Below are 57,671 nucleotides of genomic sequence, written 5' to 3' on the forward strand. Positions count from 1 at the left end.
GCCTGAGCGGTTGGTGCCAGTGTGAATGCCAGCGTGACTAGTAAGGCGCAAGACGTGTATTTGCTGAATACGGACTTCACAGTGTGGGCTCCTTGAAGGTATCACTCGTGGCTGGTTCTGCTTTTTCGGGGGCGCGTGTGTCCCCTTGCGCTTGTGGCTCATTCGTTGTCATGGCGCGCCGATTTGCAGTAGGTGCTGATAGGTAGAGTGCCACCAGCAGGCTGGCATAAGTTGCCAATTTTACGAGCGGATCATCATCCAGAAGATAATTCCTTGGGAGATCTTCGTATTCTGTCTGCCAGAGAAATATTTCACACAGGCCAATCACGACCAGTTCCACAACTGTCAGAATCCCGAGGGAAATCAGCAAGCGACTGGCTCCCTTCCAGAACCCCGTCGAGAAATGCTGGCAGTAATTGACATGCCGCCACACAAGCAAGCCAAGCAGTGCCATGAACGCCCATTCGAGTAGCGAAATATCTGCCAGGCCTTCACCGTATTCAAAGATGGCAAAGGGTAGCAAAGCCAGGATCATCAGGCCGATCAGCCAGAGCATGCCAGTCTTGATGGCATTCAATACCTGACAGAGAAATCGTGAGAAACCAGTGTCGATTTTCCCTGTCAGGGAGAGACTTGTTGATTGTGACATCTTGCGTACATCCATGTAATTGCCGCGTGTATTGGTACTTCATGGAGATGAGTCGGACACTCCGTTGTCCTGGACAGTCATGTATCAACGCTGATTTGTAAGCTCTGTATAGATAATGTCGAGGAGTCATGGCAGGAGTCGTAATGATCATCTCGACCTGAATATACAGTATGTCGTAATCCGGTGCGGAATTATTTTGTTTATCTTGGACAATAGTGGCATTCATCCCAAGATTGTTCTTTGTATGAGCGAGCAACGGAATCAGTCCGTCCATGGGAGGCGAAAAAAGTTCTTGTTACTTCACCAGTCCCACATTTAGATAATGCATTAACGTTGAGGAATATCGCGGGCTCAGCAGGTTTACATGCGTATAAACGACACAGCCCCGCTGAAAAGCGGGGCTGTGTCGTCTATGGAGCATCAAATAGCTGGGGAGTTAGAGCCCCGCCTTGATATTGCTCAGCTGCTGCATGAGCGTATCGAGGACGGCGTCGACTTGCGCTTCGGTGTGCTCGCAGGAGAGGAAGAAGCGCAGTCGCGCGCTCTTCTCCGGCACGGCGGGGTGCAGGATGGGTTGGACGTTGAAGCCTGCCTCGAAAAGCTGGTTGGAGAGGCGCGCGGCCACCAGCGAACTGCCCAGAATCACCGGCACGACGGCAACGCCCAGGCTGTCGCCGACATCGAGTCCCAGTGCGCGGGCGCGCTTGAGGAAGTAGCCGGAGACATCGTGCAAACGTGCGATGCGCTGCCTGGCATCATCGCCCTGGAGCAGTTCGAGAATCTTCAGCGAGGGGGCGGCGACCTGCGCCGGCATGCCCACCGAGTAGAGGAAGCCCGGCGCGAAGTAGCGAAGCATGCTGACCAGCTCCTTGCAGCCGGCGATATAGCCGCCGCAGCCGGATAGCGTCTTGCTCATCGTGCCCATCCAGATATCGACGTCACACGCAGCGATGTCGTAATGCTCTCTCAGGCCGAGACCGCGCTCGCCGAGCACGCCGAAGGAGTGGGCTTCGTCGACCATCAGCCAGCAGCGGTACTTCTGCTTGAGGGCGATCAGGCGCGGCAGGTCCGGCACGTCGCCGTCCATGCTGTAGAGGCCTTCGGTGACGATCAGCACGCGCTCGAACTTGCCCCGCTGGGCACGCAACAGCGCTTCCAGCGCGTCCGGATCATTGTGCGCGAAGGGCATGCGGCGGGCGCCGGACAGCTGAGCGCCGACCAGCGAGCTGTTGTGGATCCACTCGTCATGCAGGATCAGGTCCTTCGGCCCGAGCAGATAGCCCAGCGTGGAGACATTGGTGGCGTGGCCACTGACGAAGACCACCGCATCTTCGACGTCGTAGGTGCGCGCGACGGCGGCTTCCAGCTGCTGGTGGATCGGGCGTTCGCCGGAAACCGCGCGAGAGGCCGACACCGAGGTGCCATAGTGTGCGGCAGCGTCCGCCGCGGCCTTGACCACTTCCGGATGGCGCGAGTAGTCGAGGTAGTTGTAGCTGGCGAAGTTGACCAGCTCACGCCCCTCGATACGCGTCGTGGCGCCGGCACAGCCGTCATGCACGCGGAAGAAGGGCTCCGGCACGCCAAAGGCGGCGCCGGCCTGCTGCATCATGCTGAGTTGCTGATAGCCCGGTTGGCGATCGAAGCGCACGAAGTCGTCACTGATCTGAAGCGGTTCAGCGCCCTTGTGGGCGAAGATATCCTCATCATTCGACTGCGTATTGGCCGGGCGAGTACGGCGCGCACGCGCCTTGTCGAGCAGTTGCTGCTTCATGTCACTGGCGGATGAACCGGGGGAATTGCGGGTTGCCAAGAGTCGAGTTCCTTACACATGTGATGCTGACCCAAAAACGGGCGCAAGAGCCTTGGCTCTCCGCCCGTCGGGTATCTTCAAGCTGATCGTGTGCGCTGACGAGGCATGGGCCTTGGCGAGAGCGGGGACTGCTGTCAGGGCCCGATCTGGCGATGTCCGCCTGCCTGTCATGGTTGCGCGAATGGGTCGACGTTACGCCAAGATGGCGCATGGCACCAGCCCACACCTGCCATCCGGCATCATGGCGTGGGCTGGGTACCGGGTGGAGGTGGCTACTTGCTGACCATCTCTCCCCGCTCTGTCAGCGTGGCCGTCTCGCCGCCATGCTGCTTCACCAGCTGCGCCATGGCCTGGTCTTCGGCGCTGCTTTCGGCTTCTTCGCCGTCGGCATTGCCCATCTTGTGCATCAGGCGTTCCGCGAGTCGCCACAGGGTGGCGGCTTCACTGATCATCATCACCGGAATGCTGATGCCCAGGCGTGCCTCGACCGCTGTCATCAGCTCGACTCCCATCAGCGAGTCGAAGCCCATGTCGTAGACGCTCTTGTTGACGTCGATGGCGCTGGCGTCGATCAACAGAATCTTGCTCAGCTCACCCTTGAGAATCTCGACGATGGTGGTCTGCAGCGCTTCGCCGCTCAAGCCCGCCAGTGCCGCGGCGATATCATCCTGCTGCGCCTGGCTGTTGTCATCCTCACCGGCGCGGCGGGCGATTTCCTCGAAGCGCGGCGTGGCGGCGGTCGGCAGGAAGCGTGCAAGCGCGCCCCAGTCCAGTTCCAGCACGCCCAGCGAGCGCCCCGGCAGGCCGAGTGCCTGGGCCTGCTGATCTGCGCTGATCATCTCGCCGAGACAGGCCAGCGCGTGGTCTGCCATCAGCGCATCGCCGCCGAGGCGATTCTTGAGCGCTTCACGGGTCTTTTCGTTGCGTGCCAGGAAGCCGGCATCCTCGATCGCGCCCCAGCGTGCGCAGGTGGCGGGCAGGCCACGCGCACGACGGTTGGCGGCGAGGCCCTCCAGCCAGTGGTTGGCCGCCACGTAGACGCTCTGTCCCGGGTTGCCGAACAGGGTGGTGGCCGAGGAGTAGAGCACGAAGAAGTCCAGCGCATGCTCGGCACTCAGGCGATCCAGCAGGCGCGCACCTTCCAGTTTCGGCGTCATCACGCGCTGGATGCGCTCGGCATCGAGATGGCGAATCAGCGCATCATCGATCACCGCGGCGGCATGGATGATGCCCTTGAGCGGTGCGATGCCATCGCCGTCAGCGGACTTGCCGAAGCGTGCGAACACCTTTGATAACGCGGCGTCATCGGCGACATCACAGGCCAGGGCATGCACGTTCACCCCTTGGGCCTCGAGACGCGCGACACCTTGCTGCGCTTCCTCACTAGTCGCGCCGGAGCGCCCGAGCAGGACCAGCTCACGCGCGCCCATCGCGGCCAGCCACTCGGCGCTGCGCAGGCCAAAGCCACCTAGACCGCCGGTGACCAGATAGCTGCCAGCCGGGTCGATCGCCAGTGTCTTTTGATTGGCCGCTAGTGCGTCGCGCTGATGGGGCATTGCACTTGCCCCCGCACTTGTCTGCTCCACGGCGTGTTCGGCTGCGCGCTGAGTGACGACGACCTTGCCGATCTGGCGGGCCTGCTGCATGTAGCGGAAGGCCTCGACCACCTGGCTGGCATCGAAGGTGGTGTAGGGCAGCGGCGCCAGGGTGCCGTCCTCGAACAGCGCCATCATCTCGCGGAATAGGCGCGTGGTCAGGCCCGGGCATTCCTTCATCAGCTGATCGGAATCGATGCCGAAGTAGCTGAGGTTGTTGCGGAACGGACGCAGCCCCATCGGGGTGTTCTCGTAGAAGTCGCGCTTGCCCAGCTCACAGAAGCGTCCGAACGGCTTGAGCACGCGCAGATTCTGGGCGATGGCTTCACCGGCCAGCGAGTTGAGCACCACATCGACACCGCGGGCATCGACAGACGGATCACGCTGCTGGCGTGCGGCGAGATCGGCCAGGATATCCTCGGCGAAGCCATGGCTGCGCGAGTCATAGACGTTGTCGATGCCCATCAGCGCCAGGAAGTCGCGCTTGGCCGGCGAGCCGACGGTGGCGAACACCTCGGCGCCCAGCCACTCGGCGATCTGCAATGCCGCGATGCCCACGCCGCCGGCGGCGCCGTGAATCAGTACCTTCTCGCCTTCTTCCAACCGTGCCAGATGCTTGAGCGCGTAGTAGACGGTGAAGAAGGTGGTCGGGATGGTCGCCGCGGCTTCCAGGCTGACGCCGTGGGGCACATGGGCCAGCGCCGTGTCGGCGATCACCAGCCGGTCGGAGAAGCTGGCCGGGCCGAAGCCGACCACGCGCTCGCCGACCTTGAATTCGGCATTGGTACCGGCCTGAGTGACGATGCCAGAGAACTCGAGTCCCAGGCTCGGGCCGGAGAAGCCGTGTTCGATGGCCTCATCCGACAGCAGGCCGAGGGTGTACATGACATCGCGGAAGTTGAGACCGGTCGCCTCGACACGTACTTCCACTTCGCCGGCTGCCACGGTGGGCAGAATGCGTGGCTGCCATTCCAGATTGCGCAATTGGCCGGGCTGGCTGAATCCGAGGCTGACGCCGTGGCGCTGAGCGCCTGGGGCTTTAGAGGCTGATGTCTGCGAGCCTGACGACTGCAAGCGGGCACTCTCGCCACCAGCGGCCTGCTGAGGCGCCGCCACCTGACGCAGGCGTGTCGCGAAGCGCGCGCCAGTGGCATCCAGAACCACTTCCTGCTCGTGATCCGGCGCTTCGAGTTCCTGCACCAGCGCGCCCATCAAGGCCGGCATGCTGACGGCGTCGTGCTCCAGCGTCGGCGTATCCAGCAGACGGATGGCCAGCGACTGGCTCTCGTTGGCCAGGCTGCGCGCAAAGCCCCAGCTGGCGGCATCCGCCGGCGGGGTCGCTGCGAGGGGGCCTTCTGTCTGCCACAGCGTCGCCACGTCATGTGTCAGCACCCACAAGGTCGGGGCCACGCGGCTGTCGTCCTGCTCCTGGGCGCTGTCAAAGGCCTGGGCGACCTGTGTCAGCAGCTGTTGGCGTGCGCACTGGAGGGCGTTGGTGCTGTCCGTATCATTCTGCTCAGCTGTCGCCGCAGCGCTTGGCAGCGCGATCAGGTGATCAACGTCGCCAAGTTGCTCGATCAATGCGGACACGTCCGCAGGCAGGCTGGCGGACAGGCGCTGATGGCTGACCTGATGACCACGCGCGGTCAGTGAGTCGCTCAAGCGCGTCAGCAGTGCCTGATCCGCCGGTGCCTGCGGGCAATCCAGCAACGCGATGGAGAGCTTGGCGGCTTGGCTTGCTACAGCTTTGCTTTCTGCGGCTAAGCTTGCCACTGCTTCGCTTTCAACTGATCCACTTGCCGCCGTCTGGTCTTCAGCGGTTTTCGCAAGAGCCGCAAGCGGTGCCTGAGCGGCAAGCGTCGCGGACAGCCACCAGGCACCTGATGTTTCAGTACCCAGATGATCGCTGGCCAGGCTATCGCCGGCAGGCGCTGGTGACTCGATGTCGAGGCCCAGCTGGGTCAAGAGACGCTGCCATTGCGCGATGCCCGGATGACTGCGCAGCTGCTCACCATCATCGAGGGCCAGAATCGGCCCGGCCCAGGCCGCCGGTTCACAGCCACACAGCAGCAGCTGCGCGCCGGGGGCCAGACGGGCGATCAGTGCTGTCAGCAGCTCGCGCGCCTGTGACGGTGCCTCGAAGTCCAGATGCACGATGGCGAGCTGAGCCTTGCGGGTCGTGGCGCTGTCCTCGTAGGCCTCGCCCGCGATCACATCGATCAGCGGCAAGTCATCCTGCAGGCGATTGGCTTCACTGAGGGCGCCGGTACTGGCGGCCACGAAGCGGTAATCCAGTGCGGCGTAGCGACCGTTGCGTGCATCCGCCTCGCGCAGTGTCGCGAGACGCTGGCCCAGCCAGGGGCCGCCGGCACCCAGCTCCAGCACATCGAGGCGCTTGCCGGCAGGCAGTGTGGCAAGCGCGCTGCTGATGCGTTGATCGAGCTGTGCGCTCAACCACTGCCAGCCGGCATTGCCGACCGCCGTCTTGAGCAGCGTCGGGATCAGCGGCTGGCGCAGATGTTCCAGTGCGGCACTGGCGTCCGTCGAGAGCAGCGCCTCGCGATCTGCCACCGCTTCATCAGCGGTGCCGTCCAGCTGAGTCCCTTCTGACTGAGCGCCGTCCAACGGGATGCCGTCCAACGGCATGCCGCGATTGAGCCATTCATCCAGATGCAGGTGCAGGCGACCGGCGGCATGCGTCAGCGGGAACTGGCCCGGGTAGTCGCGTACCAGCAGCTGCCAGATGTCATTGGCGGCGGGCAGATCCAGCGAGTTGATCTGCCAGTCGCCGTTGTCGAGTGCTTCCGTCAGGCCTTGTGATTCGGCCCAGTCGAGCAGGGCACGGCTGAACAGCGGACAGCGTCGCTGCCAGCGCGACAGTGCCTCGTGATCCAGGTGGGCCAGCTCCGGGTCGCCCGGCGCTGCGTGACGCAGCAGGGTCTCGTGGACGCTGGCGAGCATCAGGCTGTCGAGCAGCGGCTCCAGCTCATCGCGGAAGCACTGGCTGTCGGCCAGCAGCGTCTGTGCACTGGCGGCCGCGTCGCTCTCACCAACATTCGCATCACCATCCTCACCACCATCGGCAGCCTCTGACGCCTGCATGGCGTCATTCACCAGGCCTGCGAGATCCAATACCGGTGCGGACGGCTGAGTGAGCGGGTGCGGTGCGGCAGTCAGTTCGATATCCAGGTAATCCAGATGCGCCGTGCCATCACGTCCCAGGCGTACGGCGCGGAAGCGGGCCTCTTCGGCAACGGCCACGGCGCGGCCTTCGGCGTCGAACAGCTCGAAATCGGCACATAGGGAGTGCGGGCCACGCGAGCGCAGCACGACACGTGCCGTGACGATCTGCGAGGCGCGTACTTGCTCACGCACCTGCAGGCGTCCGACGCGCACCGGCACGAAGGCCATGCCATTGCTGGCCGCCATCTGGCCCTTGAGCACGCCCAGCAGAGGAATGAACAGCTGGAAGGCGCTGTCGAGCACGCCGGGGTGCAGGTGGAAGTCTGCGTCCTGGGTGGCCATTTCCTCGGTCAGCGAGAAACGGGCCAACACCTGCGGACGCACAGTGCCCGGTGCGTGATGGTCGGCGCCCGCGTCGACCCAGATCTGCTCGGCGGCGCGGAAATGCGGGCCGTAATGCAGGCCGAGTTGTGCGGCAGCGGCCACGTGCTCATCGCGCCCGAAATCGGCGGCGCGAGTGGGCATGATCGGTGCAGTGCGCTCCAGTAGGCGTCCACGGGTGGCGGTGAAGGCGCGCGCCACGGCGTGCAGATTCCACTTGTCGGCATCTTCCGCGCGTGTCTCACGACTTTCCAGACGCATTGCGCCATTGGCGCTGTCCAGCGACAGGCGGATCAGACGCAGCGTGCTGTCATCGAGCAGCAGCGGGGCGCGAATCTCGAAGTCTTCCAGATCCAGCACGTCGGGCAGGCTGTCCGCATCGGCGCTGGCGGCCTGCCATTCGTGGGCGGCGGCCAGGCACTGCTCCAGATAGCCGGCCCCCGGGAAGACGGCACTCTCGCCGACCTGGTGATCGGCCAGCCACGCGACCTTCTGGGTGTCGAGCTGGGCTTCCCAGGTCAGGCGTTGCTGGGCGAGACGATAGCCGAGCAGCGGATGTACGTAATGACGATCCAGCAGACGCTGGCTTTCGCTGGTGGTCTGGAGCCAGCACGGAATACGTTGCCACGGGTAGCTTGGCAGCTCGACGAACTGGCCGGCGACCGGGAACAGGCCGGTGATGTCGACGGCGCCGGAGAGCAGTACGCGACCGCGCAGGTGCTCCAGGGCATCTACTCCGGCATGGCGGCGGTCGAGACTGGCGAGCACCTGGCCGGCGGGCGCCTCTTCACTGCGCGCCTTGAGGATGTCGTTCAGGTAGCTGCGCAGGATCGGGTGCGCGCCGATCTCGATCAGCAGGCGATGGCGGCCGAGGACAGCGTTCTCTTCCGCCTCGGAGTGCCAGTTGACCAGTGAGGTGACGGCGGCCTCGAACATGACCGGCTGACGGATGTTCTCCCACCAGTAGCGTGCATCCAGCTGCTCGCCGGCAATGACGCTGCCGGTGACGGTGGAGATGAACGGGGTATGGGTGGCGCGGGGCGTCAGGCCGTCGAGGGATTCGAGCAGGCCTGACTTGATCGGGTCCATCGCCGGGCTGTGGAAGGCGTAATCCAGACCCAGCACCCGTGCGAAGGTGCCCTGGGCGGAGAGCTCCTTGCTCAGCGCTTCCAGCAGCTCACGCTCGCCGGCCAGGGTGGTGCCGCGCGGGCCATTGATGCCAGCCAGTGACAGCGACGCCCATTGCGGCTGCTCCAGCCACTCGCGCATCTCGCACTCGCCGAGACCGACGGCCATCATCGCGCCGGTGCCCCGGGTACGCCCCTGGTGGTAGCTGCGCTGGAAGATGACGCGGGTGGCCTGTTCGAGCGTCAGCGCACCACTGGCCCAGGCGGCAGCGACTTCGCCGACGCTGTGGCCAGTGACGGCAGCAGGGCGGATACCGCGCTCGATCAGCCACTCGGTGACCGCGACCTGCAGCGCGAACAGCGTCGGCTGGGCGATCTCGGTGGCGTCCAGGCGGTTCTCGCCTTTCTCGCTCAGGCTGCCGTCCAGCTCCTTGAGCAGCTCGAAGCCATTGAAGTCGCGGAAGGCGACATCGAGGCGTTCAAGACAGGCGCGCACGCTGGCGGATTCTTCCAGCAGGGCACGGCCCATGCCGGCCCACTGGCAGCCATTGCCGGAATACACGAACACCGGGCCGCGCTCCTGCTGCACTCCGCTGACGACTTTTGCGCCATGACGCGGCGATGCACCATTGTCGCTGGCGCTCGGCAATGCCGGCAGACGGTCTGCCAGGGTAATGCGCGGATGGTCACCGAGATCCCCTTCGCTGCCGAGGGTGTCGAGGTCCTCGAGCAGGGTGGTGAAGGTATCCGCGCTGAGCAGGGCGCCATGCACATGGTGCTCACGACGGGCGGCCAGCTGCCAGGCGAGATCGTAGAGGCCTGGCGCCATGTCGTGGGCGGCGAGCTCACGCAGGTGCTCTGCCAGCTCCAGCGCGGATTGCTTGAGCGCCTGCGGGGAACGGGCGCTCAGGCGCAGCGGCGGCGTCTGTTCACCTTCACTGCTCGGTTGCGCTACCGGCTGTTCGGGGGCACTTTCCAGCAGCACGTGGGCATTGGCGCCACCGAAGCCGAAGGAGTTGACCCCGACGACCAGGCGTCCGTCCGCCTTTAGCTTGCGCGGCTGGGTGACGATATCCAGATTCCACTCGTCGGTACGAATCTTTGGATTCAGGCGCTGGATCTTGATCGTCGCGGGCACTTCACGGTGCGCGATCACGCCCAGTGCCTTGGCCAGGCCGGCCACGCCAGAGGCGGTTTCCAGGTGGCCCATGTTGCTCTTGATCGAGCCGATCGGCAGCGGGCTTGAGCGCTTCTGGCCGATGGCGGCACCTATGGCGCGGGTTTCCAGCGGGTCACCGACCGCGGTGCCGGTGCCATGGGCCTCGAGATAGTCGATCTCGTCCGGGCTGATGCCGGCCTGCTCGCAGGCCTGTTCCATCAGCTGGATCTGCGCCGACGGGTTGGGCACGGTCAGGCCGGACTTGTAGCCGTCGGTATTGACCACGGAAGACGCCACCACGGCGAGAATGCGATCGCCATCGGCGATGGCCTGATCGAGATCCTTGAGCAGGAAAACGCCGCCGCCTTCGGAGCGCGCATAGCCGTCGCCAGCCTCATCGAATACCTGACAGCGGCCGGTCTTCGACAGCATCGTGGCCTTCGAGAAGATCAGGAAGCCGTAAGGATGCAGGTGCAGGCTGATGCCGCCGGTCAGCGCCATGTCGGTCTCGCCGCTTCTGATCGACTGGCAGGCCTGATGGAAGGCGACCATTGAAGAAGAGCAGGCGGTATCCAGCGACAGGCTCGGGCCGTGCAGATCGAAGGCATACGACAGGCGGTTGGAAGCCACGCTGGAGGTATTGCCGGTCGCGGTATTCGGGCCGATGGCGCTCAGGTCATCCGCCATGCGATAGGAGTAATCCAGGCTAGCGATGCCCATGAAGACGCCACAGCGTGAGCCGCGCATCTTCTCGGCCGGGATGCCGGCGTGCTCGATGGCTTCCCAGCTCATCTCCAGCAGCATGCGCTGTTGGGGGTCCATGCTGGCGGCTTCGCGCGGGCTGATGCCGAAGAAGGCCGGGTCAAAGCCGGTGATGTCGCCCAGTGAACCTGCGGCGAAGCTGTAGCTCATGCCCGGGGCTTTCTTGTCCGGGTGCGAGAGAGACTCCTTGCTCCAGCGGTCGTCGGCGACTTCGGTCACCATGTCCTTGCCGGCCAGGAGATCGTCCCACAGGGTGGCCTGAGTGGTGCCGGGGAAACGGCTGGCTGCGCCGATGATGGCAACGCGTCGGGTCATGACAAGCTCCTGAACTTCTGAGTCACGGCACTGTGGCGAGCATGTTTCGCGGTCGCCTTCAGCAGCGCACTTCCTAATGTATCGATATTGATGACGCGCGGGTCGCCCTTGCGGCATTGCTCGTCAGTCTTGAAGGGCCCTTCACAATCGAGGGCCCACTCCATCAGCTCCGGGTCCTTGTCGCGCACGGCCGCCATGGTCTGGCGGGCGGTGTCGTCGGACTCCGGCAGGGCGCTGGACCAGATGAAGCTGTCGGTCACGCCATTGGGCTCGCCCAGGGTCGTATAGACCTCGGGCATGATCGGCACATGGTCTCCATAGAAACACAGCAGCCCGCCGCGCGGCAGTCGCGCCAGCGCGGTGGTGAGCTGATCGATCATCGCGTCGGCATTCACCAGGTGACGCAGATAGATGCCCAGTTCCTGACAGTTCTCCGGCAGGTCTCCGTCGTACCACTCCGGCAGACGTGCGCTGTCGAAGGTTTCCAGGTGCAGCGGGCCGTGATTCTCCATGGTGATCACCTGGATGAACAACGGCGTGTCGCCGGCTTCCAGCAGGCAATCTTCGACCTTGGCCGCCACGGCGGCATCGCTGATGTACTGGCCACTCCTGTCGGCATCGCTGAAGTGGGCGATGTCAAGGAATTCATCGAAACCGAGCTGTTTCAGCACCTGATTGCGCAGATAGAAGGTGCCGGGATAGGGATGGATGCACAGCGTGCGATAGCCCATTGCCTTGTAGCTGGCGGCCAGATTCGGCACGGCGCGACGCGCCAGCTGATGGTAGGGGTTGAACTGGTGCACGCCGAGCTCCTCGGCGGTCAGGCCCGTCAGGAAGGCGGTTTCGGTGCGCACGGTATTGGCGCCCCACGCCGGCACGGCCAGGCGACCGCACGGCAGCCCTTGGGCCAGGGCGGTGAAGTGACAGCGGTCCAGGTTCGGCAGCAGGTCGTCACGTACCCGGGGATAGACGCGGCGGGCATCGAAGAAGGATTCGCTCTGCACGCTGACGACATGGGGCAGTGCCTTGGTGGCGTCCTCGTGATCGAGTTCGCGCAAGGTGGCGTCGAGCTCGCGCTGTGCCTCCTCCAGCGGATTGCGCAGTGGCGTCAGTGGGCGACGCGCCAGCCGCGCGTAGGCCAGCAGGTAGGCCACCATGCCCAGCTCGCTCAGGTCGAACTCGGGGACCAGCATCACCTTGCTGGCCAGACGGTTGCCCAGGGCGTAGACCAGGAGGCTCGCGCCGAGCAGAACGCTGATCAACGGCACCAGCCATAGAGCGGCGTTGCCTGAGTAGGCGACGGAGAAGCCCAGCGCGGGCTCGAGCCAGAGCCCCAGGCCGATCGCCAGCGCCCCGGCCGTGGTCGCGGCGATGGTCAGCCCGATGCCGAAGAAGGGGATGTACAGGCGCGGGTGCTTGATGGCGTCGGTGAAGTACTCGAAGTCCTGGCTGAGGAAGGGTTCGCGCAGCGACACGTACTTGGTGTGGCTGACCTGAAGCACCACCAGCCACAGCGCATTGACGACGATCAGCGAGAACCAGGGGCGCTGGGTGATCAAGGTGCACAGTGACCAGCTGGCGCACCAGTAGCCGACATGTGCCAGCCTGGCGCTGACGGGGCGACGCCAGAATGCGGCTGGCGGTGTTGTCATCTGTTTCAGCAGCAGATGCTCAAGCCCCAGCGTCAACCCGAGGCCGACCAGCAGTGGCCCGGCCATGAAAGACACAAACGCAATGACAAACTCCATGTAATGCCGACCTCGTTAGCCTCTGCCGTCGCAGGGCTGTGTAGTGTCCGGTCGAGTACTCGACCCTGATCAAGATCCATGGCGACGAGGGGAGTGACAAGTCGGCCCCTCGCCGCAGTATTTTCAGGCGCTCTGGTGTCCAGATCCTGATCGTTCCAGCGTGTCCAACTGCCGCTATGGCGTTCCCGCCACTGTCTTTACCATCGATTCTGCACGATGTACTCCAGTGGCAGGTGCTGGGGTATTACGCTAACTCATTGTCATGACAATGGAAAAACGCTGAGCCATCGCCTGCTGCTCATGGCGGGCCGGCTCGCGGTTCAGGCTCACGAAGACGCAAGCCCCGATCAATGAGTGTAATTGAACCACCCGAGCAGGCGCTGGGAGATTCCGGCGGGCAGGACACTCAACCACCAGCACCCGAAGTTGAGCGGGAAGGGGAAGCTGATACGCGCCCGGTTTCGCGCTGCACCCTTGAGGATGCGGCGTGCGGCCTCCTCGGGTGGCATCTCGAAGGGCTTGGGCCCCGGCATGGCCTCACACATCGGCGAGGTGACATAGCCGGGCATGACGACGGTGACACCCACGCCATGGGGTTTGAGCCAGCTGCGCAGGCCTTCGCCATACGCCTTGACCGCCGCCTTGCTGCCGCTGTAGCTGGGCGTTAATGCCAGGCCATGCCAGGCCGCCAGGGAGCTGAGCAGTACCAGCTGGCCACTGCCGCGCTGTTTCATCGCCATGGCCAGATGGTGAGCCATGCCCAGGGTGCCAATCACGTTGGTCTGCAGCAGGCGGCGTGAATCCTCCCAGCGCTCTCCGTTGCCCTGGGGGCCGATATCGGTATTCATGCCGGCGTTGGCGATGGCGATGTCCGGCACGCCGCGCGCGCAGACTTCATCCAGCCAGGTGAACAGGGTCTCTTCATCACACAGATTGAGTACCGTGCATTCCACCTCGGCGCCCAGCTTGCGGCAGTCGCTGGCGATCGCATCGAGCTTGCGCTGCTTGCGGCCGGTGAGGATCAGCGTGGTGCCCGTCTCGGCGTAGGCGCGTGCCAGGGCGCCGCCTATCTCGCCCGTGGCACCGGTGATCAGGACGCGTCGCAGGCGGCTGGCATCCTGCGCGGCTTTCGCACTGGCGTCGCTCTCTGCAGGTCGGCTATCCGCTCGGTGAGTGCCAGCGGCGCGTTCAGCGTCGGTGGGCTCTGGCTGCTGGGGGGGCATGGCCGTCATCTTTGGTCTCCTTGAATCCCGACACCGAAGGTCGGCAGTTCCCTTGCGTTTCTCGTTATGGTCGGGTGAGAGAGGCTGCCATCGTTGGCGTGTCTCACCGTTGTTGCGTGGTCCAGCAGTCTTTTTGCATGTTCAGCAGCGGCTCAACATGTTCTCCAGCGGCGAACGTTCGGCGCACAGTATCTTGGACGCGCCCAACACGGCGAGTTGCATGCCCGGCTTGCAGTAGAAGCCGCCATTGAGCTGCACGGTATGAATCACCGTATTGCGGAAATGTCGGAAGAGCGTGGTGTCGGGGCGCTGGCCCTGGGTCCAGAAATCATGCAGCGAACCCTGAAAGGTCAGGCCCGGCAAGTTGAAGATCGGGTCACCCATGCAGAAGGTCGGGCAGCGATACTGCAGCGCCACGTTGCCGGTCGTGCTGTTGACCGTGATCATGCCCTTGGCCTGCTGCAGCAGCTTCTCCAGATTGCCGCTCTCCAGATAGACGATACGCCCGATCAGGTCGTAGCGGCGCTCCAATGAGCGAATCAGCCCCGGGTAATCCACCAGACCCATGTCGAGGGGATGGTTCTTGATCACCAGGCGTGCCCCGCGTGGCGCATTGAGGGCGAAGCTCTTCATCACCCGCTGGATGACTTCCTGCATGTTGGCGAAGCGCGAATGGTGGCGTATCTGGGCATCGGTATTCAGCTGCAGCGGCAGCATGTAGTAGGGCGCGCCACTGCCCATCAGCTGATCGATACGCTTGGCGTCACGCCGCTTGTACCAGCGCATCAAGGGCAGTCGTGTCGCATAGCCCGCGTATTCCTGCACGGCGTGAATGCTGTGCGGGCGATAGCGCGGGAACAGCAGCGGATTGGCCGCGCCCGCCAGGTGGTAGGTGATGTCATGACGCGCACGTTCACTGAAAGGCGCCTTGAAACGCTGCGGCTTGGGGGCATCTTCGAGGTGTCTGCCTGCCTCACGGAACCAGTCAGGGTCGCGTGGCAGCAGGGAGTGGCCATTGACGCCTTCGCGCTCCAGCGTCACCCAGTAGGGACGGAAGTAGCCCTCCTCGAACACGTGGGTACGGATGCCGAGATATTCCGCCTTGAGCACGGCATCACGATGTACCGGGCGTCGGTCGCCGAACAATACCTGATCAGTGACGTGATGCTTGCGCCAGAGTTCGGCGATCCAGTCCCCGAGGTCCTCGAGCTTGCCGCGGTAGGCATACGCCTTGTCGTGGCGCCAGTAAAAGCTGTCGCCGCTGTTGAAGTTGACCTTGATGACCTCATGGCCATCCTGCTTGAGCTTTTTCGCCAGATGCAGGAAGAAGGGCGAGCACACCCCCTGCAGCAACATGAAGACGCGCCGGCGGCCGCCTCCCGGTCGGATGTGAGCAGAGGGTGGCTGCCCCGGAGTGTGCAATTCAGCACCATGCGAGGCATCGGGCTGAACTGGCGGTCGTGTCAGGACGGCATCATCCGACATCTTGAGCTGGCGCAGTTTTTCGATCGCGCTAGCCACGGAGGTTGCCGGTGAGAGGCCTTGTTCCCCAAGGCTCTCTTGCGCGCGAGCGTCCGCGGGCATGAGGGCCGAAGCTGAAGCGGTGAAAGGCAATGCCAGACGTCCATGTAACATGATTCAATGCTTCCCGATGAATAAGGCGCGATAGCCTCGATAAAGACGGGTTTTCCAAGGCAATGCTGGCTTCAAGGTACCTCTGCGAAGCTTGTCACGTTGTTGTTCCAGGATCGTGACGACTGTCTCGGCATTGCATAAGTGACCGTGCTCAGGGGCCACATACACGGGATACTCGATCAGAGCGCCAGCCACCAGGGCATCCACACTCAAGTGTCGAGTTCGTCCTGGACACTCGACAAGGTCATGAGTCAGCCCCCAGCCAGCATAGAAGGGCAGGCCATGGGTCGTGACGGGCACACCTCGTATCAAGGCTTCAAAGCCCGCGAGCGAGCAGAGTGTGTGTACATGATCCACCTGCTCAAATAACCGACTGATATTGCCGCTGGTCAATTCGAGATCGTACGTCCCGCCTTCAGTCGTCATCTCGCCACTACGCCCCCCTGTGACAACGTCGGGATGCGGCTTATAGATCACGTAGCTTTCAGGGTGCAATTTTCGCGCCGCCTCAAGCAAAGCCTGATTGGTGCGTATTCCGGGGCACGCATGGCGTATCGAGGCATCTGACTCCACCTGGCCGACGACCAATATCACGTCACGGCCCTTGGCCATTGCGCGAAGGTCCGGCAATGCATCACCTTCCGAATTGTACTTGCTCAGTCCCAACGTGATCAGGCGCTCCCGTAATTGGCGTGCGCGGCCTAACTCGGCATCGGTGAAATCATGATGCATCAACCACTGCTCCAGTGTGCTTGAGCGACTGGCGTCAAAATGCATGCCGAGCGGGTCGAGGATCAACGAAAGTGGCCGCGTGAGATCCACCCCCAGGCCGACTGAGCGCAAGAAACCGTCCTCGATTCGCCACAGAGCGCCCCCTTGTGCAATGACGGAGGCTTCCAGCTCTGCTGTGGTTCGGCTCGCCCAGCTCAGCACGCGGGTAGGGGGTGGGGCCTGTTGTTCGCGCTGCGACATCGCTTGCGGATCATGCGCGATGGTGACACCAGCTGTCTTTTGCAGCTTCTGCAGTGCGATGGCATCGCTTTTGACGAAGTCGCAGTGTGCCAAGGGGCCCAGGAAGCCGGGCAGGAAATTACGCTTCCAGCGCGAGTACCCCGGCGCTATCCAGTGACCTGCCAGTCTGGTAGCCATTCGCTTCTGGTCTGCAAGCAGCTGGATGATCTCTTCGAGCGTCGCGGCCTGCTGGGTATAGGGGTTGGCATAGCGGCTGTATTCGAGATAGGCCGCGGCAAACACCTGCTCAAGCGTGCGTGACTGGCCTCGGCGCGGACATTGCTGGCGATCATCCGTCAGGCCCCACCCGGCATAGAACGGCATGCCGTGGCAGGTCACCGGCAGGCCTGCCATCAGGGCCTCGAGCCCAAGCTGGCTGGTCACGACATGGACGCCATCGACCTGTTCGAACAGGCACCAGGGGTTGATGTCGTCGCTCAGCAGCGTGCAGCCAAGCTTGCGTGCCTCTTCCAGCAGATAGCCGCGCTTCTTGCCGGCGATCACATCCGGATGCACCTTGACCCATACCTCGGCTCCCTCGATGGCACAGGCCTCCCTCAGCATGGCAAGGAAAGTCTCCGGGCTGGCCATGCCGCCCACGACAGACGCATCCTCGGCGGTCTGATCCACGATGAGAAGGCGCTGCATGCCAGGCTTTCGGGCTGGCAGCTTGCGCTCTGGTGCATGGTTGTACTTGCTCAAGCGATGCATGCGCAGGCTTTCGAGAGCCGCGCGCGCGCGCGCCAGCAATGCTTCTGCCTGACGCGTCGGCGCTTCATTGATCAGTTGCTCGAGATCACTCGGTTGGCGCGCATCGTAATAGATGCCCTGATGATCGACCACCATCGCCATGCCAAGGTAACCGGCGCTTGCCAGGGTCAGAGAACGCAGGAAACCATCCTCCAATGCAACGTAGGGCAATCCATGTTCAAGCGCATATTGGCGCGCGCGCTTCGCCGTCGGTTTATGTCCCCAACCGACGACACGCATGATGTTTGTCGAGGATTTCTGGCCCACGAATTCTGGCGCAGTATTTATCCCTTTCGATGCCCCGAGCTCTGACAAAGTATCAGTCTCGCTTGCTGCTGGATGTTGTTCTTTTCCTACATTTTTTTTGCTCAGTGTACCTGTCGGGGCGCGTCGGCTGGCAGCGAAAGATAAATTCTTGAAGGTGAGCGAGTTGTCATTGTTCTGACACGAAAGGGGTGTACGCCCTCTTGTCAGTGGCAGCAACTCGGGAATGAAGCAGGCAAGAAGTGGTTGGCGATAAATCCCTGAAGAAAAACAGAGCGATGCCCCGGAGGTCGCGTCATTCGTGACATCCGCTGATCCGTGCCGAGCGTGAGAGGCGCAGGGCAGAGCACGCATGAGAAGCTCCCATCCTTGGTTCATTGCCGCCTTCAGCATGCAGGGTGTCCGTTTCAGATAAGAAAAGTGACTGCTTACTCGTGATGCTCAGCACGCCTGGTGAGACTGTCGTGTGAGACCGTTGACTCAGAGTCCGCAAATAGGGAAAGTACGCAAAGTGACGTACGAATTCAATCAAGTCTTTGCTCGCGATATTGGTAGCAGGCAAATGATTAACAGGTGCTTTATTTTGTTTGTCAGCTTTTTCACTGCATGCTTCAGCAGTAATAGCTTTACTGCTAAAGTGCCACGCTCTGCGATGCATTTTCATTAATGCTTGAGCTTCATGTGAACGTGAAGCGCAGGGCTTGATCAGAAGAAGCGGCAGGACGCCAAGGGAACGCTAGTAGATGGAAATCGCGCAGCACATGGATGCTTTTGTCACCCTGGTGGTGACGGTAGGAGTGTTGGCAGGGCTTGTCTGGAATCGTTGGCCGGCGGAGTGGCTGATGATGGCCGCTGCCGTGTCGTTGATTCTGCTGGGCGTCATTTCTCCAGCGACCTTCCTGGCCGGTTTCGCCAACCCGGGCATCATGACCATCGGCGCGCTTTTCGTGGTCGCCGCCGGCGTGCAGGAAACTGGCGCGCTGCGCTGGATGCTCGAACGTCTGCTCGGTCGCCCCAGTTCTCCTTCTTCAGCATTGGCACGCCTGATGCCGATCACCTCGCTGCTCAGCGCCTTTCTGAACAATACTCCCGTCGTCGCACTCTTCATTGGCCTGGTTCAGGGCTGGTGTGCGCGCATGAAAATCTCGCCTTCGCGTCTGCTGATGCCCATGAGCTATGCCGCCATTCTCGGCGGTACCTGCACCCTGATCGGCACCAGTACCAATCTGGTCGTCGACGGCCTGCTGCAGTCCCAGGCCAATCTGCCCGGGCTCGGCATCTTTGATATCTCTGCACTGGGCGTGCCTGTGCTGATCATCGGCACCCTGTGGATGGTACTGATCGGCTGGCGTTTCCTGCCCCAGCGCAAGGGGCTGGTCGAACAGCTCGGCAATGGTCGCGAGTATTCGGTGGCCATGCGAGTGGCGGACAAGGGGCCGCTGCACGACAAGAGCATCGAAGAGGCGGGGCTGCGCAGTCTTCAATTCGGTTATCTGGCCGAGATAGAACGTTCCGGCAAGCTGCTGTCCATGGTCGGCCCAGACACCATCCTCCAGTCCGGTGATCGCCTCATCTTCGTCGGTGTCGCGGACACGGCGCATGAAGTGCGTGTTTTCCGCGGGCTGGAAAGCGACGCCGCAGGCCTGGATCTGGATCACCACCAGCGCCGTATGGTCGAGGCCGTCATCGCCCCAAGCTCCCCCGTCGTCGGCATGAACGTGCGCGAAGCGCGCTTTCGTACTCGCTATCAATCCGTGATTCTCGCCGTGTCACGCGATGGTGAGCGCATCAACAGCAAGGTCGGTGACATCGTGCTGCGCCCCGGTGACACCCTGTTGCTGGAAGCCGCTGCCGATTTCACGCGCCTGCATCGTTATAACCGCGAATTCCTGCTGGTCAGTACGCTGGATGGCAATGGCATGCCCAATCTGACCAAGGCGCCCATCGCGCTCGCCATCATGAGTCTGATGATCATCACGCACCTGGCGGGCATGGCCGAGCTGGTCGAGGCGGCGGTGGCGGCCGCCATTCTGATGGTCTTCACCGGTTGCCTCCCGGCCTCGCAGGCGCGCGCCAGCATCGATGGCAGCGTGCTGGTCGTCATTGCCGCTGCATTGGGGCTGGGACAGGCGATGACCGACAGTGGTGCGGCCCAGATGGTGGCGGACCAGCTCATGCAGCTGGGCGGCGGCTCGCCGCAGCTGATGCTGTTACTCATCTACCTCACCACAACGCTATTCACCGAGATTATCACCAACAACGCCGCCGCCGTGTTGATGTTTCCGATCGCCATGGCAGTCAGTGAGCAGCTGGAGGTCTCACTGATGCCCTATGCAATTACCATCATGTTCGCGGCCTCGGCCAGTTTTCTTACCCCGCTGGGCTATCAGACCAACCTGATGGTGATGGGCCCCGGGGGCTACAAGATGTTCGACTACATCAGGGTTGGCCTGCCGTTGAGCTTCATTGTTGGTACGACCTCGGTCGCTCTGATCCCGTTGATCTGGCCATTCACGGGCTGATCTGGTCATTGACGGGTAGAACCAGGCCCTGCTTCGTTTGGCGGCCGCTGGCGAGCGTTACCTTTTCATCGTCAGTCTGGCTGGCGAATTCAACACTGACAGGAAGGCACATGACGGATACGACAGTGAGCATGTCCGACAGCACGACACGCGCCATGTTGAATGCGCTGGAGGCCATTGCTCGCAAGGCGGGCGCTGCCATCATGGAGATCTACGAGAGCGGTGACTTCACGGTCGACATGAAGTCGGATGATTCCCCGCTGACCACGGCAGACCGCGCAGCGCACGCCGTCATCGTCGACGGTCTGAAGGCCATGGATGTCGAGTTCGGCGCCACGCCGATCCTGTCCGAGGAAGACGCGGACATCAGTTGGGACGTGCGCAGTGACTGGACACGTTACTGGCTGGTCGATCCGCTGGATGGCACCAAGGAATTCATCAAGCGCAATGGCGAATTCACCGTCAACATCGCGCTGATCGAGCAGGGCGTGCCGACCATGGGCGTCGTCTATGCGCCGGCCATCGATACCCTCTACGTCGGTGCCCAGCAGGGGGAAGGCCAGGCCGCCATCGCCGAGAAACAGGTTGGCGAGGGTGAGCGTCAGGCCATCGCCGTCAGTGATGTGCCTGGCTCCACCGACAGCTGGCGCATCGTCGGGAGTCGCTCTCATCAGACCGAAGAATTCAAGGCGTTCGTCGCCGACTTCGCTGCCTGCGATATCGTCGCCATGGGCAGTTCACTGAAGCTGTGCCTGGTGGCGGAAGGGGCGGCAGATCTCTACCCGCGCCTCGGCCCGACCTGTGAATGGGATACCGGTGCCGCGCATGCGGTGGTCGAAGCCGCGGGTGGTCAGGTGCTGAATGCCGAGACCCGTCAGGCGCTGCGTTACAACCAGCATGACAGCGTGCTCAACCCCTATTTCATCGTCTGTGCCACGCCGGCCGCTCCTTGGGCATGAACCAGGCGCAAGTCAGAGGGTAGGCAAGCGTCACCGGACTGACGCCAGAAGATGTCAGTCTCGTGTCAAAGATACTATGTTCTCTTCGCAGTGAGTTTCGCCTGTCAGTGCGTGCGGAGAGGATAGGGACAACCAGCTAGTGATCGTAAAGGATCAGTAATGACTGCATCATCCACGGCCGAAAAGCTTGGCATCACACCGGAACGTCAGACCCACCTCAAGCAACTTGAGGCCGAATCCATTCACATCATCCGTGAAGTGGCAGCGGAATTTGCCAATCCGGTCATGCTGTACTCCATCGGCAAGGATTCCGCCGTCATGCTGCACCTGGCGCGCAAGGCCTTTGCGCCGGGCGTGCCGCCGTTCCCGCTGATGCACGTCAACACCACCTGGAAATTCCAGGAAATGATCAAGTTCCGCGACGAGATGGCCGCGGAAGTCGGCATGGAGTTGATCGAGCACATCAACCAGGAAGGCGTCGCGGCGGGCATCAACCCGTTCGATCACGGCAGTGCCAAGTACACCGACATCATGAAGACCGCCGGTCTCAAGCAGGCACTCGACAAGCACGGCTTCGATGCTGCCTTCGGTGGCGCACGTCGTGACGAGGAAGCCTCGCGGGCCAAGGAGCGCGTCTACTCCTTCCGTGACCAGTACCACCGCTGGGACCCCAAGAACCAGCGTCCGGAGCTGTGGAACATCTACAACTCCAAGATCAACAAGGGTGAGTCCATCCGCGTCTTCCCGCTCTCCAACTGGACCGAGCTGGACATCTGGCAGTACATCTACCTTAAGTCCATCAAGATCGTGCCGCTGTATTACTCCGCCGTGCGTCCGGTGGTGAAGCGTGACGGCCTCGACATCATGGTCGATGATGACCGCCTGCCGCTGGAAGAAGGCGAAGTGCCGGAAATGAAGTCCGTGCGCTTCCGTACCCTGGGTTGCTACCCGCTGACCGGCGCCGTGGAATCCACCGCCGCGACCCTGCCGGAAATCATCCAGGAAATGCTGCTGACGCGGACCAGTGAGCGCTCCGGTCGTGCCATCGATCACGACCAGGCAGGCTCGATGGAGAAGAAGAAGCGCGAAGGTTATTTCTAGGCCACGCGCCAGGTATCCGGCTCCGTCGCCAGCAACGGTGATGGCATGCTTCAAGGCAAGCAGGACTCAACGAAATTGACAGGACGAGGGATGTCCTCAGCGCTGGAAGCGTCGCGCCTCATACGCCACAAGACGCTCGCGCCGGACAGGCCCCGTTCAGGGAGAATGACAGTGTCACACCAGTCGACGATGATCGCGGAAAATATCGAAGCCTATCTCAAGGAACACGAGCAGAAAGACCTGCTGCGTTTCATCACCTGCGGCAGCGTGGATGACGGCAAGTCGACCCTGATCGGTCGTCTGCTCCACGACTCCAAGATGATCTATGAAGATCAGCTGGCCGCCATCACCCGCGATTCCAAGAAGAGCGGCACCACCGGCAAGGTCGATCTGGCGCTGCTGGTCGATGGTCTGCAGTCAGAGCGTGAGCAGGGCATCACCATTGATGTCGCCTACCGCTACTTCTCCACCGACAAGCGCAAGTTCATCATCGCCGATACCCCGGGGCACGAGCAGTACACCCGCAACATGGCGACCGGGGCGTCTACCGCGAGCCTGGCGATCATCCTGATCGATGCGCGCTACGGCGTGCAGACCCAGACCCGCCGCCACAGCTACATCTGCTCGATGCTGGGTATCCAGCACCTGGTGGTCGCGGTCAACAAGATGGATATCGTCGACTACTCCCAGGAACGCTTCGACGAGATCGTCGCGGACTACAAGGAGTTCGCTAAGGACCTGGAAGTCCCGGATATCCGCTTCGTGCCGCTGTCCGCGCTGGAAGGCGACAACGTCGTCTCCATCAGCGAGCACACCCCGTGGTACGACGATGCCGCCTACGAGGCGCGTCCGCTGATGGACATCCTCGAGACCGTCGATGTCACTGAGGACAGCAACCTGACCGACCTGCGCTTCCCGGTGCAGTACGTCAACCGCCCGAACCTCAACTTCCGTGGCTACTGCGGCACCCTGGCTGCCGGTACCGTCTCGCCGGGCCAGCAGATCAAGGTTCTGCCCTCCGGCAGCACCTCCACCGTCGAGCGTATCGTCACCTTCGACGGTGATCTCGACATCGCCTGGCCGGGTCAGGCTGTCACGCTGACGCTGACCGACGAGATCGATATCTCGCGTGGCGACATGATCGTCGCCGAAGATTCCGATCTGGAGCCGTGCACCGCCTTCACCGCGGACGTGGTGTGGATGCACGAGGACCCGCTGATCGTCGGCAAGGAATACGAGCTCAAGCTCGGCACGTCCAGTGTCATTGGCCGCGTCGGTCGCATCATCCACCAGACCGACGTCAACACCATGGCGCGCAACGAAGCGGAGAATATCCCGCTCAACGGTATCGCTCGCGTGCAGGTCGAACTGACCCAGCCGCTGGCCATGGACAGCTATCAGCGTTCACCGCATACCGGCAGCTTCGTGTTCATTGACCGCCTGTCCAACATCACCATCGGTGCGGGCATGGTCAAGGAGACCCTGAGTGCCAGCAACATCGTGTGGCACGACATGGCGGTCACCAAGCAGCGCCGCGCCGATCGCAACAAGCAGAAGCCGTGCATCATCTGGTTCACCGGCCTGTCCGGTGCCGGCAAGTCCACCGCCGCCAATGCGCTGGAGCGTCGGCTGTTCGCCATGGGCTACAACACCTACCTGCTGGACGGCGACAACGTGCGTCACGGCCTGTGTGGTGATCTGGGCTTCACTGAGGTTGATCGTACTGAAAACATCCGGCGCATCGGTGAAGTTGCAAAGCTGATGGTCGATGCCGGCATGATCACCCTGGTCAGCTTCATCTCGCCGTTCCAGGCCGATCGCCAGACCGTGCGTGACATGGTCGGTGCTGACGAATTCATCGAGGTTTTCGTCAATACGCCGATCAGCGTCTGCGAAGAGCGCGATCCCAAGGGCCTGTATCGCAAGGCGCGTGCCGGTGAGATCAGTGACTTCACCGGCATCAGTTCGCCGTATGAAGCGCCGGAGAACCCGGAAATCGAGATCAACACCGGGGAATTGAGTCTGAAGGAGACAGCCGTGACCCTGATTAATCAGCTCAAGCATTACAACGTCATCGGTTGATACTTCACGCCGATCTTCCCCTGTTATAGGGCAGGTTTCTTGCATTCACAGGATATCAATATGACTAGGTCCTTACTAAAGCAAAGTCATGCAGGCGCGTTACGGATTGTATACGCAGCAGGCATTGCTCTCATCATCACCGGTTGCGCGACCTCCTATCCGGAATCCACCGGTGCCGGCAGCACCAACCTGGCCAACCTGACCGGCGCTGCGGCGCTGCCGGTGGATGTCTCGTCATTTCTCGACAGCGCGGCCCCCGGCAGCGTGATTGCCGTGCCGACCAGCCCCTGGGGCAGCAATGTCGAAGTGGTCGCCCATGAGCGCTACTTCGCGGCCAGCGGACGTATCTGTCGTGAGCTGACGGTCTCCAATCAGCGTGATCTGCCCAGCAAGGAGCTGGCGTGCCGGACCAGCAATGACGGCAAGGCCGGTGAAGGCACTTGGGTGACCCAGCGGTTGGTGACCGGCCTGCTGGAAGAGGCTCGCTGAGGAGTTTCTCGATAACTTCTCGGCAAGTTCTCAGCAACTTTTCGGCACCTACTCGCTGAAAGGACCGCACCTGGCTTGGCGTGAAACGACGATTGCAGGAAGCAGGCTGGCATGGCCGACGCTGTCATTCCTGACCGACACTGCTCTATTTTTTGCACGATTTTCTTTGCACTATGAGGGGCCTAGCCCGATGACAATTTCCAGATTCTTGCTCCGGGCCGGGTGCCTGGTGGCGGTAGCGTGCCTGAACGCCAGCCCTGCCATGGCAGCCGGCCTGGACAGCGGTTCCATCCTGTCCAGCAATGACCAGGCCTCCAGCATCCCGCAAAAGACGGATAGTGTAGAAGACAAGGCGCGTGCCGACTGGCGCAGCGGAACCTACGGGCCGCTGACCTCCCGTGCGCAGACCGACCCTGATTCCTTGCCGCCGTTCGGCGAAAACCTCTTCACCGGTGGTTTCCGCGGCATGATGGCCGATGGCCTCAACAGCAGCTACACCATCAAGCCGGGTGATCAGATCACCCTGCGTGTCTGGGGTGGGGTCGAGATGGAGTCCGTGCTGCCTGTCGATGCGCAGGGCAACATCTTCCTGCCGGGCATCGGTCCGGTGAAGGTGCAGGGCACCACTAATGCCCAGCTGGATGGCAAGGTACGCAGCGCCATTCAAGAGGTGTATCCCGAGAACGTCAGCGTCTACACCAACCTGCAGGGCGTGCAGCCGGTGGGCGTCTTTGTCACTGGGTATGTCAAGAATCCGGGCCGCTACGCCGGGACCCCGAATGATTCCATGCTGTATTTCCTCGACCAGGCCGGCGGTATCGACCAGGCACTGGGCAGTTACCGCAAGATCAAGATCAAGCGCAATGGCCGCGTCATCAATACGGTCGATCTCTATGACTTCCTGATCAACGGCGAGATCGCTCGCCCGCAGTTCCGCGATGGCGATACCGTCGTCGTCGAGGAGCGTGGCCCGGCGATCAGCGTGGTCGGGGATGTCGAGCGTGATTATCGCTATGAGCTCACCGACTCGCGTCTGAGTGGCGAAGATGTGCTGAACCTGGCGCGCCTCAAGTCGGGCGTCTCTCACGTGCTGCTGCGTGGCTCACGTCCAGACGGTCCCATCTCGCGCTATCTGCCGGTGACGGAATTCCGTGGTGCTGATGTGCGTGCAGGGGATGAAGTGCTGTTCAGTGCCGACCAGCGTGATGAGACCATCGTCGTGCAGCTGGAAGGCAGCTTCTATGGCCCGTCGCGTTATGCACTGCCGCGCGATGCCCACCTGGGGGAATTGCTCAATGCCGTCGGGGTGCCGAAAGGACTGACCGATTACCAGAGCGTTTCCATTCGTCGTGAGAGCGTCAAGGAACAGCAGGCGCAGGCACTGCAGGACAGCCTCAAGCGTCTTCAGGCTACCTATCTTGGCGCGTCTTCCTCGACCACCGAAGAGTCCGAGCTTCGTGTCCAGGAAGCCGAGATGATCGAGAAGTTCGTCGAGCAGGCGAAGAAGGAAGAGCCGACCGGGCGACTGGTCGTGGCACGTGAAGACGGCAACATCGCGGATGTGCGTCTGCAGGATGGCGATGTCATCACCATTCCGGAAATCAGTGATTCCCTGTTGATCAGCGGCGAAGTCGTAGTGCCTCAGGCCATGGTCTACACCCAGGGCATGACGGTGATGGACTACATCAACAGCGCCGGTGGTTTCACGCAGCACGCGGATGAAGACCAGATTCTGGTGGTACGTCAGAACGGCGCCGTGCGTCGCGCCGAGGAGGTTGAGCTGCGCTCGGGTGATCAGATTCTGGTACTGCCGGAACCGCCGACCAAGAACCTGCAACTGGCCACCAGTATCACGCAGATTCTCTATCAGGTAGCCGTTGCTACCAAAGTCGCTATAGATCTCTGATCATGGCCAGTGACATGAACACTTCAACTGAACGCCCATCTGGCGACAAGAAGAGCGGGCCCAAGGCCCGCTCTTCTTGGGCCGTGACGCGCAGTGTCTGGTTCGCCATGTTCATGCGTGAAGCCATCGGACGTACCATGACTGATCGCATGGGCTGGTTCTGGATGATTGCCGAACCAATGGCCTTTACGCTTGTGATGATCACGATGCGAAGCTTTATAGGAGGCGATAGTCTTATCATCAATGCCCCCTTTATCCCCTGGATGATCGTTGGCCTTCTCGGGTTCTTCTTGGTTAGGGAGGGTCTGATGCAGGGGGCTGGGGCAATCAATGCAAACAAGGCACTTTTTGCGTATCGCCAAGTGCAGCCTGTGGATGGTGTATTGGTCAGGAACTTCCTTGATGGATTGCTGCGTACACTGATCTTCCTGATGTTCATGTTAGGGGCTTTATTGTTGGGAACTGATTTTCGCCCAGACAATGGCTTCCAGGCGATCAGTGGCTGGTTATCACTCTGGGCGCTCGGGCTCGGGTTCAGTCTCGTGGTATCGGTCGCGGGGACATTGGTACCGGAAATCGCGAAGATTGTCAGAATGCTCAGTATGCCGCTATTGATAATGTCGGGCGTCATCATGCCGCTCAATCACTTGCCACATTATCTGCTTGAGTACTTGATGCTGAACCCGATCGTGCATGGGCTCGAATATACACGCCACGGTTTCTTTGAAGGCTACAAGGTCGTTCATGGAACCAGCATGTTGTATTTCTGGAGCTGGACTTTGGGAATGCTGGCCCTGGGGCTGCTGATGCATGTTCGATTCAAGGAGCGATTGAAAGCCCAATGATCGAAATCAAACATGTCTACAAGCGTTATTACACACATCGCGCCACGGACTGGGTGTTGCACGATGTCAATCTCACCATTCCCAGCGGGGTCAGCGTCGGGCTGGTCGGAGGCAATGGCGCTGGCAAGTCCACGCTGCTGCGCTTGATTGCGGGTATGGATAGCCCCACACGGGGGGAGATCAAGCGCCACAGCAGTGTCTCATGGCCAATCGGTCTGGCAGGGGGCTTCCAGGGCAGTATGACGGGACGACAGAACGTCAAGTTTGTCGCTCGTGTACATGGCGGCCATGGTAATGAGGCCGAGATAATTCGCCGAGTAGAGGCCTTTGCAGAGATTGGCCCCGCCTTTGATCAACCGATCAAGACGTATTCGTCAGGGATGCGCTCGCGACTCAATTTCGGCCTATCCCTTGCATTCGATTTCGATATCTATCTGTCAGATGAAGCGACGTCGGTGGGGGATCGCGCTTTCAAGGCCAAGGCCTCCAAGGCGTTCAAAGACAAGGTCGGCAAGGCTAGTCTGATCATGGTGTCGCATGGTGTCGGGATCCTGCGAGAGTTATGCCAGGCGGGTATCTATCTACGGGATGGGCGAGCTCACTGGTATGACGATATCAATGACGCTATTGATGCCTACCACAATGACAGCGATGCTCATGTCCTCGAGCGCAAGCTGCATCAACTGACCAATTCGAAAACGACGTCACTCAAGCAAGCGCAGGTATTCCATCAGGAAGCCAAAGCACACTTTGACAGCTTGCAGATTGCGCTCGAACAACTTCCTCAAGATATCCAGCCACGAGAAAGGCAAGCTTCCGTCCAAGCCGTGAATGAAGCACGTGAAACGCTGCATAGCGCAAGACGTTTGGTACAGAAGCTCAAGTGATCGTTCTCAACGATAATAGTGACAAGGGTCTTACATGCTCAAATTGATAAAGCGTCAACCTCAATGGTTCGTCGCCATTTTCGCTATCATTCTGGTAGGGCTCTACTGGAGTTTATGGGCGGATGATCGTTATGTTGCCAAGGCAACCGTAGTACTGGAAAGCCCTCAGGTCAGTGCAGCCAGCGAGGTAAGTTTCGGCTCGTTGCTCACCGGGGATAAAAGTGACGGCGATCTATTGCTGTTGCGTGAATATCTGTTGAGCACTGATATGTTGAAGAAAGTTCAGCATGAACTGAACTTCCGCCAACATTATAGTGAAAATGGCGATTTCTTTGCGCGTTTGGGAGACAAGGACGCGCCAATTGAGCAACTGCACGATTACTATTTGAAGCGTGTAGCTGTCGAGATGGACGAGTATTCAGGTGTATTGAACATCAAGGTACAGGCTTGGACACCTGAATTCGCACAACAGTTTGCCGAGTTGTTGTTGCGTGAAGGCGAATCACATATGAATAGTATGGGGCAGCGCCTGGCAGAAGAGCAGGTGCAGTTCCTTGACAAGCAGGTCGCCTTGCTGGAGACGAACTTCCAGGAAACACGCCAGGCCTTGTTGGATTACCAGAATGAGAATGGCCTTGTGTCTCCGACACAGACAGTGCAGAGCCTGAATACGGTAGTATCAAGTCTGGAGGCTCAGCTAGCCTCTCTGAAAGCGCGCAAGAGTGCGATGGCCAGTTATCAGAGTGCTCGTTCGAGTGACATGGTGCGTACGGAAAGTGAAATTCGTGCATTGAGAGACCAGATCGATAAAGAGCGCAAGCGTCTCGCACAGCAGTCGGGCAACTCACTGAATGCTGTTTCAAGTCAATATGAAACACTGCAATTACGTGCTGACTTTGCCAAGCAGACGTATTCCAACGCATTGGCAGCACTAGAGAATACTCGTATCGAGGCGGCACGGAAACTGAAGCAGGTCAGTGTTCTGCAAAGTCCTCTGTTGCCTGAATATCCTGAACAACCGGAACGGCTCTATAACACCAGTATTTTCGCCATTGTAGTTATCTTCATGGCATTCATCTTCAGCATGATCATGTTGATCGTCAAAGATCATCGAGATTGATAACTAGGTTATCATTGATAATAGTAAATGTAGGGTAAGTAAATCACAGGGAATTTGAAATGCTGCCACAAATAAGTCAGAGACTGCTACGCAAGAAGCGCAAGAATGGAAGTTTGCCGACTTCACCAGAAAAAACAAGCGATATAATTTCTTCAGAAGCGTCTGCTGCAGCCAAAATTGAACTGGATACAGATTTTTATAAATCTCGATATGAAGATTTGGCATCGCTGACAGTGGAGCAGCTCAAAGAACATTGGTTGAAGTATGGATTCAAGGAAGGGCGGTTTGCTTCAGCCAGTCATGAGTCGGGCAATGCAAAGCTTGTATTGGAAGATGAGTGGACAGCTACGCACAATTCACAAGAGTTCGCTTTTGATCCTGATTTTTATGCAAGTCTGTATGCTGATCTTGCGTTAGCGGGAATTACGGAATCTATAGCTCTTGAGAAACACTATAATTCCTTTGGCAAGGAAGAAAAGCGGCATGGTTCGATAAGAGAATGGTTGAAGAAAAATAACTTTCCTTTGGACTTCATGCCAGAGGATATCAAGTTTCGTGATATTCATGAGTGCAATCTTGAAGTAGGCCTAGAAATCACTTCTCAGGATGTCTTGAATTCAATTGCCGGACTTTACATAACGCCTGTTGCCTTTTTCAGTGATGATGCCAAAAGCGCACAACATTACATGATGATGGCGAAGCATTACCTGGCTATAGGCGAGAGAGAGAAGGCAAAGAAGCAACTGGAAGCCAGTAACTGTTTTCACGCCTTATCAGGAGCGCTCGAGCTGTTGGGCAATATCTATCTTGATGAAGGGCATAATCGTATTGCGCTCGGTTATTATAACGCCGCGAAAGCGCTACCCAACCCGCCAAAGTGGCTGTTCTTCAATCGTGCAACCTGCCTGTCAAGGCTTCAACAATATGAAAAGGCATTGACTACTCTAGCGGAAGGGTTGGAAGTCTATGGTGATTTCACGTTTCAACAGGATAAGCTGGATGAGTTCGCTGAAGAAGCCTGGAATAACATTTATCCCGCCCTGCTGAGCTACGTCGGACAGGGAAATCGAGATGAGTTGATCAAGGCTTTCGACGCCTTCAGTGAGGTCGTCTATGATGCTTACTTGCGTGCCTGTGGTACCAGTAAGAACCCTGAGCGACTTCACTCACTCAATCTTGACCGAATCTTGATAGTCGGCGATTATCACGTTGCACAATGTGAACGCTATCGTATCAATCAAAAGGTAGAGCAACTCGAGGCGGTTGGGAAAGAGGTTACTGCAGTCAACTGGCTGGACCTTGATCAACAGGCCCAGGCATTGGCGACTCACGATGTCGTCATCTTCTATCGTGTGCCTGCCATGCCCAAGGTACTCAAGGCCATGGCGCAGACAAATGCAGCCGGGAAGCTCAGTATCTATGAAATCGATGATCTACTGTTCGATCCCGTCTATCCCCCGGCCTTGGCTAGCTATGGCGGTTACGTTTCACTGGATACCTACCGTGAATTGACGCGTGGTATGGCCCTCTTCCATGCGGCTGCTCGTCAATGTCGTCTTGGCCTGGCTTCGACAGAACCGCTTCGAGAGCGTTTGGCTGATTTGGTATTCGGTAGCGAATGTCTATTGCACCGCAATGGCCTCGATAGTCTCAATGAGTTCAGCCAGCCTCAGGAATCTCCCAAACAGACGCTGGATATCTTCTATGGCAGCGGTACACAGGCACATAACCAGGATTTTATCGACCTGGCACTGCCTGCGATAGAAAAATTGTTGAAGCGCCATGCTCATTTGCGTCTTGTTGTCGTAGGTTATCTAAAACTACCCAAGACATTTACAGAGCGCTTTGCCAAGCAACTTTCCATGATTCCCCCCTTGAAGAGTGTCCAGGGATATTGGTCATTGCTTCGTCGTGCAGACATCAACTTGGCTGTTCTACATGATGACGTCATCAATGAGTGCAAGTCAGAGCTGAAATGGTTTGAAGCGGCCTGTCATGGCGTACCGTCAGTCGTCAGTAGTACCCGCAACTATCGAGATGTCATTCGTGATGGAGAAGATGCCTTCCTGGCTGTCTCGGCGGATGATTGGGAGAAAGCCATTACACGCCTTGTGGAAAGCAAGGAACTACGCAAGTCAATGGGACAAGCGGCGCAAGAGCGCACGCGTAAAGAGTATTCCCTGGAAATTCTGGGCACCCAGCTCGTAACCAATCTCGAAGCTTATGCCAATGAATTGATGGACAGAGCACACTGCGAGCGTGGTGAAGAAGGGACGACAAAATTGGTAAGGGAGCGCCGCAAGATCGCACTTGTCAATGTGTTCTTCCCACCGCAATCCATCGGCGGGGCGACTCGGGTGCTGGATGATAACTTCAAGGCATTACGCAAGCATTATGATGATGACTTTGAACTGGTCGTCTTCACTGCTGACAGTGAATGTCGCACCCCGCATCAGTTGTCCATCTATCGTCATGATGGGGTACGTGTCTATCGTACGGCGACTCTCTGGCGTGAGAATATGGATTGGCATGCCAAGGATGAGCGTATGTACGAGATGTTCACTGAATTTCTCGCGTGTGAACAGCCAGATATGGTGCACTTCCACTGTGTACAACGGTTGACAGGTTCCGTTGTGGAAGCTGCCCGAGATGCGAAAGTACCCTATATCGTCACGGCGCATGATGCATGGTGGATTTCTGACTTCCAGTTCCTGGTGGATCACACTGGGACGGTATATCCGGAGGGGCACCCTGATCCTTTTGATCCAATTGAACTTCCTCCCAGTATCACCCAGGAAGCTTCCGTTGAGCGTAAGCTATACCTCAAAGGATTGTTGAATAGCGCATATAAGGTGTTGACGGTCTCGAATGCCTTCGCAGATATCTATCGCAAGAATGACATTCTGGATATAGAGGTCACCCCCAACGGCATCTCTGATGATTTGCCTTGGGCACTCAAGGATACATCTTATACGAAACGAATTGTCGGTGGGCATGTAGGCGGGATGGCTGAGCACAAAGGCTATTATTTGCTCAAGCAAGCAGTCATTAAATCTCAACCAGAGAATATGGAGTTCTTGATTGTTGATCATTCAAAGGAAGAGGGCTATGAATCTCATCAATACTGGGGGAATGTTCCAGTACGTTTTATCGGTAGAGCTAGTCAGCATAAAGTAGTAGATGTCTACAGGCAAATCGATGTTTTATTTGCACCTTCTACATGGCCAGAAAGCTTCGGTTTAGTAACACGTGAAGCATCAGCGTGTGGGTGTTGGATTGTTGCCTCAGATCTCGGTGGTATTGGAGAAGATGTAACAAGCAAGTCTGGCTTTAGAATTAGCCCTACACTTAACGCTGCTGAGGATGTTATTTTAAAGATTAATTCGTTAGGTAATAAAATAAAAAGAAATTCTACTTCTTCTGCTATTTTTAAAAGTTCTGGCCAAGTAACTAAAATCAAAGATATTTATTGGAGTATCTAAATGCCCACCTTGTCTATTGTTTCTGACTGCATTGTCATTCATGCCAATCAGAAAGAAAATTTCAAAGCAAGTATAATAAAGAAAGATCAGAGTAATCATAGTTATGATTCTAGTAATGATGAAGTTAGTAAGGTTTCAATCCTAATAAGCGATATCGATATTTATAATGATGACTTATATGTCAATGATCAAGATGTTTCAGGTTTATTGTCAAGATATAAGTTGGATACTAGTAAGCTAGACGATGAATTTTATATGACAAAGAATTTAGCTAATGCAGCAACGAGACCATATAATAATAATGAATTGTTCTTTGTTGCTTATCAGCTCTTGAATATCTTAGAGCCGAATAATCATTTTTATGCATCATGTATAAGCGTGTGCTCTTACAAATATGTAGAGCTATCTGTGCATAACTCATTCGTTAGAGATTTCTTAGTAAATAAGTGGTATGTTCTAGATAATAAAAGGGGCAAAATAACTCCTAACTATATCCGGTGGTATATATCTAGCTCCATGTCATTGTCTCTGATGTTACTTGCATCTGATGATACTGATAACGCTGCTCATGTTGTTGGCGTTGCAGCTGAAAAATCTTCTTCGTATTATGGATATAATCATCTTTCTTATTGGAACTACTGTCAGTTAGCATTTTTATATGGCGCTTTAAAAGTTTATAAAGAAGACTATAATTCAGCTTCGGTTTGGTTTATGAATTCATTTAATGCTTCGCGCGCTGGTATTGCTGACATATACAATCCTAGAAATGATTGGTTGTTGGGTCAATTAAGTGATTGTGAAGCGCTGCTTAAAGTTGGTAGTTTGAGCTTAGTGTGTGCGATGAAGGCAAATAATGGGGCATTACCTCTTGAGTCACGATCTACGCAACAAGTGCCTAAGAATAAAAAAATAGATATAAATGTGTTGTTCCTACGATTGCCTGTCTTGAAAAATAAGAGTTTACCTTTTTTCGATCTGATTAAATCACGTTTAGAGGGACTAACTTGAAAGTAGTTATTGGTCCATCTCATGTTGTAAGATGGGTAAGAGAACACAGTCTTAGACAGACTGACAATGCGCTTCAAAATATTAAAGTTATTGCTGCGGGAGGGTTGCCTCTTTGGTCTGATTACGTGTCTAAAGAACTAACTTCAATACCAAAAGGTACCCAGATTTATGTCTTAGTTGGCGATTTTAGGTTTGGTAATGAAGCCTGTGATAATCCAGATAATTTATGCCCACCGAGTATGTATGGAATCAGTAAAGCAGCAATAAGTAGTAAGTCTGATAAAATATGCTATGATAAAACTCTTAAGGCTTTAGACGATATTGTTGCACGCTTTAACGTTAAATTTATATTTTGGGATTTAGCAATTCGCGAATATAAAAATAAATTGCTTGGTAGATATATTAATGAGTCAGGTGTCTATACCCATCCTATTTGGAATTTATCTGTGGTCGAAAATAGGTATATAGAAAATATAATACCTATGCAGTTGATCATAGATGCAATACCTGATTTTCTGGAGATGGATAGCAGTAACCATCCAACATCTATAAGTTATACATTGCTAGACTCATTGTTACTTCAGCAGAAAAATGTAAGTGAAGCAATTGTTGGTACACTTAAATACTATAATATGAATTGCAAGATTGCCTTTCCCAGAAGAACAATATTTTCAGGCGTGTCTTCGTTATATAGAAATATTGCGCTCTACGAAGCAAAAAGGTGTGTACATATTGTTGATGTAGATATTCTAAGCGCTGAAGACGCAATGTTTAACAAGTTTAGATCTTGTTCCGAGTTAGTATATTTTGCTAATGATACGACTGCACATTCTTTGAGATTTTTGAGAAAGTCAAAATATGACAATATCTTAGTTGTAGTACGTCAGGGAATGGATGTCCTTACGTATAAATACTATAATGACGAAGTCATTAGCCTAGAGCGCTTTAGTTTATTGGAAAGCCATGTTGAAATCACTGGTGAAGTTTTGAACTTAACGGGTGTTATGTATTTGTTAAGAAAAATCAGGAGTTTAATGGAGTTAGTATATGAGTAAAATAACCGCTTTCTTGCCTTGCCGAAAAGGGAGCCAGCGAGTTCCTAAAAAAAACATAAAGCCATTTGGTCATTTTTCTTTTGGTTTGATAGAAGTTAAATTAAAGCAATTGATCTCAGCTAACCGCATAGATGAAATAATACTTTCGACCAATGATGAGGAGATACTATCTTACGCCGAGTCTCTATCTTCGCAGAAACTCAAGATTCATGTAAGAGATAACTCCCTATGTACTAGTGAAACAAGTACGGATGATTTAGTTGCGCATGCGGATAGCTTGGTCGATGAAGGCCATATCCTATGGACGCATGTGACTTCACCCTTCGTAAATCAGAACGTTTATGATTCCCTCGTGATCTCTTATTTAAATGCTTTAAAGACAGGTCATGATTCCTTGATGACAGCTAATGAAATTCATGGCTTTATTTGGGATCAAGATAAACCAATCTCTTATGATAGGACAAAAGAGAAGTGGCCTCGCACTCAAACAATTACACCACTCTATGAATTGAATAGTGCTGCATTCATTGCTTCAAAAGAGATTTATCAAATAAAAAAAGACCGAATAGGAGATCAGCCATATATTCACGTCTTGGACAAGATAGTAGGATTTGATATTGATTGGGTGGAAGATTTTGTTATAGCAGAATCTATCACGCAAAATAAATTAGCTCAGCTATAGGTGAAGATATGATCTATCTAGATTGCACATTGCGCGATGGTGGCTATTATAATAACTGGGATTTCCCGGAGTCTGTCGTCAAGGAATACATCCGAGCGATGGATGATTGTGGTATCACTATTGTAGAAATGGGACTAAGAAGCCTCAAGAATACTGGTTTTAAAGGTGCTTCTGCCTTTTCGACTGATGATTGGCTTGCATCCCTTGAAATTCCTGCCTCTCTTAAAGTCGGCGTCATGGTCAATGCTTCGGAGCTCCTGGTTGAGGGAGAGCTTGATTATGCCGTGCTGGAAAAACTATTCCCCAAGGTAGCTGAAGCAACGCGTCTGGACGTTGTCCGTATCGCCTGTCACTTCCATGAGTTCGAAAAATCCCTACCCGCCAGTAATTGGCTGAAGGAAAGGGGCTTCTTGGTAGGTTACAACTTGATGCAGATTGCAGACAAGTCCCAGGAAGAAGTGGAAAAAGCTGCCCAACAGGCTTCCGCATACCCACTCGATTCACTTTATTTTGCAGACTCCATGGGAAGTATGTATCCAGATGATGCTGCAAAGATCATTCGCTGGTTACGCTCGGCTTGGACAGGCGCTCTTGGTATTCATACTCACGATAATATGGGATTGGCACTTTCGAATACCAAACGTTCCATTGAAGAGGGCGTTACTTGGGTTGATTCTACTGTCACTGGTATGGGCCGTGGCCCAGGTAATGCCAGTACCGAAGAAGTCGCTATCAATCTGATCGACGGTATATCTCTTCCCAATACCATCTCCTTGCTGGAGTTGATTGATACTTACTTCAAGCCATTGCAAGCCAAGTGTGGCTGGGGCAAGAACCCTTACTATTTCTTGGCAGGTATGTATGGTATTCATCCTTCTTATGTACAAGAGATGCAGGCTGACTCTCGTTATTCTACATCCGATATCATTTCTGTCATTAATAAACTCAAGAAGATAGGGGCTAGCAAGTTCAGTAGTAACACGCTTGAAATAGCCAAGTCTTCAACTTTACATGACGTAGATGTTGAAAAGAGCCTTGACCTCAAGGGTGCATTCTCTGGAAAAAATGTACTTTTGCTTGGCACTGGGCCTTCATCCTCCAAGTACGCAAAGCAATTGCAACAATTCGCTACTATCAACGATTGTGTTGTCATTGCAATGAACACTGATAGGCATTTATCTGAAAAGGCAATCGATTATCGTATAGTTTGCCATCCGGTCCGTATGCTTGCTGACCAGAACAGCTATGATAAACTTGAGCAGCCTTTGATTGCTCCCTTGCTCAATCTTTCTTCTTCTGTTCGTGAGAATGTCGGTTCTGGCAAGTTGATCAATATGTCACTCAAGGTAGAAGATGATACTTTCGCTATCAGTGATTCCGAGTTGACTTGTCCTAAGCAACTCGTTGCCGCTTACTCGCTGGCTGTCAGTGCTGCAGCGGGCGCTAAAGCTGTTTATTTGGCAGGTTTTGATGGCTATGCACCAGGGGACAAGCGAAACCAAGAGATGCAACTAGTTCTCGACGCCTTCGCTCAAAGCGATATTGCGTTGCCGGTCACTTCCATTACGCCTTCTGTCTATGATGTTCAGAAGAAGAGCCTGTATGGGGAAGTTGCATAATGTTGGATATACGTGATTATAGCACGATAATTTTTGATTGTGATGGCGTAATTCTGGATTCCAATAAGGTCAAGACAAAGGCCTTTTATAACGCTGTCATTGATTTCGGGCATGGGCCGGCTCAAAAACTCGTTGATTTTCATGTTGCCAATGGCGGGGTATCTCGCTATATAAAATTTGAATATTTTTTTACTGATATATTGCGTTACACCAGCTATGAATCAGAGTTGAATTCAGCACTTCACCGCTATGCTCAGGAAGTACAGCTGGGATTAGCACAGTGTGCCATTACGCCAGATCTGTTGAATTTGAAAAAGCAGACATCCTCTTCCTGGATGATAGCCTCTGGCGGAGATCAGAACGAGCTACGAGAGTTGTTCAAGGCGCGTGATCTGGATAAGCTTTTCGAATTAGGGATATTTGGTAGTCCAGACAAGAAAGAAGATATTGTCAAACGTGAATTGCTTGGTGATACTATCAAAGGGCCAGTACTCTTTGTGGGCGATAGTCGGTACGATCATGTTGTCGCCAGCAGTCATCAACTTGATTTTGTTTTTGTCAATGCTTGGTCTGAATTCTCTGATTGGAATGATTATTTCAGTGATAAAGATAACGTGCACATTTGCGAGCGAGTCTCCGATCTCCTTGCATCCGATAAGTAAAGGTAAGTTATGTCCCGATTTTTAATTACTGGCGGTGCCGGCTTTATTGGCTCCGCGGTCGTCCGTGAACTGATCCGTTCTACCCAGCATACCGTCATCAACCTCGATGCGCTGACCTACGCCGGTAACCTCGAATCCTTGGCGGATGTCGCGGATTCCGAGCGCTATCACTTCGTGCAGGCCGATATCTGCGACGGCGAAAAGATGAAAGCTGTCTTTGCGGAGTTCCTGCCGGATATCGTGATGCACCTGGCGGCCGAGAGCCACGTGGATCGCTCCATCGATGGCCCGGCGGATTTCATTGAGACGAATATCGTCGGTAGCTATCAGCTGTTGGAAGCGGCGCGTCAGTATTGGAAGGGCTTGAAGGAGTCTGATGCCGAGAAGGCCGCTGGCTTCCGTTTCCACCACATCTCCACTGATGAGGTGTATGGCGATCTGGAAGGGCCGGAAGATCTCTTCACCGAGACGACGCCCTATGCACCGAGTTCACCGTACTCTGCCAGCAAGGCGAGTTCGGACCACCTCGTGCGTGCCTGGCAGCGTACCTATGGCCTGCCGACGTTGGTGACCAATTGCTCCAACAATTATGGCCCGTACCACTTCCCCGAGAAGCTCATCCCGCTGATGATCCTGAATGCTCTGGCGGGCAAGGCGCTGCCGGTGTATGGCGATGGCAAGCAGGTACGTGACTGGCTGTACGTGGAAGACCATGCCCGTGCGCTGATCAAGGTTGCCACCGAAGGGAAGATCGCCGAGACGTACAACATTGGCGGCCATAACGAGAAGCAGAACATCGAAGTCGTCAAGACACTCTGTGCACTGCTGGAAGAGCTGGTACCCGAGAAGCCAGCGGGCATTGCCAAGTACGAAGACCTGATCAGCTACGTGACGGATCGCCCTGGCCACGATGTGCGCTATGCCATCGATGCCGCCAAGATCGAACGCGAGCTGGGCTGGGTGCCGCAGGAAACCTTTGAGACAGGCCTGCGCAAGACGGTCGAGTGGTATCTGGCCAATGAGAGCTGGTGGCAGCGCGTGCAGGATGGCAGCTACCGTGGTGAACGTCTGGGTACCGGGAGCTGATGATGACGACTTCCCATCGCTTTGGACGCATTCTGATTCTGGGTGGCAATGGCCAGGTCGGGTTTGAGTTGCAACGCAGCTTCGCCCCCTTCGGTGAGGTACATGCGCCGCGCCGCAGCGACGTCGATGCCAGTGATCTTGACGCTGTCGCCGCACTGATTGACACCTGGCAGCCCCAGCTGATCCTCAATGCAGCGGCCTGGACGGCCGTCGACAAGGCAGAAGAAGAGCGCGAGGGCGCCATGCGTCTCAATGCCGAGCTGCCGTCATTGCTGGCGCAGAAGGCCAGCGCGCTGGGCGCGACACTGGTGCATTACTCCTCGGACTATGTCTATCCCGGTGATGGTGACCAGGCCTGGCGCGAAGATAGCCCGACGGCGCCGCTGTCAGTCTATGGGGAAAGCAAGCTGGCAGGCGATGAGGCGGTACTGGCCAGTGACTGCCGTCATCTGGTGTTCCGCACCAGTTGGGTCTATGCCGCACGCGGCAACAACTTCATGAAGACGATGCTCAAGCTGGGGCGCGAGCGTGACAGCCTCAATATCGTCAATGACCAGATCGGCGCACCGACACCGGCGCGTCTGATCGCGCAGCTCACCTGTGAGGCGCTGCGTCAGCAGATAGCCAGTGGCCTGTATCACCTGGCCCCGCAGGGCACCACCAGCTGGCATGGTTTCGCCCAGTCGATCTTCCGTCAGGCCATCGAGCAGGGCGAAACTCTGGCGATCGACCCCCAGACGCTGGGTGGCATCCCGACGGCAGATTACCCGACGCCTGCGACACGCCCTCTGAATTCACGGCTTGCACTCGAAAAGCTGGAGTCAGCACTCGGCATCGTGCTGCCGGACTGGCAATCTCAGCTGGCCTTGACGCTCCAGGAGCATCTGGATCGCTGAGACCGGGACGTCTGCAATACTGCAGGATCATGTTCAGTGTGTGGCAACTCGCGGCACCTGATCTTCTCTGAATAGAACGCTACACGTCGATACGACAAGGACTTTTGATATGGCGCGCAAGGGCATCATTCTCGCCGGTGGTTCCGGTACACGTCTGCATCCGATCACTCGCGGTGTTTCCAAGCAACTGCTGCCTATCTATGACAAGCCGATGATCTTCTATCCGGTCTCTGTTCTGATGCTGGCCGGTATCCGCGAGATCCTGATCATCTCCACCCCGGAAGACCTGCCGCAATATGAAAAGCTGCTGGGCAATGGTGATCAGTACGGTGTTCGTTTCGAATATGCCGTGCAGCCGAGCCCGGATGGTCTGGCGCAGGCCTTCATCATCGGTGAGGAATTCATCGGTGATGATTCGGTCTGTCTGGTGCTGGGTGACAACATCTTCCACGGTCAGCACTTCTCAGACCAGTTGAAGCGTGCGGCGGACCAGCCGAGCGGCGCGACGGTCTTCGGCTATCTGGTGCAGGACCCGGAGCGTTTCGGTGTCGTGGAGTTCGATGAGTCCGGCAAGGCGATGTCCATCGAGGAGAAGCCGCTGAAGCCCAAGTCACCCTATGCCGTGACTGGCCTCTACTTCTACGACAATGACGTGGTCGAGATCGCCAAGTCGGTGGAGCCGTCCGAGCGTGGCGAGCTGGAAATCACCAGCATCAACAATGCCTATCTGGAACGTGGTGACCTGCGTGTCGAGCGCCTGGGTCGTGGCTTCGCCTGGCTGGATACCGGCACCCATGACAGCCTGTTGGAAGCTGGCCAGTACGTGCAGACCATCGAGCACCGCCAGGGCTTGAAGGTGGCGTGTTTGGAGGAGATTTCCTGGGCCAATGGCTGGATCACTGACGAGCAGCTTGAGGAGCAGGGCACGGCACTCAAGAAGACCGGTTACGGCCAGTACCTGCTCAAGCGTCTGGATGACAAGCGCCGCGGCAATCAGTGACACAGCGATCGATGACATAGCCTGCAGTGACATGCCCTGCAATGAAAGTTCATGATGAGCTGTATCATGCCTTTGGTAAGAATTGGCTAAAGGCAATGCTAATGTAGTCAAGCTCCCGCAGTCGTCCCGACCATGACGACGACTGCGGGAATTTTTATGGCAGGTGGCCATGGCTTCCCTGGCGAGCAGTGATGTGACGGTAAGATACGTACTCTTCACGCTGTATCGTGCCAGGCAACGCCGTCAGTGATGCTGCTGTCATCGGCAAGGCCGCTTGACGAGATAAGGCCTGGCAAGAGGTGGCTTGACGAGAAGAGACGTTGAGACATGTGGCTGCCAACGCTATTTCTGTCCCCGACAAGGAGCAATTCCCGCATGAATTTTGAAAAACTCGCCATCCCGGATGTCGTGCTGCTGACCCCGAAGAAATTCGGTGATGAGCGCGGTTTCTTCATGGAAACCTTCCGTCAGAGCGAATTCGTCGAACACTGCGGTGATTACACCTTCGTGCAGGACAACCACAGCAAGTCCCGCCAAGGCATCCTGCGCGGCTTGCATTACCAGTTGAATCAGCCGCAGGGCAAGCTGGTACGTGTCACACAGGGCGAAGTCTTCGATGTGGCCGTCGATATGCGCAAGAGCAGTCCGACATTCGGTCAGTGGGTAGGTGCACACCTGAGCGAAGACAATCAACAGATGTTGTGGGTGCCGCCGGGATTCGCTCATGGTTTCTATGTCATCAGCGAATCTGCTGAATTCCAGTACAAGTGTACGGATTATTATGCACCAAGCGATGAATATTCTCTGAAATGGGATGATCCCAGCGTGGGTGTCGAGTGGCCGCTGGTCAATGGTGAAGCGCCGCAGCTGTCGGGCAAGGATGAAGACGGTGAATCTTTCGAGATGGCTGCCGCTTTTGCTTGAAGCACTGAGTACTGACTTTGTAGGTAAGTTTGATGCCTCACTCCTGCAGGGGTGAGGCGCTTTTGTTTGCAGCTGATTTCGATGAGAGTAGATATATGAAGATCAAGGTCGTAGCCATAGCGAAAGATGAAGCGGCCTATCTGCCAGAATGGTGCTTTCATCATCTATATTTCGGATTTGATGCTTGTGAAGTATGGTTGAATAATATTACTGACAATTCTCATGACATATGTAAAGAGCTTGAGTCCATCACACATGGAAAGTTTAAGTCGATATTAGCGGATGATCTACTCGAAAAATGTTTACAGGAAGGTCTGAACTTTCAGACAGAAGCTTATAATGTTGCATTTGGCCAAGCTCGCCGCCAAGGATTTAGTCATGTGCTCTTCATTGACCTTGATGAACTTTGGACTCCTCAAGATTTCATGTCTTCAGTAAGTAAGTATTTTTCTGATCATGATATGGGGCGAGCAGGCGTTGTATCTTTCAACTGGTTGATAGATACTCCACACGATTTAAGAGAAGCTTTTTCTAGACCATATACAAACCTTATGTGGATGCATGCTAATCGTCATGTGAAGAGTATTGTCAATACAAGCGCCTTAGTAGATCGTGTAAATATCCATACAGCCAAGCTTAAAAAGAATGATTATTATTGCCTAGAAGATAGTAGCTATTTTGACCTTGTTGATGATGATCAACATGCTCGCGCTCTAATTAGTAAAGATAGATTCGAGCTTATAAGGAATGAAGTCCCTAAAGCATTTATTTATCATCGAATTTATAGGTCACAGCATGAGTATTTATCATCTCTAGATAAGGGCCGTCGCCATGCTTCCAACGACCGTAGGCCTTTCAAAGTGAATCGCTTAGGATATCGTCCTGACTTTAAATCAGCTAGAGCTAATCGTTACGATATAGACCAAAATAAACTAAATGACTACGAATGGGCTTGGTGTAAATTTAGGACGAGTAACTTGCTTGAAATGCAGTTCGATGCAAGGCGCTTTATTACTGATAGATATGAACGTGTAGTCGCTAAATTACAAAGTGATAGTTTTTATTTGTTTGCTAGGTATCAGGGTTTATTTCATACTGTTACTGATAAGAAAATACAAGAGCTACGTAAGGTTTTAAATTGGGGGAATCGTCCAGAAACAGTGAATTATGTGATAATAGAATCAGCTATTATTTCTGAAAAAAAACTTAGGCTAACTGGGTACGGGTTTAATCTTCATTCAAGGAAAAAAATATTAGAAGCAAAAGCAGTGTCAACATCAGGGCAAGAGTATGACCTTTTAGTGACTGCTTGTAGGCCTAGCATATCTGCTGATCTCTTTGATAAACTACCCGAAAATTGTGGCTTCAATATGGAATCTTTGAATGAATGGGAAGGTAAGTTGATGGCTCTAAAAGTAAAAATTGGGTCTGTAGAATATGTTGTGCCTAACATATTTTACCCTTCATCTATAATGTTGCCAGGTGCCTAATGTTATTCGTACATATTCCCAAGACTGCTGGTACCAGCTTCCGAGAGAGTATTGAAGATGTAGTCGCCTCTCGGTCTCGTCGTTTCCGAAAGGTCGAGCGAGATTATGGGGCCGGTGCTGGAGTCACTACTGCTGCTGTCAAGGAAGCCACCTATGGTCTCAAGGATGTCAGCCGCCTGATCATCAAGGCACCAGATATCACCTTCATGACGGGACATTATTCTATCATGCGATACTTGCCTCATTATGGCATTGGTAGAGTTTGCACCTTTGTGCGAGACCCTGTGTCTCGCGTCGTTTCCGAATATCTACATGCCCGTCGTCACCATGGTGCCACTGATGATTTCGAGGCGTTCTATCGCCAGCCAAACATGCAAAACCGACAATGGAAACTTCTCGCAGGGCAACCTTTGGGGTGTATGGGAGCCGTTGGCATTACGGAGCGATATGAAGAGTCATTGAAAGTCATCAATGCTCGGTTTGATTTGCGGCTGGAGACGCGTACCGCCAATGCCAATTCTGCTACGCGTGATGAATATAAGGACTTGATCAATCTTCATCGTGAGTCAATTGAGAAAATAAACAAGCAAGATCTACATCTTTATCGTCAAGCGAACATGTTGCTGGATCGTCGATTGAAGGTTCTGGCGATGGGGGAAGCTCCATTGGCTTATCGCACAGACAAGCACCCGCATGCCATCAGTGGATATGCCTGGTGGCCAGATTCTGATGATATGGTAGAGCTGGAAGTCTGTCGTATTGACGCTGAAGGCAGATATGCTATGGCGGTGGATGGTATCCTGGCCAAGGAGTTTTCGGTTGAGGCGCATGGATTGAGAGCTCCCAGAAAAGGTTACGTGGGATTCAGGTTCGGAACAGGGCATCTCAAGCCGGGGCAATACTGTTTGAGAGAAGTGACAAGTCTTCAGATAGTACTTGATTTCAAGCAATGAACAAATTGGTGGTGTCTATCTTGTCATTCTTCTATTCCAGATTTGAGCGTTGTTGGGAATCATTGTTTTCCATCCGTCAGCAGCCTGATTTCGATCAATATCGTGACATCACTCCTGACCCGGATTCTGATGGTCTATTGTCCGTGTCTGATGATCCTCAAGTGATATTGCAGTCAAGAGCCTGGCTCCCTGGTTGGTACATGCTGGAAGCGACGGTGCTACATGCGACCGCTGCGAGAGAGTCAAGACTGTATCTCAATGAGGGAAACGGATACTCCATTGAAAATAGTGTCTCATTGCCTATCAAGAATGGCCGGATTTCCAAACGCATCATCCATATCGGCAAAAGTGGTACGCGGTTGAGGTTTGATCCTGTCGACGCTCCAGGAAGCTTTAGAGTGGAGCATCTGCGCCTGATCTTGCTCACCCCCGGCTTTGCTCGGGATCGTATCCGAAAGCGTGTCGTGCGGCTGCATCATGACTTCAGAGGAATGTCTCTTGAAGACATGGTGAATCAACTTGCTACGCAGTATCACGCTCATGGCTATCAGACCTCTGAAGAATGGTTGATGGCCTGTTATGCCGATACCTTCCACAATCGCCGTGGCCAAGGGGATTATCAGGCCTGGATCACAACGAATGAGGCACCTGTAGAAGAGAGGCCTTTGGCTCGTGAGCCGCTCATTTCCATCCTGGTGCCTGTCTACCGACCTGAACTCGAGAACTTCCGTGCCTGCATGGATTCCGTACTGGCACAGAGTTATCGCAACCTTGAGATTTGCCTGGTAGACGATGCCTCCGGAGATGAAGAGTTGACTCGCACTCTTGAAGAATACCGGGTGCGCGACGAACGGGTTCGAGTCGCCGCTCATGATCGCAATCAACATATCTCTCATGCCAGCAACACGGCTCTGGATATGGCGACAGGAGATTTCGTCGCGCTGCTTGACCATGATGACATCCTTGCACCTCAAGCGCTGTATTTCGTGGCACAGGCCATCAATGAGGCATCTGAGGCCTTGGTGTTCTATTCTGATGAAGACAAGCTGGATGAGCGGGGCCGACGCCATGATCCTCACTTCAAGAGCGGTTGGAACCCTGACTTGTTGCTATCTCAGAATTACTTGTCTCACCTGGGAGTGTATTCGACGCCATTTGTGCGGAAAGTCGGTGGTTTCCGGGCTGGGTATGAAGGGAGTCAGGACCATGATCTCGCATTGCGGGTAACGAATGGCCTGTCCGCAGCGCAGGTTGTTCACATCCCCAGGGTGCTTTATCACTGGCGTGCCGGTAAAGGGTCTACCGCGTTGGATAGCGGGGCGAAGGAATATACCAGTCAAGCGGGACTCAAGGCCGTGCGTGATCACTTGGCACAGTCTTCGTTACCCGCGTCTGTCACTCCCGGAAGCCTGCCTAATACCTACCGCGTCACGTGGCCTGTGAGAGGGCGGCCTCTTGTCAGCTTGATAGTGCCGACCCGCGATGGTGTGGATATCCTCAAGCCGTGCGTCGAGGCCTTGTTGGAGAGAACATCCTATACGCACTTCGAGCTTTTGATATTGGACAATGAATCCACTTGCAAGAAGACCTTGTCTTTCATGCAGGAAGTCAGTCAGCGTGACTCACGGGTGAGAGTGCTGCAGTGGAATCATCCTTTCAATTATTCTGCCATCAATAACTTTGGTGTGAGCGAGTCTCGTGGCGAGATCATCGGGCTGATCAACAACGATATCGAGCCCATCAATGCCGATTGGCTGGATGAGATGGTGGGGCAAGTACAGCGTGAAGAGATTGGCTGTGTCGGCGCCAAGCTGTATTACCCCAACAATACCGTTCAACATGCCGGAGTGATTCTTGGTATCGGCGGTGTCGCCGGCCACGCCCACAAGTATTTTCATAGATCGGAAGCCGGTTACTTCTCCCGGTTGATGCTGACGCAGAACCTGAGTGCCGTCACGGCAGCTTGTCTGTTGGTCAGGCGCGAGGTCTTCGAGGCTGTTGGCGGACTCAATGAAGAGCATCTTGCTGTTGCCTTCAATGACGTCGATTTCTGCTTGAAGGTGAGAGAGGCTGGCTACCGTAACCTCTGGACACCTTACGCGGAACTCTATCATCACGAGTCAGTCTCTCGCGGTCAGGATGACAACCCCGATAAGCAGGCACGGGCACAGCGAGAAGTCTCTTACATGCTGGACAATTGGGGCGATCAGCTGACGACGGACCCTTACTACAACCCCAACCTGACTCTCGTCCACGAAGACTTTTCGTTACGCTGAGCAGGGCACTGTCCCGTCATGCCTGTAGCTGCCTATTGAACACCGTTTCGCAAGGATCGCCATGTCCCGTTCACGATTTCTGCTCAAGGCTCCCCTGTGGGGCCTTGCGCTTTTCACCGGTGCCAAGTCCTTCATCGCCAATCCGCTGATCGGAAGTGAGCGTCTGAATCGCCGCGGACTGCACGTCTGGCGAGTGAAGGCGGCGTCTCGGATCATGCGCTGGCGCATGGCCATGCTCAGTCGCGGCGTGCCGACAGCGGAGCGTGAGGCCTATCTGCGTGATGGCTACCTGCTCAAGCAGAACTTCCTGTCGCCAGAGCTGTTCGCGCGGCTCAAGGCGGAGCTTGACACCGTGCATGATCACGGTCCCGGTGAGGTGCGTGAATGTTGTCAGGGGGATACTCGTACACATCGTGTATTGCTGGACCCGGAGACCCTGAGCGAGCTGCCGGTGGCTCGGCAAGTGCTGGCTGACCCACAGCTCAAGCGTCTGCTGCGTTTCTGCGCTGGCCATCGTCGCCTGCCCATCGTGCATCTCGAGAAGGTGTTCAATGGCGCCCGCGAGAGTGATGAGGCAGACCCGCAGAAGTCCCTGCACGTGGATACCTTCCAGCCGACCATGAAGTTCTGGCTTTACCTGGAGGAGGTGAGCGAGCGCAACGGGCCTTTCATGTTCGTGCCTCAGTCCACGCAGTTGAACAAGGGCCGACTGGATTGGGAATATCACATGAGTCTGACGGCGCGTGAGCATGCCAATCGCTATACCCAGCGAGGGTCCTTCCGGGTCGAGGAGTGCGCACTGGCTCGCTTCGGTCTCAATGCGCCTACGCTGTTCAAGGTGCCTGCCAACACGCTGCTGATCGCGGATACCTTCGGTATGCACGGCCGTGGCCCTGCCGAGGCGGGCAGTTCGCGTCTGGCGCTGTGGGGAATGAGTCGCACGACACCCTTCCTGCCGTTGCCGGGGCTGGGCGGCGAATGGCTCAATCGCCTGCAGTATCGTGTGCTCAAGGCGGAGCGGGCGCGGGATGACAAGCGTGCTGCAGCGCGTGGTGTCGAGTCTTCCTGGCATGTCGTGACACGTGACTCCTCGCGTGCGCAGGACCCGTCCTGATGTCGGCCGAAGCTTCACCCTTGGCAGGTGTGCGGTGGGTCGTGCTCAGCGATGGTGCTCGACCCACCGAAGATATCTACTTTCTTGAGTCGGCCGCACCTGCTCTTCGCCAGCAGGGGGCCATCGTCGAGCGTTTCGATACACGCCGCTACCACCTGCCTACGCGATGGGCATTGCGGCGCCTGGCGGGCGCCAATCTGCTGATCGTGCGCTCTTTGGGCGAGCGCTGGGTGCGTCTGCTCGAACGTCATCGTGAGCGCTTCGGGCGTATCGTCTATCTGATCGACGATGATCTTGGCGCCGTGACCCGTACCGCTGGATTGCCTGCCGCCTATGTCGCGCGTTTGAGCGGCTTGGCGATGCGTCAGCCCGCACTGCTTGCGCTCGCGGATGAGGTAGTGGCCTGCTGTGAGGCGCTGGTGGCCCAGCTTGGGCGAGAGCATGCCAATGTCTCGCTGCTGACACCGCCAATGCTGACGCCGGAAACTGAGCTGGCCGATTTCACTCAGTCTGACTGGACCATCGGTTACCACGGTACCCGTGCGCATCGTGATGATATCGCGCACCTGGCGCCGGCACTCACGTCAGTGATGGCATCACATCCCCAGGCACGCCTCGAGATCATGATGGGGCGGCACGTGCCTGAATCATTTTGCGGTATCGCACGGCTGGAGACCCCGGAGGCGCTGCCCTGGAAGGCCTTTCAACAGTACCAGGCGACACGCCGCATCCAGATCGGCCTCGCGCCGCTTCTGGAGACGCCGTTCAATCGTGGCAAGTCGTGGATCAAGTTTCTCGATATCGCCGCGATGGGCGGTGTCGGTATCTATAGTCGTCGGATGCCGTATGACGGAATCGTCGAGCATGGCGTCGATGGGCTGCTGGTCGGGGACGACCCCAGCGAGTGGCGGGCAGCGCTGGAGCAATTGCTGGCTGACCCAGCCGCCACGCAGGCCATGGCAGAGCGAGCATTGCAGAAAGCCCGAGATATTGGCGCTGTAGAGGCGTGTACGAACTTCTGGCGTTCGCGCTGACTTCAGCGAGATGATCCCAACCCACGAGGCCCGCAGCTTACCCTGCGGGCCTTGTCGTTTCTGGTCTTGGGGCCGTCCAATCTGCCACTGCCAGCGACGATTCAGCGCCCAACGCAGGTAACACGTTGATTACATCCGCTACACACCAGCAAAATTTGAGTGGTGTGATGCCCAGAAATCATTAAGCTCAAAGTAAGCGTCCCAGAGTCAGTGTGTGCTCTCGCTCGCGCTTGTTTGGCGGTAACGCCGAACGTGCCGGGACCATGAATGCCTCGAGTAAAGGAGACTGACATGACCGCCTTCCCGACCACTCCTCGTTGGATCGTACTCAGTGATGAAGCCCAGGCGCTGGAAGATATCTACTTCTTCCTGCCTGCCATGGCCGCGTTGCGCAAGGAAGGCACACGTGTCGAGCGTTTTGAAACCCGCTGCTGGAAGTTCTCCCCCAATCTTGCCCAGGCGCGCCTTACCGGCGCCTGCCTGCTGATCGCGCGTAGCCTGGGGCGGGAATGGATCGAGATGCTGGAAACACACCGTGAGCAGCACGGTCGTATCTGCTACCTCGTCGATCATCTGTATTCGCCTGAGCTGCTGTCAGCGGAGCAGGGCAATGCCACCCCTGAAGCAGGCTCTGAGGCTGAAGCGGCTCAGTTGCAGCAGCGATTGTTTGCGCTGGCGGATGAAATCGTCGTGGTCAGCGAGCAGCTGGAGGCCGCTCTGGCGAGTCTGTATCCCAAAGTCAGCCTGTTGACGCCGCCACTGACCGGCAAGCTGCCGGATCTTCACCATCTCGAGCAGAGCGACTGGTGCATCGGCTTTCACGGCACCCTGGCGCATCGTGAGGACATCCTCACGCTGGCCCCGGTGCTGCGCGATATCCAGACCCGGCATTCGGACAGTGAGGTGGAGTTGATGATGGGTCGTCATTTGCCGCTGGCGCTCAGCGATATTCCACGCCTCAAGACGATGGAGGCCGTCAGCTGGGAGGCCTTTCAGGATTATTGCTCGCGGCGTCGGATCGCCATCGGTCTGGCGCCCTTGATGGAAAACTCCGACAATCGCGCCGCCTCCTGGCTGCGGTTTCTCGATATTACCCGCATGGGCGGGGTGGGTATCTACAGTCGCCGGGCGCCCTATGTGGATCTGATCGAGGACGGCGTCGATGGCCTGTTGGTGGGGGATGATCCGGCAGAATGGACAGCCGCCCTCGAGCGCCTGCTGGGCGATCGTGATGCGACGCGTGCCATGGCGCACAACGCGCAACACAGGGCCCATGAAGTGGGCGACCCGCTGCGGGTGCTGGATTTCTGGCGTGCGCGTTCGACGGTGGCGCGTGCCCGCTAACGGAGTCGTCTGTAATGGCCTGCTATAGATCGCCGAAACGAGATAGTCCAGACGAGAGAGCCTGACCGAAATGCCCCGATCCAACCACTGTTTGCTCAAGCGCCGTGCCCCTCAGGGGTGCGGCGCTTTGTTATGATCTAGCCATCTTTTCGTTCTGAGTCATTTGCCCTGTTGAAAGGAGTGCTGCATGGCCGCCCCCGAGTTACCCGATGACTTGCCAAGCGCGACGTCGCAGTCGTCACAGAAGGATGCCGAGGTGGCGCACAGCCAGCGTCTCGCGAGCCCAGCGGTCGCTCGCAATCGTGACGTGATTCTCGATGTTCTGCGGGATGTGCTGGCACAGCGACGTCAGGTGCTGGAACTGGCCAGTGGCAGCGGCGAGCACGCGGTGCATTTCGCCTACGGATTGCCTCATCTGGAATGGCAGCCCAGCGATGCCAGCCCGCGTGCCTTGGAATCCATCGCGGACTGGCGCGCCGAGGCCACCTTGCCCAACCTCAAGGCGCCGCTCACGCTGGATGTGCAGGCCGAGTGGCCTGAGATAGCCTGCGATGCGCTGGTGGCGATCAATCTGATCCATATCTCGCCGTGGCGGGTCACATCCGAGCTGATGTTGCAGGCCGGTCGCCGTCTCCCGAAGGACGGTGTGTTGTATCTCTACGGTCCCTACAAGAGGTATGGTCAGCACACGGCGCCGAGCAACGAAGGCTTTGATGTGCAGCTCAAGAGCCGCAACCCGCTATGGGGCGTGCGTGATCTGGAAGCGGTCATCGAGGAAGCGGAGCGCAACGGCTTGCGGCTCGACAAGGTGATCGAGATGCCGGCGAACAATCTGAGTGTGGTCTTTCGGCGTTAGCGCTGGCGATGGCCGTCAGTAGGCCGTCAGAGGTGGTGAGTTCATCTCATGCGACCCATTCACTACGACAATGCCCCGTCCTGTCGCCAGGTCGGGGCATTGTCGTGTATTGGCGAAGGAAATGCGGCTGCACGGTAGTGCGCAAGCGCTTGAATTCCCGACTCACCTTCAATAAGGGCCGCTATCTATCTACCTATATATGTATTGATGCTTCCAACCTGACTGACATCAAACGGGGAATACCACAGCCCCTCCGCCGCGCAACGAATCTTATAAGGCATCCTGCTTGCGTAGGCTGAGTGCAACGGGGAGACGCAAGCGGAAGCGATAGCGCCGGCCTGGGAGTTGGTCCAGTGGGCAGTGCCGAGAAAGGTGGCGTTTACCGGGGCGGACGTTTCCAGGCGATCGCTTCCGAGAGGCCGAGCACGTTTGCCATACATCAGGGCAGCGCAAGGTCGGTAACTCACGCGTCTGGCGTCTCGCCGCCGTCGTCTTCCTTGAGCGAGCCTTCTGCCAGAGGGGATGAGAAAGGTTGCGGGTCGTGAGAGGCAGACCTAGCGTCACTTTCCATAGTAAAGGGCAGCAGGGCTGACAACAGGACCGCCGCGAACAGCGAGAACAAAGAATCGAAGTGTTTCATGCGCATACCCCTCTAGACCGTGAGTGTGTCTACAGAGCCTATGCCGCCCAAGGCGTGATTACCTTTCGGTAATCTCGATATGGGCTAGTGGCGCAACCGATGTCACCCCCTTCAGGCGTAGTAACCGAGGTATCAGCGAGCGTCGGGTTCTCGCTCGGTATCATTCCAGTCGATCACATGGCTGATGATCTTCCAGCCGGCCTTGCGTGCCGCTTTCTCGGCATGGATGCGCGCTTCCATTCGCGAGATGCTGTCGGTCTGCACCGTGAAGGGCACTTCCAATGCCAGTCGCTTCTGCTTGACGCCAAGCGTCACCCGCAGTCCCTTGAGGGGAGTGGTGGTCTCTCTGGCGCGTGGTGCTTCAGGACGGGCGCGAGGAGCGGTCTCTCGGGAGGTTGAACTGGCGGTTCTGTTGGTACTGCGCACGAACTTGTCGAGTTCGCGTTTCATGCTTTCTTCGAATTGGTCGACTGACATGTCACTCATCTGGGTAACCCCGTTTGATCAAAGGAATTCACATCTGAAGCAGCAGGGAATCAACACACATAGGTGGTGATGACTTGCGAGATTTCGGTAAGGCGCGTCTTGCCGGTAAATTCAAACCTCACCGTACCGAGTGCCGAGAAATAGATCGTGAGCTCTGAATCAAGATCAAAGGTGCCGGAAGTTTCGATGGAATAGGTTTCAATCTTCTTGTAAGGGAGGGAGGTGAAGTCTTTCTTGCTGCCCGTCAATCCTTGAACATTGACAGCGATAATACGCTTGTTGGTAAACACGACCCCGTCACGCATTGATTTATAGGCTGATATGATTTCTTCGCCATCGATCAGCAGGTCATTGACGCGTTCGGCATATTCATCGTTCTGTTTGAGTTTGAAAAAGCCTTTATTATTGAAATCTATCATTGTATTACCTTGTGATTCGACAGTGCTGCCATCTGGGGATACTTCGCTAGCGCATGAGCAGGGGCCATCCCTCGGCCTCTGGCGGGACATGCGGCTTTTTCAGTATCACGACTAGAATAATCCATCCCGCGTCAAGGGAGTAGCCCCGCGCCCTGACACCAGAGCTCCGAGGCAATCAAGTGTGCTGCATGGCCGTGCAAGAAGGGAGAACGTCGGAATGCACACCTGCCACTATGGTCAGCATGACGCTTGCTGTCCGATCTCGGGAGGCCACCTTCCTTCACTCGGACGGCCAGACTTCTTCGAGACTTTGCAGGGCGGCTTCGACACAGGGTTCGTGTTGCTTGTCGTGGCGCCACACCACACTCAAGGCGCAGGGCAGGCGGGTATCCGGCACGATATTGAGGCCACGTTCCTGACGCTCGGCCAGCGCCATTACATCACGGGCCAGTGTCAGCCCGACGCCGGCGCGCACCAGGTCCAGCATGCAGACTTCCTGATCCACCTGCGCGACGCGGTGGGGGCTGCACTGACTGTCACGCATGGCATGCGCCAGCAGGCGTGAGTGAACGGAATTCTCAGGCGTCACGATCCATGGCAGGGCGGCCAGGGAGGGCCAGTCAGTCTCCGTCAGGCGCGATGACCAGCCGCTGGGGGCGAGAATGAAATAGTCGAAGAATGCCAGCTCGCGATAACAGAGGGAGTCATCGCGTGGGCCTTCTCCGGGGGGAGCGAGGTAGAAGCCGATTTCCAGTTCATTCTGGCGCAGCGCCTTGAGGACGCAGCCGCTCATGCCGTGATGGAGTTCCGTCTCCAGATTGGGTGCGCGTTCCAGCAGATGGCGCAGCAAGCTGCCCAGACGAATGAATTCCGGATCGACGATGGTGCCGATGCGCAGCTTGCCGCGCACTGTGCTGTGCAGTGCCGCGGCGGCCTGCTCGAAGCCACGTGCGCTGGCCAGGGTCTTCTCGGCACTGGGCAGCAAGGCCTGGCCATCGGCCGTCAACAACAGGCCATGGGGGTGACGCTCGAACAGGCTCAACCCCAGACCTTCCTGCAATTGCTTGAGCTTGAGGCTGATCGCGGGCTGGGTGAGGTGCAATGCCTGCGCCGCTCGCGACACGCTGCCGGTGCGCGCCACGGTGACAAAGGCGTTGAGTCGGGACAGATCCTGCATCGGTGACATCCATGTGTTTGGCATTTTCTGGCCGGCGAGAGACGTGCTGCTGGCCCTGCATCACGCATTGTGGCCTGAATGCGTTCTCTGCCACCTATTGGCCATTGGTCGCGGTAAGCCGTGTTCACCCGGGACAGGCCTCGTGATCGAAGCGCCTGCCGCTGTCGGCACTCCCTCCTTCATTTTCGTTGTAACTGATTGATTATAAACGCTTGAATGTTGCTCTGGTTCTCGAGGAAAGAGGAGGAGTTTCCGAGCGAAATCGGATATCAGCAATCGTTATATCTCACCCAAGAATTACTCAATTGCACCCTGCGCGTGGCGGCGTAATTTCATGAACACCTGCTGATGGCATGTCCTCGTTCGTCATTGACCAGGCGAAGGACCTTCAGCGCCAGACATGTGCATGACACAGGCTTATTCCTATAAAACACCGCCAGCGGAGATCAGCACCATGACGATAACAGCCAACGCTATCCAGCATTTCATCAACGGCCAGGTGACCCGAGGCGATTCCAGTGCCACTCAGGATGTCTTCAATCCGGCCACCGGCAAGGTGACCGGTCAGGTCGCGCTGGCACGCAACAGTGATGTCGATGCCGCCGTGGCTGCTGCCGACGCCGCTTTCCCGGCCTGGGCCGACACGCCGCCGATTCGCCGTGCCCGAGTGATGTTCAAGTTCCTCGCACTGCTCAACGAGCACAAGGACGAGCTGGCGGAAGCGATCACCCGCGAGCACGGCAAGGTATTCACCGACGCCCAGGGCGAAGTGGCACGCGGCATCGATATCGTCGAATTCGCCTGCGGTATCCCGCAGCTGCTCAAGGGTGACTTCACCGACCAGGTCAGCACCGGTATCGACAACTGGACGATGCGCCAGCCGCTGGGCGTCGTTGCGGGCATCACGCCGTTCAACTTCCCGGTGATGGTGCCGATGTGGATGTTCCCGGTCGCCATCGCGGCAGGCAACAGCTTCGTGCTCAAGCCGAGCCCGCTGGACCCCAGCGCCTCGCTGATGATGGCGGACCTGCTCAAGCAGGCGGGCTTGCCGGATGGCGTCTTCAACGTGGTGCAGGGCGACAAGGATTCCGTCGAGGCGCTGATCGATCACCCCAAGGTGCGCGCCCTGTCCTTCGTGGGCTCGACCCCGATCGCCAACCTGATCTACGAGCGCGGCGCACGTCACGGCAAGCGCATCCAGGCACTGGGTGGCGCCAAGAACCACATGGTGGTGATGCCGGACGCCAACCTCGACAAGGCGGTGGATGCCCTGATCGGCGCGGCCTACGGCTCCGCCGGCGAGCGCTGCATGGCCATCAGTGTCGCGGTGATGGTGGGCGATGTGGCGGACACCCTGGTGCCGCGTCTGGCCGAGCGTGCCCGCGAACTCAAGATCAAGGACGGCATGAACCTGGACGCCGAGATGGGGCCGATCGTCACCCGTCAGGCGCATGAGCGTATCTGCGGTTACATCGAAAAGGGCGTCGCGGAAGGCGCCGAGATGATCGTCGACGGGCGTGAGTTCTCCGGTAACGACATCGGCGGCGACAGCACTGAAGGCTTCTGGATGGGCGGCACGCTGTTCGATCACGTCACGCCGGACATGACCATCTACAAGGAAGAGATCTTCGGCCCGGTCCTGGCCTGTGTTCGCGTGCCGGACGTCGCGACCGCCATCCAGCTGATCAACGACCACGAATTCGGCAACGGCGTGAGCTGCTTCACCGAGAGCGGCAGTGTCGCGCGTGAATTCGGGCGCCGCATTCAGGTCGGCATGGTCGGCATCAACGTGCCGATTCCGGTCCCGATGGCCTGGCACGGTTTCGGTGGCTGGAAGAGCTCCCTGTTCGGGGATACCCACGCCTACGGAGAAGAGGGTGTGCGTTTCTATACCAAGCAGAAGTCCATCATGCAGCGCTGGTCGGATTCCATCGATGCCGGTGCCGAATTCGCCATGCCGACGGCCAAGTAAGTCGCTCGCGACTGGGCCATCTGCACTGTCGCCATCTGCATCGTAGTCATCTGCATTCTGGTTACCTACCAGCATACGCCAGCTGTCTGGAGAGGGACGCGCCATGTCAGACAACAAGAACAACCCGCATCGATCCCCGGAGGGCGAGCAGGACGCTCGCCCCGCCAAACCGGGCGACGATCTCTCTGAATTCGATTACATCATCGTGGGCGCCGGTTCCGCCGGCTGCCTGATGGCCAATCGCCTCAGCGCCAACCCTGACCACCGCGTGTTGCTGGTCGAGGCGGGCGGACGTGACAACTACCACTGGATTCACATTCCGGTGGGCTATCTGTACTGCATCAACAACCCGCGCACCGACTGGATGTTCCGCACCGAGCCGGACAAGGGCCTCAACGGCCGTTCGCTGATCTATCCGCGCGGCAAGACGCTGGGCGGCTGTTCCAGCATTAACGGCATGATCTACATGCGCGGCCAGGCGCGGGATTACGATCACTGGGCCGAGGTGTCCGGCAATGACGAGTGGCGTTGGGAGCAGTGTCTTGCTGACTTCATGCGTCACGAGGATCACGCGCTACTGGATGACGGCGCCAGCAGTGACCCCGGGCAGCGTGACTTCCACGGTCACGGCGGGGAATGGCGCGTCGAGCGTCAGCGCCTCAACTGGGAAGTGCTGGATGACTTTGCCAGTGCGGCCGAGCAGGCCGGCATTCCGCGCACCAAGGATTTCAATCGCGGCAGCAATGAAGGGGTGGCCTATTTCGAGGTCAACCAGCGGGCGGGTTGGCGCTGGAACACGGCCAAGGCCTTCCTGCGCCCGGCGCTCAAGCGCAGCAACCTGACGCTGTGGCACTCCACCCAGGTCAATCGTCTGCTATTCACTGGCGGCGAGCAGGGCATGCGGGCTGAAACAGGGGCGGCGAAAGAAGCTACCGATCTGCGCTGCACGGGGCTGCAGGTCGTGCGTGATGGCAAGGTCATCAACCTCTCGGCGAAGCGTGAGGTCGTGCTGTGTGCCGGCGCCATCGGCTCGCCACATCTGCTGCAGGTTTCAGGTGTCGGGCCCAGGGCACTGCTGGAGGAACACGGCGTCGAGGTGGTGAAGGACCTGCCCGGCGTCGGCGAGAACCTGCAGGACCACCTGCAGATCCGCTCGGTCTACAAGGTCACCAATGCCAAGACCCTGAACGCCATGGCCAGCACCTTGCTGGGCAAGATGGGCATCGGCATGCAGTACCTGTTCAAGCGTTCCGGGCCGATGAGCATGGCGCCGTCACAGCTGGGGGCCTTCACGCGCAGCAGCGATGACTACGCCCATCCCAATATCCAGTACCACGTCCAGCCGCTGAGCCTCGAGGCCTTCGGGCAGCCGTTGCATCCCTTCCCGGCGATCACCGCGAGTGTCTGCAATCTCAACCCCACCAGCCGTGGCACGGTGCGTCTGCAGAGCGCCGACCCGCGTCAGGCCCCGGCCATCGCGCCCAACTACCTGAGCACGGAAGAAGACCGCAAGGTCGCGGCCGATTCCTTGCGGGTCACGCGGCGCATCGCCTCCCAGCCTGCCTTTGCGCGCTACAAGCCCGAGGAGATCAAGCCGGGGGTCGAGTACCAGACTGATGAAGAGCTCGCCAGGCTAGCCGGCGATATCGGCACCACCATCTTCCATCCGGTGGGCACCACGCGCATGGGGCGCGCGGATGACCCGATGGCGGTGGTCGACAGCCGTCTGCGTGTGCGCGGTATCCAGGGATTGCGGGTGGCGGATGCCGGCATCATGCCGACCATCGTCAGCGGGAATACCAACTCGCCGACCCTGATGATCGCGGAAAAAGCCGCGGGATGGATCCTGAACGCACAGTAATACGCCACGACTTTGGGAGTTGACCGATGGCCATCTCGACGCAGACGGAACTCAAGAAGGGGCCACTGGACGGGATCACCGTGCTGGATTTCTCACGGGTACTCGCCGGGCC

Annotated in this window: 41 protein-coding genes (2 of these 41 running past the window's edge); 29 read left to right on the forward strand and 12 right to left on the reverse strand. The window is 57.1% G+C overall.

Annotated features, from left to right (window positions below; all coding sequences use genetic code 11):
* From QD280_RS06265 to QD280_RS06300, 8 genes are all read right to left on the reverse strand, one after another.
* Nucleotides 1-80 carry the beginning of a hypothetical protein gene (locus tag QD280_RS06265; protein WP_279838646.1) on the reverse strand. It extends 280 nt beyond the left edge of the window, so only the first 80 of its 360 coding nucleotides appear in the window; it begins with the start codon at nt 78-80; its stop codon lies beyond the left edge, outside the window.
* A complete protein-coding gene (locus tag QD280_RS06270; protein ID WP_279838647.1) occupies nt 77-664 on the reverse strand; it encodes a hypothetical protein in 588 nt (195 codons plus the stop codon). The genes QD280_RS06265 and QD280_RS06270 overlap by 4 nt, the downstream gene beginning before the upstream one ends.
* Before the next feature lie 421 nt (nt 665-1,085).
* Nucleotides 1,086-2,420 carry an aminotransferase class I/II-fold pyridoxal phosphate-dependent enzyme gene (locus QD280_RS06275; protein WP_279838806.1) on the reverse strand — a complete coding sequence of 445 codons (1,335 nt, stop codon included), beginning with the start codon at nt 2,418-2,420 and terminating at the stop codon, nt 1,086-1,088.
* Nucleotides 2,421-2,731: 311 nt separating this feature from the next.
* The gene (locus QD280_RS06280) at nt 2,732-10,981 is read right to left on the reverse strand and encodes a type I polyketide synthase (RefSeq protein ID WP_279838648.1); all 8,250 of its coding nucleotides are present in this window, start codon (nt 10,979-10,981) and stop codon (nt 2,732-2,734) included.
* A complete protein-coding gene (locus tag QD280_RS06285; RefSeq protein WP_279838649.1) occupies nt 10,978-12,729 on the reverse strand; it encodes an LTA synthase family protein in 1,752 nt (583 codons plus the stop codon). Before QD280_RS06285 ends, QD280_RS06280 begins: the two co-directional genes overlap by 4 nt.
* A 347-nt stretch (nt 12,730-13,076) precedes the next feature.
* A complete protein-coding gene (locus QD280_RS06290; RefSeq protein ID WP_279838650.1) occupies nt 13,077-13,961 on the reverse strand; it encodes an SDR family NAD(P)-dependent oxidoreductase in 885 nt (294 codons plus the stop codon).
* A gap of 132 nt (nt 13,962-14,093) precedes the next feature.
* Nucleotides 14,094-15,308 (reverse strand): capsular biosynthesis protein, encoded by a 1,215-nt coding sequence (locus QD280_RS06295; RefSeq protein WP_279838651.1) that lies wholly within the window; start codon nt 15,306-15,308, stop codon nt 14,094-14,096.
* A gap of 282 nt (nt 15,309-15,590) precedes the next feature.
* Entirely contained in the window at nt 15,591-17,966 is a 2,376-nt protein-coding gene (locus QD280_RS06300) for a capsular polysaccharide biosynthesis protein (RefSeq protein ID WP_279838652.1), read from the reverse strand.
* A gap of 407 nt (nt 17,967-18,373) precedes the next feature.
* Between QD280_RS06300 and QD280_RS06305 the strand changes: the two genes are divergently transcribed.
* The 26 genes from QD280_RS06305 (at nt 18,374) to QD280_RS06430 (ending at nt 51,004) form a co-directional block, all read left to right on the forward strand.
* The gene (locus QD280_RS06305; protein WP_279838653.1) at nt 18,374-20,134 is read left to right on the forward strand and encodes an SLC13 family permease; all 1,761 of its coding nucleotides are present in this window, start codon (nt 18,374-18,376) and stop codon (nt 20,132-20,134) included.
* 110 nt (nt 20,135-20,244) lie between these two features.
* Nucleotides 20,245-21,093 (forward strand): 3'(2'),5'-bisphosphate nucleotidase CysQ, encoded by an 849-nt coding sequence (gene cysQ, locus QD280_RS06310; protein WP_279838654.1) that lies wholly within the window; start codon nt 20,245-20,247, stop codon nt 21,091-21,093.
* Nucleotides 21,094-21,252: 159 nt separating this feature from the next.
* Nucleotides 21,253-22,194 carry a sulfate adenylyltransferase subunit CysD gene (cysD, locus tag QD280_RS06315; protein WP_279838655.1) on the forward strand — a complete coding sequence of 314 codons (942 nt, stop codon included), beginning with the start codon at nt 21,253-21,255 and terminating at the stop codon, nt 22,192-22,194.
* Between the two features lie 171 nt (nt 22,195-22,365).
* Complete coding sequence (gene cysN, locus QD280_RS06320) at nt 22,366-24,276, forward strand: sulfate adenylyltransferase subunit CysN (protein ID WP_279838656.1); 1,911 nt, start codon at nt 22,366-22,368, stop codon at nt 24,274-24,276.
* Nucleotides 24,277-24,336: 60 nt separating this feature from the next.
* Nucleotides 24,337-24,765: a DVU3141 family protein gene (locus tag QD280_RS06325; RefSeq protein WP_279838657.1), complete on the forward strand. Its 429-nt coding sequence runs from the start codon at nt 24,337-24,339 to the stop codon at nt 24,763-24,765.
* Nucleotides 24,766-25,027: 262 nt separating this feature from the next.
* Nucleotides 25,028-26,671, forward strand: a complete 1,644-nt coding sequence (locus tag QD280_RS06330; protein ID WP_279838658.1) for a polysaccharide biosynthesis/export family protein — start codon at nt 25,028-25,030, stop codon at nt 26,669-26,671.
* A gap of 2 nt (nt 26,672-26,673) precedes the next feature.
* Nucleotides 26,674-27,516, forward strand: a complete 843-nt coding sequence (locus tag QD280_RS06335) for an ABC transporter permease (protein ID WP_279838659.1) — start codon at nt 26,674-26,676, stop codon at nt 27,514-27,516.
* Nucleotides 27,513-28,403 (forward strand): ABC transporter ATP-binding protein, encoded by an 891-nt coding sequence (locus QD280_RS06340; RefSeq protein ID WP_279838660.1) that lies wholly within the window; start codon nt 27,513-27,515, stop codon nt 28,401-28,403. Before QD280_RS06335 ends, QD280_RS06340 begins: the two co-directional genes overlap by 4 nt.
* 34 nt (nt 28,404-28,437) lie before the next feature.
* The gene (locus QD280_RS06345) at nt 28,438-29,523 is read left to right on the forward strand and encodes a chain-length determining protein (protein ID WP_279838661.1); all 1,086 of its coding nucleotides are present in this window, start codon (nt 28,438-28,440) and stop codon (nt 29,521-29,523) included.
* 59 nt (nt 29,524-29,582) lie between these two features.
* Nucleotides 29,583-33,005: a glycosyltransferase gene (locus QD280_RS06350; RefSeq protein ID WP_279838662.1), complete on the forward strand. Its 3,423-nt coding sequence runs from the start codon at nt 29,583-29,585 to the stop codon at nt 33,003-33,005.
* Nucleotides 33,006-34,013: a hypothetical protein gene (locus tag QD280_RS06355; protein ID WP_279838664.1), complete on the forward strand. Its 1,008-nt coding sequence runs from the start codon at nt 33,006-33,008 to the stop codon at nt 34,011-34,013.
* A complete protein-coding gene (locus QD280_RS06360; RefSeq protein ID WP_279838665.1) occupies nt 34,010-35,068 on the forward strand; it encodes a hypothetical protein in 1,059 nt (352 codons plus the stop codon). Before QD280_RS06355 ends, QD280_RS06360 begins: the two co-directional genes overlap by 4 nt.
* Nucleotides 35,061-35,750 (forward strand): acylneuraminate cytidylyltransferase family protein, encoded by a 690-nt coding sequence (locus tag QD280_RS06365; RefSeq protein ID WP_279838666.1) that lies wholly within the window; start codon nt 35,061-35,063, stop codon nt 35,748-35,750. The genes QD280_RS06360 and QD280_RS06365 overlap by 8 nt, the downstream gene beginning before the upstream one ends.
* A gap of 8 nt (nt 35,751-35,758) precedes the next feature.
* Complete coding sequence (locus QD280_RS06370; protein WP_279838667.1) at nt 35,759-37,369, forward strand: aldolase catalytic domain-containing protein; 1,611 nt, start codon at nt 35,759-35,761, stop codon at nt 37,367-37,369.
* Nucleotides 37,369-38,031 carry an HAD family hydrolase gene (locus QD280_RS06375; RefSeq protein ID WP_279838668.1) on the forward strand — a complete coding sequence of 221 codons (663 nt, stop codon included), beginning with the start codon at nt 37,369-37,371 and terminating at the stop codon, nt 38,029-38,031. Before QD280_RS06370 ends, QD280_RS06375 begins: the two co-directional genes overlap by 1 nt.
* A gap of 9 nt (nt 38,032-38,040) precedes the next feature.
* Nucleotides 38,041-39,117, forward strand: a complete 1,077-nt coding sequence (rfbB, locus tag QD280_RS06380) for a dTDP-glucose 4,6-dehydratase (protein WP_279838669.1) — start codon at nt 38,041-38,043, stop codon at nt 39,115-39,117.
* A gap of 2 nt (nt 39,118-39,119) precedes the next feature.
* The gene (gene rfbD / locus QD280_RS06385; RefSeq protein WP_279838670.1) at nt 39,120-40,013 is read left to right on the forward strand and encodes a dTDP-4-dehydrorhamnose reductase; all 894 of its coding nucleotides are present in this window, start codon (nt 39,120-39,122) and stop codon (nt 40,011-40,013) included.
* Between the two features lie 109 nt (nt 40,014-40,122).
* Entirely contained in the window at nt 40,123-41,013 is an 891-nt protein-coding gene (gene rfbA, locus QD280_RS06390; RefSeq protein ID WP_279838671.1) for a glucose-1-phosphate thymidylyltransferase RfbA, read from the forward strand.
* A 375-nt stretch (nt 41,014-41,388) separates the two neighbouring features.
* The gene (gene rfbC / locus QD280_RS06395; protein WP_279838672.1) at nt 41,389-41,937 is read left to right on the forward strand and encodes a dTDP-4-dehydrorhamnose 3,5-epimerase; all 549 of its coding nucleotides are present in this window, start codon (nt 41,389-41,391) and stop codon (nt 41,935-41,937) included.
* A gap of 95 nt (nt 41,938-42,032) precedes the next feature.
* The gene (locus QD280_RS06400; protein WP_279838673.1) at nt 42,033-43,427 is read left to right on the forward strand and encodes a glycosyltransferase family 2 protein; all 1,395 of its coding nucleotides are present in this window, start codon (nt 42,033-42,035) and stop codon (nt 43,425-43,427) included.
* Entirely contained in the window at nt 43,427-44,380 is a 954-nt protein-coding gene (locus tag QD280_RS06405; protein ID WP_279838675.1) for a sulfotransferase family 2 domain-containing protein, read from the forward strand. The genes QD280_RS06400 and QD280_RS06405 overlap by 1 nt, the downstream gene beginning before the upstream one ends.
* A complete protein-coding gene (locus QD280_RS06410; RefSeq protein WP_279838676.1) occupies nt 44,377-46,656 on the forward strand; it encodes a glycosyltransferase in 2,280 nt (759 codons plus the stop codon). Before QD280_RS06405 ends, QD280_RS06410 begins: the two co-directional genes overlap by 4 nt.
* Before the next feature lie 61 nt (nt 46,657-46,717).
* On the forward strand, nt 46,718-47,770 hold the full coding sequence (locus tag QD280_RS06415) for a phytanoyl-CoA dioxygenase family protein (protein ID WP_279838677.1): 1,053 nt from the start codon (nt 46,718-46,720) through the stop codon (nt 47,768-47,770).
* Nucleotides 47,770-48,804: a glycosyltransferase gene (locus QD280_RS06420; RefSeq protein WP_279838678.1), complete on the forward strand. Its 1,035-nt coding sequence runs from the start codon at nt 47,770-47,772 to the stop codon at nt 48,802-48,804. The genes QD280_RS06415 and QD280_RS06420 overlap by 1 nt, the downstream gene beginning before the upstream one ends.
* 291 nt (nt 48,805-49,095) lie before the next feature.
* The gene (locus QD280_RS06425) at nt 49,096-50,148 is read left to right on the forward strand and encodes a glycosyltransferase (protein WP_279838679.1); all 1,053 of its coding nucleotides are present in this window, start codon (nt 49,096-49,098) and stop codon (nt 50,146-50,148) included.
* Between the two features lie 187 nt (nt 50,149-50,335).
* Nucleotides 50,336-51,004 (forward strand): DUF938 domain-containing protein, encoded by a 669-nt coding sequence (locus QD280_RS06430; protein WP_279838680.1) that lies wholly within the window; start codon nt 50,336-50,338, stop codon nt 51,002-51,004.
* A 463-nt stretch (nt 51,005-51,467) separates the two neighbouring features.
* Here the strand turns inward: QD280_RS06430 and QD280_RS06435 are convergent, their stop codons facing one another.
* The 4 genes from QD280_RS06435 to QD280_RS06450 all read right to left on the reverse strand — a co-directional run bounded on the left by QD280_RS06435 (nt 51,468) and on the right by QD280_RS06450 (nt 53,726).
* A complete protein-coding gene (locus QD280_RS06435; protein ID WP_159055698.1) occupies nt 51,468-51,644 on the reverse strand; it encodes a hypothetical protein in 177 nt (58 codons plus the stop codon).
* 132 nt (nt 51,645-51,776) lie between these two features.
* A complete protein-coding gene (locus QD280_RS06440; protein ID WP_279838681.1) occupies nt 51,777-52,094 on the reverse strand; it encodes a hypothetical protein in 318 nt (105 codons plus the stop codon).
* 86 nt (nt 52,095-52,180) lie between these two features.
* A complete protein-coding gene (locus QD280_RS06445; protein ID WP_054557116.1) occupies nt 52,181-52,549 on the reverse strand; it encodes a PH domain-containing protein in 369 nt (122 codons plus the stop codon).
* Between the two features lie 280 nt (nt 52,550-52,829).
* On the reverse strand, nt 52,830-53,726 hold the full coding sequence (locus QD280_RS06450) for a LysR family transcriptional regulator (protein WP_279838682.1): 897 nt from the start codon (nt 53,724-53,726) through the stop codon (nt 52,830-52,832).
* 460 nt (nt 53,727-54,186) lie between these two features.
* On the opposite strand from QD280_RS06450, the gene QD280_RS06455 reads away from it, so the two are divergent.
* From QD280_RS06455 to QD280_RS06465, 3 genes are all read left to right on the forward strand, one after another.
* Complete coding sequence (locus QD280_RS06455; RefSeq protein ID WP_279838808.1) at nt 54,187-55,698, forward strand: CoA-acylating methylmalonate-semialdehyde dehydrogenase; 1,512 nt, start codon at nt 54,187-54,189, stop codon at nt 55,696-55,698.
* Between the two features lie 103 nt (nt 55,699-55,801).
* Nucleotides 55,802-57,559: a GMC family oxidoreductase N-terminal domain-containing protein gene (locus tag QD280_RS06460; RefSeq protein WP_279838683.1), complete on the forward strand. Its 1,758-nt coding sequence runs from the start codon at nt 55,802-55,804 to the stop codon at nt 57,557-57,559.
* 26 nt (nt 57,560-57,585) lie between these two features.
* Nucleotides 57,586-57,671, forward strand: partial view of a CoA transferase gene (locus QD280_RS06465; RefSeq protein ID WP_279838684.1) — the beginning only. It continues 1,339 nt past the right edge of the window; 86 of the gene's 1,425 nt are visible here — the first part of the coding sequence; its start codon is at nt 57,586-57,588; its stop codon lies off the right edge, out of view.

The organism is Cobetia sp. 1AS1 (genome assembly GCF_029846435.1).
Classification (GTDB): domain Bacteria; phylum Pseudomonadota; class Gammaproteobacteria; order Pseudomonadales; family Halomonadaceae; genus Cobetia; species Cobetia amphilecti.

Coding starts and splice junctions, on each gene's coding strand:
- QD280_RS06270 (WP_279838647.1), bottom strand. CDS start 664: ATGGATGTACGCAAGATGTCACAATCAACAAGTCTCTCCCTGACAGGG.
- QD280_RS06275 (WP_279838806.1), bottom strand. CDS start 2,420: ATGAAGCAGCAACTGCTCGACAAGGCGCGTGCGCGCCGTACTCGCCCG.
- QD280_RS06280 (WP_279838648.1), bottom strand. CDS start 10,981: ATGACCCGACGCGTTGCCATCATCGGCGCAGCCAGCCGTTTCCCCGGC.
- QD280_RS06285 (WP_279838649.1), bottom strand. CDS start 12,729: ATGGAGTTTGTCATTGCGTTTGTGTCTTTCATGGCCGGGCCACTGCTG.
- QD280_RS06290 (WP_279838650.1), bottom strand. CDS start 13,961: ATGACGGCCATGCCCCCCCAGCAGCCAGAGCCCACCGACGCTGAACGC.
- QD280_RS06295 (WP_279838651.1), bottom strand. CDS start 15,308: ATGTTGCTGCAGGGGGTGTGCTCGCCCTTCTTCCTGCATCTGGCGAAA.
- QD280_RS06300 (WP_279838652.1), bottom strand. CDS start 17,966: ATGCGTGCTCTGCCCTGCGCCTCTCACGCTCGGCACGGATCAGCGGAT.
- QD280_RS06305 (WP_279838653.1), top strand. CDS start 18,374: ATGGATGCTTTTGTCACCCTGGTGGTGACGGTAGGAGTGTTGGCAGGG.
- cysQ (WP_279838654.1), top strand. CDS start 20,245: ATGACGGATACGACAGTGAGCATGTCCGACAGCACGACACGCGCCATG.
- cysD (WP_279838655.1), top strand. CDS start 21,253: ATGACTGCATCATCCACGGCCGAAAAGCTTGGCATCACACCGGAACGT.
- QD280_RS06325 (WP_279838657.1), top strand. CDS start 24,337: ATGACTAGGTCCTTACTAAAGCAAAGTCATGCAGGCGCGTTACGGATT.
- QD280_RS06330 (WP_279838658.1), top strand. CDS start 25,028: ATGGCAGCCGGCCTGGACAGCGGTTCCATCCTGTCCAGCAATGACCAG.
- QD280_RS06335 (WP_279838659.1), top strand. CDS start 26,674: ATGGCCAGTGACATGAACACTTCAACTGAACGCCCATCTGGCGACAAG.
- QD280_RS06340 (WP_279838660.1), top strand. CDS start 27,513: ATGATCGAAATCAAACATGTCTACAAGCGTTATTACACACATCGCGCC.
- QD280_RS06345 (WP_279838661.1), top strand. CDS start 28,438: ATGCTCAAATTGATAAAGCGTCAACCTCAATGGTTCGTCGCCATTTTC.
- QD280_RS06350 (WP_279838662.1), top strand. CDS start 29,583: ATGCTGCCACAAATAAGTCAGAGACTGCTACGCAAGAAGCGCAAGAAT.
- QD280_RS06355 (WP_279838664.1), top strand. CDS start 33,006: ATGCCCACCTTGTCTATTGTTTCTGACTGCATTGTCATTCATGCCAAT.
- QD280_RS06365 (WP_279838666.1), top strand. CDS start 35,061: ATGAGTAAAATAACCGCTTTCTTGCCTTGCCGAAAAGGGAGCCAGCGA.
- QD280_RS06370 (WP_279838667.1), top strand. CDS start 35,759: ATGATCTATCTAGATTGCACATTGCGCGATGGTGGCTATTATAATAAC.
- QD280_RS06375 (WP_279838668.1), top strand. CDS start 37,369: ATGTTGGATATACGTGATTATAGCACGATAATTTTTGATTGTGATGGC.
- rfbB (WP_279838669.1), top strand. CDS start 38,041: ATGTCCCGATTTTTAATTACTGGCGGTGCCGGCTTTATTGGCTCCGCG.
- rfbD (WP_279838670.1), top strand. CDS start 39,120: ATGACGACTTCCCATCGCTTTGGACGCATTCTGATTCTGGGTGGCAAT.
- rfbA (WP_279838671.1), top strand. CDS start 40,123: ATGGCGCGCAAGGGCATCATTCTCGCCGGTGGTTCCGGTACACGTCTG.
- rfbC (WP_279838672.1), top strand. CDS start 41,389: ATGAATTTTGAAAAACTCGCCATCCCGGATGTCGTGCTGCTGACCCCG.
- QD280_RS06400 (WP_279838673.1), top strand. CDS start 42,033: ATGAAGATCAAGGTCGTAGCCATAGCGAAAGATGAAGCGGCCTATCTG.
- QD280_RS06405 (WP_279838675.1), top strand. CDS start 43,427: ATGTTATTCGTACATATTCCCAAGACTGCTGGTACCAGCTTCCGAGAG.
- QD280_RS06410 (WP_279838676.1), top strand. CDS start 44,377: ATGAACAAATTGGTGGTGTCTATCTTGTCATTCTTCTATTCCAGATTT.
- QD280_RS06415 (WP_279838677.1), top strand. CDS start 46,718: ATGTCCCGTTCACGATTTCTGCTCAAGGCTCCCCTGTGGGGCCTTGCG.
- QD280_RS06420 (WP_279838678.1), top strand. CDS start 47,770: ATGTCGGCCGAAGCTTCACCCTTGGCAGGTGTGCGGTGGGTCGTGCTC.
- QD280_RS06425 (WP_279838679.1), top strand. CDS start 49,096: ATGACCGCCTTCCCGACCACTCCTCGTTGGATCGTACTCAGTGATGAA.
- QD280_RS06430 (WP_279838680.1), top strand. CDS start 50,336: ATGGCCGCCCCCGAGTTACCCGATGACTTGCCAAGCGCGACGTCGCAG.
- QD280_RS06435 (WP_159055698.1), bottom strand. CDS start 51,644: ATGAAACACTTCGATTCTTTGTTCTCGCTGTTCGCGGCGGTCCTGTTG.
- QD280_RS06440 (WP_279838681.1), bottom strand. CDS start 52,094: ATGAAACGCGAACTCGACAAGTTCGTGCGCAGTACCAACAGAACCGCC.
- QD280_RS06445 (WP_054557116.1), bottom strand. CDS start 52,549: ATGATAGATTTCAATAATAAAGGCTTTTTCAAACTCAAACAGAACGAT.
- QD280_RS06450 (WP_279838682.1), bottom strand. CDS start 53,726: ATGCAGGATCTGTCCCGACTCAACGCCTTTGTCACCGTGGCGCGCACC.
- QD280_RS06460 (WP_279838683.1), top strand. CDS start 55,802: ATGTCAGACAACAAGAACAACCCGCATCGATCCCCGGAGGGCGAGCAG.